Source organism: Tissierella carlieri, from assembly GCF_018917285.1.
GTDB classification, from domain to species: Bacteria; Bacillota; Clostridia; order Tissierellales; family Tissierellaceae; genus Tissierella; species Tissierella carlieri.
In genome coordinates this window covers 1-57,671 of sequence record NZ_JAHLOH010000028.1, presented here as the reverse complement: position 1 = coordinate 57,671, position 57,671 = coordinate 1, and the positions used below count along the sequence as shown (strand labels likewise).

Sequence of the window (57,671 nt, the reverse complement as noted above, 5' to 3'; positions counted from 1 at the left end):
TTATAATTCTGCGGCTCACTAACACGTTCTTTATTTAAAAACTTGAATACCTTGCCAAACTTCACTTCTTCCCATGCATCATTAAATCCAGTAAATCTCACATTTCCAGTAAGTAATTTTTGCATCAGCCCCGCCTTTTGTTTTTTCTTTTCATCGATTAGCTTTTCTTTCAATTCGATAGCTTTGTCCCAAGTTGAAATAATTTTGACTATTTTATCTTGTTCATGCTTTGATTTTGGAAATTTGACTATAAATGATTTTTTCAAAGTTGTAGGATTGATATTAGCTTGTTGTATTGCTTGAGTTGCAATTGTCTTAATTCTGTTTTGGGAATCTGACATATTCATATAATAATTAAGATAATAAGGATTAATAATTTCTTGATTAATTTTAAATCTCACAATATATGATGCACACACGTAGTCCCCATCTAAATCAAAAATCGATACTTTACCAACTAAATCTGCACTATTAGTTCTATTAATCAGGATATCACCTGGATATAATTTAAGTCTTTGAAATTCACTGTTTTCTAATTCAAGAAAAACAAGATTATCAAGAACAATTTTGCCGTCTTTCATATTTCCCATTCGCAATACAGGAATGCCAGTGTTATCATTTGTTTTCTTAGAAGTGCCGTAATCAGATGAAAGTGTTAGTTTCCCTAAACTCAGACTATTCCAATCAACTAATGCTTGTTTTTCTGTATTATTCATCTTGTCATTCACGAATACACACCCCCTTAATATCCAAGTTCTTTAAGATAGTTATCCATCTGTGCTTTAATCTCTTCAAGTTCTTCCTTAATACTCGCTATATTTTTAGCTACTTCTTCCATATCCACTAACTCTTCTTCTTCAAAAGTATCAACATATCTTGGGATATTTAGGTTGTAATCATTCTCTTTTACTTCATCAAGAGATGCAACATAAGCGAACTTTTCAACATCTTCATAATTTTCATATGCATCAACAATTCTCTGTATATCTTCTTCACGCAATTTATTCTGGTTCTTACCCTTTTCATAGTAGTCATCACCAGATGCATCTATAAATAGAATATCTTTTCTGTTTCTGTTCTGCTTAAATACTAAAATGCATGCAGGAATACCAGTACCGAAGAATAGATTTGCGGGAAGTCCAATTACAGCATCTAAAAGATTCATATCGATGATTTTCTTTCTAATCTTTCCTTCACTTGCCCCTCTAAATAGTACCCCATGAGGCAATACAACACCCATTCTTCCATCTTCTGCTAATGAGTGAAGCATATGAAGAACGAAAGCATAATCTCCTTTTGATTTTGGTGGTACTCCCCAGGAAAAGCGCTTATATGGATCTAGTGAGGCTTCCATGTTGAAATTCTTATCACTATCTTCCCCAGCAAAACCAGATGCCCATTTATCAAGCGAAAAAGGTGGATTTGCTACAATGACTTGAAACTTCATCAACTTATCGTTTTCTAAATGCTTCGGATTAGCTAATGTGTCACCCCATTCGATTTTCGCATCATCAATATTATGCAAGAACATATTCATGCGACAAAGTGAATGCGTTTGGCCATTTCTTTCTTGTCCATAGATTTGAGCTTTCCCATTAGGAACTTTATTAAATGCTTTAATCAATAATGATCCAGAACCACAAGTAGGATCATAGATTCTATCATTTTCTTGAGGTTTTACTAATCTTGCTAAAAGCTCTGATACCTCAGCTGGGGTAAAGAACTCTCCACCCTTTTTTCCAGCATCTGAAGCAAAATTTCCTATCAAATATTCATAGGCGTTTCCTATAACGTCATCACCTTTGAGCCTTGATGGTCTAAGGTCAAGGTCTTTAAAGTCCTCAAGTAGATTTTTCAGCATTGTATTTCGCTCTTTTGTACTACCAAGAACAGCTTCTGAATTAAAGTCTATATTTTTAAACACACCTCTTAACTTTGTCTTGTTCTCTTCTTCCACTTGTTCTAAGGCTATATTAATGATCTCACCAATCTTTGGCTGGTTTCTTTTATCATAAATATAATCAAATGTAGATCTTTCATTCAAAACAAATCTCTCATAGCGCATTTGTCTTTCTACCATTTCTACATCATTATTATACTTTTCCATCATTTCTTGCCTACGTTCTTTATATATATCACTAACATACTTTATAAACAGCATAACTAAAATGTAGTCCTTATAGATAGCTGAATCTATTTTACCTCTAAATGTATCACACGCTCTCCATAGAGTTCCATTTATTTCTTCCTGAGTTAGCATTTTAATCTCCATGATTTAAACCTCCAGTAATCATATTCTCTAATATGATTTGATTTCTTTTATTGTTTTCTTTAATTAATAATTGAAGTAATCTTTTTTCTCTCATCATCAATTCATTAAGAGCCACAGTTTGTTCCTGCATACTCATATCCGGAAGCATAATCTCAAATTCTTTAAAAGCAGATGTTTTAAGAATTTGAATTGCAGTACCTCTTGCTTCTCTCATATATTGCTTTTTCATTTTATTGCTATTGAGATACAAGCTTAAATAAGATGGTAAAATATCATTACTATTAATTCTTATTACTACGAAAAGAGATGGTATCAATATCCCTTCACTTGCTTCATCTATTGTAATTGATGTAAAAGGCATACTGAGTCGAACAACAATATCACCTTTTGAAGTAATATATTTACTTTCAATTTTTTCACTTGCTTTAAAGGAATCAAGTTCTTCTTTCACTAGATAACCGTCTTCATCAAAGCTCTTTAAAGTAAGAATACGATATTGAATTGCATCCACATCACCTGGTGGAGCTTCTTTTCTTTTAATTACTTGACCTGTTGTAATACTCGATATATCTCCTAGTTTTACAATTTTAATAAACCACACCTCCAATATTGTTATTTTTTAATTAGTACAATTACATTTTATATAAATATCCATCTCTTGTCAATACTTTATTGTACTATCTCAAAAATAACACAATGTCTTCTGAAATGTTTTTACGTGTGATGACTTTTATTTTCAAAATACATATTCTTAGTCTTCTAATATTTCATAATAAAACTTATTTTATTTCATTCGCTTACTATTACATCCATCCTATCTCCTCAACCCTACTAATTTATCTATTCTGTCCACTCACCCCTACCTAATCTCAGACTCATTTTTACCACAAAAAAACACCCTCGATATGTTTCCACGTACACATATCGAGGGCTTAGGTCGAGTAGACAGATTCACTTTCATTTTATAAAACCTAGTATCTTCAAGGCTTTCCGGACTTTATTTTCTAGACATCAAGCAAATGGTCTCAACATGTGCCGTCTGAGGAAACATATCCACTGGTTGTATCTCCATTACCTTATATCCATTCTTCACTAAGTATCTCAGATCCCTTTCTTGGGTCACTGGGTTACATGATATATATACTACCTTTGCTGGTGATAATTTAACTAAGGATGATAGGAATTTGTCATCACTTCCCGATCTAGGTGGATCCATTATTACTAGGTCTATGCTTTTATTTTCATTTGCCAGTTTCACCATGAAATCTCCTGCATCATCATTATAAAAATATGCATTCTTAATATTATTCTGCTTTGCATTTTTGATAGCATCCTTTACTGCATCCTTATTTACTTCTACTCCTATTACATTTTTAACTTTTCTACTAACTATTAATGCTATGGTTCCAATTCCACAATATGCATCTATAACTGTTTCATTACCTTTCAACTTTGCCATTTCGATAGCCTTATTATACAATACTTCTGTTTGAATGGGATTTACTTGATAAAATGACTTTGCTGAAATCTGAAACTTTACCCCACATAGGATATCTTCTATATAGCCTTTTCCATATAGAACTATTTCCTCATTACCAAGAACTACAGATGTTTTTCGATTATTTATATTCATTATTATAGTAGATATCTCTGGATGTTTTTTTACTAAGGCCTTTATGTAATTATTTTTCCCCGGAAATATCTTTGATGCTACTACTAACACTACCATAACTTGACCTGTGGAAAAGCCACGTTTAATAAGCACATGTCTTAGAAAACCTTCCTTTGTATCCTCATCATAAGGTTTCATCTTGAAAGATTTCATAAAACCTTTGATGGTTTCTATGATTTCATCTGCTTTGCTATCCTGGATTATACATCTATCTATATTTATTACATCGTGAGTATTTTCTTGATAAAATCCAGATATAATCTGTCCCTTTTTATCATGGGAAAATGTTGAATGAATCTTATTTCTATAATAATAGGGTTCTTCCATAGTTAATATCTCATTTACTTTACAGAAAGATCCTAATAAATCCTCAACTTTACTTTGCTTAAACTTACTTTGTCCTTCATATGACATCTGTTGAATTTGACAGCCTCCACATTTATTAAAATAAGGACATGAAGGCTTTACTCTATATTTAGATTCTTCTTCCATCTCTATTAACTTAACAGTTTCCATGTTTTTGTTTTTGACTACTTCAATTATTGCTGTTTCATCTTCTAGTAGATTTGCTATATGAAATTCTTTCCCTTTTAATTTTACTATTCCTTTACCCTCTTCATCTATACCTATACATTTTACTTTTAATCGTTCTTTATTCATTTCTTCACCTTTTATCCTTATTTAGAGTGCCAATATAAAAAACTATATTATATTCATTATATATAATCCTAACCTTTTATCGTAACACCATATTTAAAACTATAACACAAATTATGATTTCTAACATTATTCTGTCCCCTCTAAGGGGAAGAATGCATTATAACCATCATAAAATAGAAAGCCTTAATATTCTATCATAATTCCAACCACATTATACTTAAGCTGTCATGTCTCTCTATTTCCTCAAAACCTTGTTCCTTATACATGGCAAATGTCCCTCTATAGGCCTTTTCTGGTGCTTCCTTAATCTCTATTGGAAGTGCTATAACTGCATCAAATCCTTGTGCTTTGAAATCCTCAATTGCATTCTTAAGTATAAGTCTTGCAATACCTCTTCCTCTATATTTAGGATGAATTACAAAGCAGATTATGCACCCAACTTTTTTCTCCTTTATTATATGATCAATATCATCTTCTAGCCTCTTAAACTCACATACATCATTTGCATTACACCAGCCGATACATTTGTCTCCATCAAAAACTAGGTAACCTTTCATATTTCCAAGCTTTATTTGCTCTATTGCTTCTGCACGATTCTTTTCTCCCGTTCTATTCTGCCATTGTTCAAATGAGCAGTTTGTATGATAGTATCTGCAAAAACAAGTAGACCAATGGGGAGCATGGGCAAAATCCAAATTTCCAAGATATTCAACAAAGGTTTCTGCTAACTCTGGACTGAGTGATTTTACTTCGTAATTCATATTTCTCCTCCTTTTTTAAATATCAGATTATTTTCTCTTAATCCTTATAATATTTTGTCTATAATTGAATTGGTCAAACTTTTATATTTCTCTTCTCCAATTCTTTGGGGCAAATAATGCTATTATGGTAAATAGTTCAAGTCTACCTAAAAGCATTAGCAATGAGAAAAATGCTTTGCTTATTTGACTATATCCGTTAAATGTGCTAGTAGGCCCTACAACTCCCAATCCTGGACCAATATTACCTAAAGTTGCGGCCACTGAACTAGCGGCAGATTCTAAGTCTACACCTTCTAATGACACTAATATAGTAGATAGCACAAATATTATCATATACAATCCAGTGAAACTATTGATGCCTGCTATAGTCTCATTGGGTAAAATTTTATCATTAAGCTTAACTGGCTTAACCGCCCTAGGATGAAAGATTTTCAATATTTCCCTTTTAATTAATTTCAGTATAACTAATATTCTAATAACCTTCATGCCTCCAGCTGTAGAACCTGCACTTGCACCTATGAACATGAGAAGCAATAAAATTGCCTTACTAAAGGTTGGCCATATATCAAAGTTAGCAGTAGAATATCCAGTGGTTGTCATTATAGAGCCTACCTGAAAAAATGAATCTCTAAATGCTAATCCAATGCTAGAATATGTAGTTTTGAACAAATTAATTGCTATTACTGTTACTGATATAAAAACAATTGCGAAATAAAGCCTTAGTTCTTCATCCTTAAATACATCTTTTACTTTACCCTTAAATAGAGAATAATATAGAGAAAAATTCACACCCGATAGCACCATAAAGCTTCCTATTACAAGATGAATATAAGTACTATTATAGGCACCTACACTGGCATTTTTAGTGGCAAATCCACCTGTACCAACTGTTCCAAATGTATAAACTAGGGAATCAAATAAAGACATTCCCCCAAATTTCAATAATATAACTTGAATTATAGTAATGGTAAAATACGTTATATATAGTATTTTAGCCGTATCCTTTATCCTAGGTGCTATTTTCCCTGCAATAGGTCCTGGACTTTCTGCCTTAAATATTTGAAATGCCCCTATTCCAAGGGCTGGTAGTAATGATAAGGTGAAGACTAATATTCCCATGCCACCTATCCAATGTGTAAAGGAACGCCAAAATAATATTCCCATCGGCAATACCTCAACATCGGGTATTACTGTTGCACCGGTAGTTGTAAACCCAGATACTATCTCAAAAAGTGCATCAATATAGGTGGGAGTACTACCTGATATATATAATGGTAAGGCCCCTAATAAAGATATTGATATCCATCCTAATGATACAATTGCTAAGCCTTCCTTTGCATTTATATGTCTATCGCGGCTTCTATTTCTAGCTAGAGCAAAGCCAACCACCCCAGTTATTAAAATAGTTATTAAAAAAGCTAGCTTATCCGATTGATCTGTGTATAGAGATATAAGTAAAGATGGTGTCATGAGTATAGACTCTAGAATTAATATACTACCTAATACCTTTAGCACGATTCCATAATTCACTTAGTACCCCTCCCTTATTTGATTTGAAGAACATCTTTAAGGTAGGCAAATCCTCCGTTAGACAAAATACAACTATTCTATCATTGGCATGTATTATAGATTTACCATTAGGTATTATAACTTTTCCATTATGAACTATGGCACCAATTATTATTCCTTTAGGTAATTTTAATTCCTCTAAGGTCTTTCCAACTATAGGTAAATCCTTCCCTACAATTATTTCTGTAACTTCTCCGTCTCCACCTATCAATAGAGAAACTGATACTATCTTTCCACCACGGATATATTTTAGTATATTACTTGCTGCAATAACAGTAGGATTTAGAGCAGCATCTATTCCTAATCTATCAATTATCTTTGTATAGTTCTGTCTACTAATCTTTGAAATTGTCTTTGGAACTCCAGATTGTTTAGCCATAAGAGCCATGAGTAAATTTTCTTCATCATATCCTGTTACTCCTACAAAAGCACCCATTGAATTCAATCGTTCTTCCTCTAATAGATGTATATCTGTACCATCTCCATGTATAATGAGTACATCATTAAGTATCTCCGATAATTCTTGACATCTTTCCTTATCCTTTTCTACCAATGTAACTGATATATTTACCTTTGATAGCTTTTGAGCAAGATATAGTCCAATATTACTACCTCCAAGAATCATTACTCTCTCTATTTCCTTTTTAGTTATATCCTGAGTAAACTTGTTGTTTAAATTATTTATGTCATCATTTCTACCTATGACATGAATTGTATCATTTGCTAATAATTCTGTAGAGCCATCTGGAATTATTATATCTCCATCTCTAGATATGGCTGTAATCAATAATCTATCGAAATCTTCTAATTCCATTATTTTCTTACCTACAAATTCTTTCATATGCTCAATATTAAAATCAATCATTTGGACCTTTCCACTAGCAAAATCCCCTGAATAAAAGTTATAGTTCTTTAATAAATATTTTTCAATTGCTTGGGCTGTTGATAAATCAGGGTTTACTATATGATCGATTCCCATTTCAGCTTTTATAAAATCTAGTTGCTGCATATACTCAGGATTTCTAATACGAGCTATAGTCTTTTCACACCTTAGTTTTTTTGCTAAGGAACAGACAAGAGTATTTGTTTCATCACTATCAGTTGATGCAACTAATAGATTATATTGATTTATACTTAATTCTCTAAGAATATTTATATCTATTCCATTTGCCAGTACAGTTAAGACATCTAAATGTTCGTTTATAAAGTCTATTACTTTTGGGTTATTGTCTACTACCGTCACATCTATATCTTCTAACACCATAGATTCTGCCAGTTTATATCCTAACTTACCAGCACCTACTATCATTACTTTCATTTTCGTCACCTCATATTTAATATACCAAATAGCTTTGTAGAATAATAGGGGGATTTTATAGAAATAAATAACAAAACAAAGCTAAAAGACTATTCTTTAGCTTTGTTTTACAAATTGCATATCTTCTTATCTATTTTCTAATATTAGCTTTTCTTATAATGAAATATCCTAGAGTATAGCAGACTATAGCTATGACGAATGTTAAAAAAATTGCAGTGGAGCTATTAAATCTCGACCATATCCATTGGTACATATCCGAAAACCCTAATATTTTTTTTGCAGAGAAGTTACCCAATATTTGAAGAGTAATGGCTGTTATACCAAATCCTATCCAAAATTTATATCCAAATCTATATTGTAAAACCCCTATCAAATTAGTAATTGAAACAAATGTCAGAAAAAGTAAAGATAAAGTTAAAACTATAAATAATATATTATCAGTTGCCGTATTAAATATACCAAATTCCACCATTGGCTTATATCCTAAGGATGCAACAAAATATTTATCAATAATTTGTAGGATAACTTGAATAGCTGCAAAACTTAATGTTACTATAATATTATTGACTATAACGGATTTATAAAAATCTTTTCTTGTGAATCCAAAGCTAAGAGCTAATGCAAAATCTTCATGATACATAACGATACCATAAACAATGAAGAATATGAATATAGGCATTATATTTCCTCCAACAATGGAAAATATATCATCCTTGCTGCTAAATAACCCTATTTTTATCTTCGAATTAAAATTTACCATTAATATATAGGTTAATATATTAATTGTCAATATGACACTCCAAAATCCCAGTATTGATTTTTTTAATCCATGATTTTGAAATTTAAAAATCCTTTTAGTTGCGCCCATTAGAATACTCTCCCTTCATAATATTTTCAGTAAGATATATAAATAGCTTTTGAAGTGGTATATTACTTATTTCAATATTATTATCTTTTATATATTTGATTTCTTTTTCTGTTAAATTACCATATATACCTACTATTTTAGTAGAGCCAAACTCTTCTCTGTGAATTACTTTCTTATCCTTTATGATTGAATTAATTAAATCTTCACGACCAGATAAGAAATATGACCTTTCTTTAAGTGCATTTACTTCATCCTTTAGCGTAATTCTCTCATCATTAATGATAATTACTTCTTCAAATAGATTAGCTACTTCATCTATTAGATGAGTGGATACTATTATTGTTCTAGGGTTTTTTTCATAGTCTTCAAGAAGTAAATTATAGAATTTATATCTCATTGCTGCATCAAGTCCTAAAGTAGGTTCATCAAACATAGTAAGTCTTGATCTTGAAGCAAGGCCTATGACTAATCCTACAATGGTTTGATTTCCAGTTGATAACTTTAATAATTTTTTCTTAGTATTTAAATTAAATTCCTTTACTAAATAGTCCTTATATTCTTCATCCCAGTTTTTGTATATAATTTTTGCTAGAGTCAATATATCCTTTACTTTTCTTTCTTTAACAGAGTTTGGGAAATCCTTTACCAAACAAATATCTTCCATTGCTTTTGAATTTTCAAAAACATCCTCATTGTCTAATTTGATTTCTCCAGCACTTCTCAATATTTGACTAGATATTAAATTTAGTAATGTAGTTTTTCCTGCTCCATTTCTTCCCAGCAATCCATAGATTTTATTTTCTTCAATATTCAAGTTAATATCTGTTAACACTTTATTTTTTCCATATGACTTGTTTAAGTTTTTTATTTCAAGCATTCTATTCCCCTCCCCTAAATTCTTCAATAAACTTTATAATTTCTTCTGTGGTTATTTCCAGCCTATTAGCTTCTATCATTATCTCAGGTAATATTTCTTTAAAAAACGAAGATTGTCTTTTTTTAATTATCTTTTTTCTTGCTCCTTCTGCTACAAACATGCCAATACCTCTTTTCTTATAAAGAATACCTTCTTCTACCAGAATATTTAGTCCCTTACCAGCTGTGGCTGGATTTATCTGATATATCTTTGCAAATTGATTTGTAGAAGGTGCTTGTTCTTCTTCTTTTAAATTCCCTAATAGAATATCATTTTCAATTATCTCGGCTATCTGCACATAAATTGATTTATCCGTACTTAAGTCTAACAAATTACCACCTCCTTGGGTTTATTGGTTAGTTAGTTATGTAACTAAGTATATAGGTTCTTTTATTCTTTGTCAATAGATTCTCATAAATAATTTCAAAAAATTAAAGGAACGAAGATACTAAATATCTTCGTTCACTCTTTATATGCTAGTTTATTTTTAACTCAATTATAAAATCATATCTAGTAATCTAAATATCCAATTTCCAGCTAAAATAAAGTCTTTATGATAGTCTTAAGCACAAAATAATAATAGGAGACTTCTACAAACTATCTGGGAAGTCCTGTCTAAATTTTTCTACTAATTTTTCTTGCCAATCTGATGTGGCTTCTAATCTACCAAAGAAAAACCTAAGATTCTTTGGTTCCTCAACAAACTTTAGTCCTCCTATTAAATGACGATTCTTATGAAGCCAAGTAATCCTATCTATGGCATATTTAACTTGAGATAAAGTAAATACTCTACGAGGCATTGCAAGTCTTAGTAATTCCATGTTAGAGACGACCTCATTACCATCTTCATCTCTTTGCTCAGACATAGTTCCACGCTCCATACCACGTACACCACTGGCTATATATAATGCAGCACCTAAGGCTCCCGCTGGGTATTCCTCTTGAGGTATATGAGATACAAATTGCATTGCATCTATATGACAGCCTAGGCCCCCTGCTGGTGTAACAACTGGAATACCATTCTTAATTAGTTCGTCAGTCATAAATGAAATGAAATCAGGTCCTTGATTAATAACGTTTTCATCCATAGTTTCATCAAGACCTACTGTTAATGCTTCCATCTCCCTGACAGACATGCCTCCATATGTTAGAAATCCTTCATATAGAGTTATTAATTCCCTCATTTTCATGTATAGCTCTTTATTGTTGGTACATATTCCTCCGCCTCTTGCAAATCCTAGCTTACGAGCTGAGAAATAAATTATATCACATAAAGATGATAATGCTAAAGTAATCTCTCTAATACTCATTGATTTACATCTTTCTTCTCTTTCCTTAATAAAATGTAAATTATCTGCTAATAGGCTGGCATCTAATATTAATAATATTCCATATTTATTACATACTTCCTTTACTTCTTCTAAATTTTCAAGGGAAAATGGCTGACCACCTATTAAATTTGTTCCAGCCTCCATACGAACAAAGGCAATTTTTTCTGAACCATGCTCCTCTATTATAGACTTTAATTTATCTATATCCATATTACCTTTGAAGGGATGGTCATTGTTTACTTCTATGCCTTTATCTATGATAATCTCTTCAACGCTTCCTCCGTTAAGAATGATATGAGCCTTAGTAGTTGTAAAATGATAGTTCATTGGAACAATAAAGCCAGATGTAACAAAAGATTGTGCAAGGATATTTTCACATGCCCTTCCTTGGTGAGTTGGCAAGAAGAATTCTGTCCCAAATATTTCTCGTATTTTTTCTTCAAGTCTTACAAATGTTTCACTACCAGCGTAACTATCATCTGCAACCAGCATAGCTGCCTGTTGTCTATCACTCATAGCATTTACTCCACTATCTGTCAACATATCCATAAATACATCCCTATTATTTAAAAGGAATGTATTATTTCCAGCTGCTTTCATACATTCCAATCTTTTTTCAACTGGTAGTAACTCTAATTTTTGAACTATACGCACTTTATGCATCTCAAGGGGAATTTGTTCTCCATTAAAAAATCTAATTTTTGACATAATTATTAAACCTCCATTTTGATTAAATTTTGTATTTGAGTTTTGTTTTTTTAATTAAATAATAATAGTCAGAATCCAATTTAATCATCCCCTTTATCATAAAAAGCTTATTAGTAGCAGCTTTTCTTTGCCACTGCATAAGCGACTTGCACTAAATCAAAGATTTCGGCAATCTGCTTAGAACTCATCGAGGTCAAGTTTCTAATCTAAAAAAGATAAAAGCAGAGCTTCCCTATTCGTTATAAACTTAGAAATAAAAAACCCGTCCTCTGTATAAAAATACACAAAGGACGGGTAATTTCCCGTGTTACCACCTTAGTTCACCGATATCTCACGATATCAATCTTATCAAGTACCGACATAAATGTGAGTACCCTAGCACTATAACGGGTGCAGATTGCCGACTGAACCTAATAGGTGTAGTACCTTTCAGCAAGTAGCTCTTAAGATGTATTCGGAATAATATCCCTTGCACCTCTCACCAACCGGTAACTCTCTCTAAGGGATTTTTTTACTCTTACTAGTTCTTAGTCAAAGCTTTTTAATATTTTTATTATTATACTACTACTTTAAAGTGATGTCAAATGTTTTCTAATTTATTTTACTAAAATATTTGGTAAAGTATAATAATCAGTTACACCTGATATTATATTATTTTTCCCTATTCTAGTATAAATTCCTGCAAATTTCTCTTTATACATAAAGAGACCAACTATAGATCTAAATTCTTCTATTTTTAATTCATAATCTCCAAATACAACATGTTCCCTTGTAAAGGGTTCAAAGAATTCTTGATAAAGATAATCCTTATCAAAGGATTCATCTAATCTTTTCTTCCACTCACCTTGGGATAAATCTCTTCCTGCATACACTCCTCTTGAAGCATTTAAATCTAAGGGTTTCATAATATATCTATCCTTGTCATTTAATACTCTATTATATACTTCTTTTTCTCCTTTAAATAATCCCGTAACTGGTATATGTCTTTTTACAAAATTTCTTTCATCTTCTGATAAAAATTCTAAAGTATCCTCATCATGCAATATCTTAAATATTATCTTGTTATGAATTATTTGGGATTTAATAGAGCCTATACAGCAAAATGCTTTGTTTTTATATGCTTCTATAAAGTCCGGTACCTCATGAGCCTTTTCTATTAATTCAAAGGTAACTATTCTCCTATATACTAAATCTATCTTAAAATCTTCAAAGTATAGATGTCCATTTCTATATTTTAAATCTCTAGGGTCTGCTATTATGGTATTATATCCTTTCTTAATAAAGGCACTTTTAAATACTTCAAATTCTTTAGATGTTCCCGATTCAGTGAAATCTACGATTGCAACATTTGGTTTTTCAATTTCACTATTCCATTTTCTAAATATGCTAATGCTGTCATCAACCCATCTATTTATTAATTCAAATAAGGATAAGCTATGTTTCTGTGAAAAATCCTGCAATCCTTTTGTTTGGAGCAATATATTTCCTATGGTATTATCTTCATTCATAGCTGAAGAACCATCTGTATTCAATTCACAAAACTTAAAATTATCCTTATTATCATAAAAAAGGTCAAACCTTCCTATAGGAACATTTATATCATAGCCGTTATCTACAAGAATTAATTCTTCTAAAAGTGGACTATATTCAAATTTTTTTCTAAACTCTTTTGAATCTAAATATCTTTGTGTCACTTTATTTGTTATAGATATTAAAGTATCACCAATTTTTCTAAAGTTTTCTACGTCTTCCTCTGTATAAAACATTGGATGATAAAGAAAAGGTACTGGTTTCCCCTTATATATTGCAGTAGAATTCGCAACCTTTTCCTTAGCTATTTTGTAATCAGCAATATATCCTTCTGGATCAGATTTAATTAAATTTATATATTCTTTATTTATTTCCTTCCAGTTCATCTTTTCACCTCAACTAAATTATTTAACAAACACCAATTTAAAGACTCTTTTTTTCCAGTTTCAGCCTTTTCTCTAGTGATTTCATAAGGATTTTTGCCTTCATTTACAATTTTCTCAAGAGGCAGGATATATTTAACCTCATCTGAATCTAGTCCTTCTTTTGCTAATTGTACTATCCATTTACCTATTTCAAGAACTGTTCTATCCTTTAGCTTACCATTCAATCCATTCTCTATAATATCTTCCTTGGCTTTCTTTATATCTTCTAAGGTTATATCTTTAATATAATCATATATTTTGTCTAAATTCTCTTCATTATAAAATATTCCCTTTAGTAAAGCTACTGCACCAAAATTCAAGGGGTATGGAACTGAATCCATCATTCTTATTTCAATATATTTCTTAGTTCTTACATCTGGGAAAAACATTGTTAATAAATGTTCTAGTTCTTTTTCATCATAATCTTCAGGATTAAATATATCTTTAACTTTCTTTTCTCCTGTTGGAATTACATCCTTACCTTTAAATATAAATATTGGCGGTCTATTGAGTATATATTCAGCATACCTTTTATAGCTGAAATCATCTTCTAATGCATTATCAACTATACCTGACCTATCATCATCGCAATTGTTCCATATATGAGTCCTTAAATTATATTTATTCCATCGTTCTCCTTCAAAGTAAAATCCATTATCAAATAATCCATATAATACTGGTGATAGAGCATTTGCTATTCTAAACTTTCTTTTATAATCCTCTTCAGATTTATAATCCAATGATACTTGTAGTGCCGCAGTTCCCTTCATCATATTATGAGCATGCTTACCTTTGGTTTTAAAGTAATTAAACATAAGATCATATCTTTTCTTAGGTAAAAGTTTTATCTCTTCTATTTTAGTATTTGGATGATATGCTGTGGTAATTAGTCCTTGGTTCTTTCTATCAAGTACTGGGATTATCTCTTCTAAGAATTCCAAATATTCCCTTTCAATATCCTCTATGTTCTTTTTAGCATTTATACTTAACTCTAACTGACTACCTGGTTCAAGAGTTATTGTCTTATTGTCTTTGCTTAATTCAAGAATATATTCCCCTTCGTATTTACCTTCCCATCCATTTTTCTCTAATTCACTTAGGGTTTCTCCTACTCCATTTTCACCATAATAGGAGACGGTTTTTAAGCTATCCTTATCTACTACAAAATGTTCAAATTCAATTCCTATCTTAAAGTCTTCAGTTTCTTTTTCACTATTTCTGAAATAGTTAGATATTTCCTCTATCTGTCTATTATAATTCATATATTTCTCTCCCTTTAGGTTTATGTATTTCATAATCTAAATATTGATACCCAATTATTACAATTTTAATAATATTAAGTTAGTTATAGAATAATATTATATTATGCATTTGTAAATGATATAATCTTAATACTATATTTTATTTATGGAGGCGTGTTATGAATAACAAGATAAAAATTGGAATAGTAGGATACGGAAATCTAGGTCAGGGAGCTGAACTAGCTATAAATCAAAATCCAGATATGGAACTTATTGCTATATTTACTAGAAGGGAACCTAATTCATTAGACACAGAATCTAAGGTAGAAAACATCTCTAATATATTAGATTATAAGGATAAAATCAATGTAATGATACTATGCGGAGGCTCCGCAAAGGATTTAGATGAACAAGGACCTATGGTAGCAGAATACTTTAACACAGTAGATAGTTTTGACAACCATGGAAGAATTCCTGAATACTTTGATAAAATCAATGGTGTATCATCTAAATCAAAAAACTTAAGTCTTATATCTATTGGCTGGGACCCAGGGCTCTTTTCACTTAATAGACTGTTAGGTCAGTGTGTATTACCTAATGGCAGAGATTATACCTTTTGGGGCAATGGAGTGAGTCAAGGTCATTCAGATGCCATAAGAAGAATTAAAGGTGTAAAAAATGGAGTACAATATACTGTACCCGTCAAAGAAGTTCTAGATAAGGTCAGAAATTGTGAAGATATAAATGTTCCTCCCTGTGAAAGGCACAAAAGAATTTGTTACGTAGTATGCGAGGATAATGAGGATTTAAATAGAATAGAAAACGAAATAAGAATTATGCCTAATTATTTTGCAGGATATGATACCTCTATATCTTTCATATCTGAAGAAGAGCTAAAGATAAACCATAGTAAAATGCCTCATGGAGGATTTGTCATTCGAACTGGTAATACTGGACTTGATACTAAGCAAAAAATGGAATTTAATTTAACTCTTGAAAGTAATCCAGAATTTACCTCATCAGTTTTAGTCGCCTATGCTAGAGCAGTCCATAGAATGGCATGTGAAGGCAAAACCGGTGCTATAACTATATTTGATGTTCCCCTAGGATACTTATCACCTAAGACAGGTGAAGAATTGAGAAAGGAATTACTATAGAAATCCCATATGCATGCTTATATAAAAATATTTTAAGGGCATCATCCCTTCGAAGGGATGATGCCCTTGGTTTTCATTATATTTCTAATCTAACTATAAATTTAACCCTGCAATCCATTTTCTTGACGTTCCATATTCTCTACAACTACGTCAAATATATCTCCTAGGGAAGCACAATATTCTAACACCTTCCATGGAGTGGCTGTATGGAAATGAATCTTTATTAAATCTTTATCGCCTACAGCAAGGAGACAATCGCCTTCAATATTCTTTGTAATATATTCATTTATTGCATCTTCTGAAAGATCATGACCTGCAATTAACAACTGGGTATCAAATTTGTATTTAAGCATAATTTACTCTCCTTTTTTATATTTTGTAAATTTTTGTTTCAAAAATATATTTATTAACTTTCACTTTGATGAACAGGAGATTTTACTATCTGATACTTTTATATCTTTCTATATTATCATCACTCAAAAACTCATATGCATTGTTTATTTGTTGAAACATTGTTGTTGCATCTGGGGATTTGTTTAAATCCGGATGATACTCCTTTGCTTTTTTTCTATATGCTAATTTTATTTGATATTTATCTGAGTCGTATCCAACACCTAGTAAATCACAACTCTTTTCGTATTTACTTTTAAACTCAATATTTGGATTTACATAGTTATTTCCATAACCTGCATTTTGATAGTTTCCACCGTAGCCCCCATATCCACCATAATTACTTCCTCTTTGAGAATTTTGGTACTCACTCCATTGTCTGAATCTTTCTTCCCATTGTCTCTGCTCTTCCTCCTGTCGTCGTTGCTGCTCTTTTCTTCTTTTTTCTTCTTCCATCCTCTTGTATTTATTTCCATATTCATTAAATGAGCCAAATTCAGCTTTTCGTCCATTTATCAAATTATCAGCATGATCAAATAGAAACTCAGTTATCATATACCTTATATATTTTAAATAGGATACAAACTTTGTTCCTAATATTGGAAATATAACTAGAAATAGTATAGTAAAAAATGTCATGGGATTAAGTAATAGTGCTGGCCCTAATACCATAATCAATAGACAGCCACCCATTGATATAAGAGCAAGAAATCCTCTCCCAATATTTATTACAAGCCCTACTATAAATTCTACAATACCAATAAAAACATCAAATATTACAGAAGTAACACTAGCAATACCATATAAAGTTTTACCCCATATCTTGTTAAATATATTCATTTAGCGCCCTGCTCCTCTTTATTAAATTAATCCTTTATGTTCTTTTTTCAAATTTTTCCTTGCATTTTGGACAAGTAACAACTAACTTTCCTTTTCCCTTTGGAAGTCTTAACCTTGAATTACAATTCGGGCATTTAAGATATTTATGAGTTTTCCTGTCTTTAAAACGACTCTCAATATTTTTAAACCGGGAATAAACAGGACTCATAAAAATTGCAAACTTATAATTTTCCATTCTACGCTTAGAAACATTCTTTGAAAACATTCTAAAAATACTTATGCCCAAAGGTACATAACCAATAAATGAAATTAAAGGAATATTAGCTAATCTACCAGATAAAGTCAATAACAAAGACAGTAGTATTAATACGATTGAAAGCTGATCTCCACCATATCTTCCATTCATAAGCTTATTTAACCAATTCATATGCATTTCTCCTAGTTTATATTTTGTTAATATTTTACTATTAATAGAATAACTTTGCAACATATCTAGACTTATTTCACTAAATACTCTACAAATTTTTCTGATGAAGGGGATAGAGAAACTCCTTTTAACGAACAAATTCCAATACCCCTTTTAGGAATATCTTCTAAAAGATTAACCTCATAGAGACACCCTCCATATAGATAATCCTCTGAAAATTCTCTAACTACACAAGCCAGTCCTAATCCTATTTTAGCAAATTCTAGAAGTAAATCATGAGAACCTAGTTCAATTTCTGGAATTACTTTTATTCCCTTAGAAAGTAGATAGCCTTCTACATACTGTCTTGACCTTGATCTGTTGTCTAAAAATATTAGCGGGTAGTTTAATAGCTCTTCATAAGTAATAGTCTTTGAAATCATATCCTTATATTTCTCACCAAATACAAAAATATCCTGTATATCCTTACACTTTCTTATATCTAACGAGTTATCCTTTACTGGTAGATTACATATTCCAATATCTATTTCACCTGATTTTATCAAATTACAAAGTTCTTCTGTAGTACGGTTAATTATTTTCAACTTAATATTAGGATATGATTTATGAAACTTTTCTAGATATGGCAATAAATAATATCTAGAAATTGTATCACTAACTCCAATTTTTAGCTCTCCCTCTTTTAAATCTCTAGACTCCTTTATCTTTTTTTCACCTGTATCTAATAAACTAATTGCAGAATTAGTATATTCAAACAGCATTTTCCCCTCATTTGTGAGTATTACTCCTCTCGGTGTACGGGTAAAAAGTCTAATTTTCAGTTCATCTTCTAGTTGCATTATAGCTTGACTTACGGCAGGCTGCGTCATGTATAATTCCTTAGCAGCCTTGGAAAAACTTTGACATCTAGCTACCTTATCAAATATCTTATAAAGTTCTAACCTAATAGACATATAACCACTCCTTATACCTATTATACTATATATCTATTTTACTTATACCATAATATATTATATATTAAAAGTGTAAGATATCCAATAAGATGATATTAAAGGAGCGATGTAAATGGAAAGAGTAGTAGGAACCGTTGTTAGAGGTTTAAGAGCCCCTATTATTAAAGAAGGTGACAGCATTGCAGATATGGTAGTTGATTGTGTTATAAAGGCTTCTGAAGTTGAAGGTTTTACAGTCCATGATAGAGATATAATTACCATAACAGAATCTATAGTTGCCCGCGCTCAAGGTAATTATGCTAATGTGGATACTATTGCTAAGGATGTTAAAGAAAAATTTGGTGATGAAACCATTGGTCTAGTATTTCCAATCTTAAGTCGTAACCGTTTTGCCATTATATTAAGAGGTCTTGCTAAGGGAGCAAAAAAGATAGTTTTAATGTTAAGTTATCCTTCCGATGAAGTAGGTAACCACTTAGTAGATATGGATGTACTTGATATAAAGGGAGTAAATCCTTGGACAGATGTATTAAGTGAAAAAGAATTCAGAGAATACTTTGGATATACTTTACACCCCTTTACCGGTGTAGATTATATCGAATATTATAAGTCGATAATAGCCGAATATGGTGTTGACTGCGAAATAATATTTTCAAATAATCCAAAAACTATTTTAGATTATACAAAAAATGTAATTGCATGTGATATCCATACTAGATTTAGAACAAAGAGATTATTAAAAGAAAATGGCGGAGAAAAAATCTATGGCCTTGATGATATTCTTAACTATTCCATAGATGGTAGTGGATATAATGAAAAATATGGTTTACTTGGCTCAAATAAATCAACAGAGGATAAAATAAAATTATTTCCTAGAAATTGTCAACCAATTGTAGATAATATTCAAGAGTTGATTAAAGAAAAAACAGGTAAAACCGTTGAAGTTATGGTCTATGGAGATGGTGCTTTTAAAGATCCTGTAGGTAAGATTTGGGAATTGGCTGATCCTGTAGTTTCTCCTGGATATACATCAGGTCTAGAAGGGACTCCTTCAGAAGTAAAACTAAAATACTTAGCTGATAATGATTTTGCTGACTTAAGAGGAGAAGAGTTAAAGAAGGCTATCTCTAAATATATTGAAAACAAAGAATCCTCTCTTGTTGGAAATATGGCATCTCAAGGAACTACTCCTAGAAGACTTACTGATTTAATAGGTTCTCTTTCAGACTTAACTTCTGGTAGCGGAGATAAGGGGACACCTATAATTTATATTCAAGGATATTTTGATAATTATATAAAATAGCTTAAAAAATACTAGTCTAAATAGACTAGTATTTTTTATATATCCCTATCTACTCCTTATCTACTAAAATTTACATAGACTTAATATTACCCTGGTAAAAATTAACATGGTTTTAACATCCTGGTGTTAAAATTAATCTATAAAATAATTGTTAATATAGTCATACTAAGGAGATGATATAGTTGAAAGCCCCTAACCTGATAAAATCTATATTTGAAAACATGAATAGTTGGTTTAATAAACTATTTAGATTTAGGAGTATAGGTACCGCGTTATTACTTACAGTTATATTAATTATTGTATTATTATCTGGAACAGTTAGTTTGACTGCTTACATAATTGCAAAGGATTCACTCATAAATACATCGAAAGAATTACTCTTTAATAAGGCTCATGATTCTGGCCTTATAGTAGATGAGAGAATCAAAAATTATTTAATTTCAATCAGCTCCTTAGGTTCCTTAGAACTCCTAAGTAATATAGATAATTCATGGGAAGAAAAACTAGATTATCTTCAGATGGAAAAAAAGAGACTTAATTTATCAAATATTGGTATAGCTACTACTGATGGTTATCTTAGGATGGACAATAATAATGTAATAGATATTAGTGATCTTTGGTTTTTTAAACAAGCTAATCTAGGCCTACCATCTTTCTCTGCACCTTTCTATAGAGAAGAATCTGGACAAGTAGATATAGCTATGGCTGCCCCCTTAAAACATGATAGGAAAGTAATAGGAGTAATCGTAGCATATAAAGATGCAGAGGAATTCTATGAAATCGCTCAGGATATTCATATTGGTGAAACGGGTTATGCTTATATAATAGACGAAAATATAGATATTATATCTCATCCAACTTTAGCTATAAATAGAGAAAATGAATCTACTAAGATAAATTTCAGAGACTTAATTGGCAAAGTTGATAGAGGCTCAGAAAAACAAATAAATAATATACTACAAGAAATTAAGGAGAAAAATGTTGGAATAGATTGGTATGAACAAAATGGTGAGAAAGTATATATAGGTTATGCTCCAGTTCCATCGAAAGGCTGGACTGTCTTAGTTCATATTACTGAAAAGGAAATTCTCTCTGGGCTAAATAGATTAAATACTTCTCTGCCTGCCATAGTTATATTAGCACTTATATTTGGTATAGTATTGTCATATTTTATATCTAAAAACCTATCTAAGAGAATAGTCAATATCAGCAATCAAACTACAAGTTTGGCTGAATTAGACCTAAGTTTTTCCATAGATAAAAAGGTTATAAACAGGAAAGATGAGATTGGTATAATGGCTAAATCAATCCAGTCGGTAATAAATAGTATCAAATCCTTTGCCCATGAGATTCAGGTTTCATCTTATTCATTATCTTCTTCATCTATTAAATTGGCTGCTATCACACAGGAATCATATGCATCATCAAATTCAGTTGCTGAGGCAGCAAATAATATAACTTCTAAGGCTAATATTCAATTACATGAAATAATTGATGTATCTAATGAAATGAAGAATGTAAACCATGGTTTTAATTTTGTATTGAAACAAATAAAAGATGTGGAGAATCTTAGTAAGAAATCTCATTCTAATGCAAATAAAGGTAAAGCATCAATTGAGGAAGTCATTGTTCAAATGGCAAATATTAAGGATAGCTCACAAAAAGTAAGGCACTCCCTAGAAAATATTAATATTAGTTCTAGAGAAATGGATGAGATACTTTTAGTTATAGAAGAAGTCGCAGAGAAAACTAATTTACTAGCATTAAATGCAGCAATAGAAGCAGCTCGAGCTGGTGAATATGGAAGAGGCTTCGCTGTTGTAGCTGAAGAAATTCGACTTCTAGCAGATCAAACAAAGTACTCTACTAATCAAATCAATAAATTAATTAAGGATAATCAAGATATAATTCATTTTGCAAACCAGAACATGGAGTATAGTGATTGTGAAATTAATAAAGGTATTACTAAAGTAAATGAAACTAAAATAGTTTTTGATCAAATAGCGACTACAATTGATAGTGTAGTTGAAGAAATTAATGAAAGTACTATAGCCATAGCCAGTGTTGAAGATAACCTTCATAACGCTATGAATTCCATGATTAGGGCAGAAACAATTGCCAATGAAGTTACTATGGAGATTAACAGTGTTTCAACAGCTACAGAAGAACAGATGTCTTCAATGGGAGAAATAACAAGTTCAACTGATTCCTTAGCAGAGCTAGCAGAAAGTCTAAAAAATCTAGCTAATAAGATAAAATTAGCAGATAATTAAAGATAGAAATGCTTCAAAGAAGGTAGCAGCTCTGTTTCATCTAATCTCTCCTGACATTTTTACATTATATATAACAAAACTCTTTACGTTTAATATTAAACATAAAGAGTTTTTCTTATACAACATCTCAGCAATTATTTATAGATTTTTTACATTCAGCGCTCTAAATGCATTTAATATGGCGATAATAGTTACTCCTACATCTGCAAATATAGCTGCCCACATAGTAGTTATACCAAGGGCACTGAGAATAAGAACTACTATCTTTATTCCAATTGCAAATGCTATATTTTGATATGCAATTTTTAATGTCTTTTTAGAAATCTTCATTGCAGTAGAAATCTTTGAGGGTTCATCAGTCATAATTACAACATCAGCAGCCTCAATAGCCGCATCAGAGCCTAATCCTCCCATTGCTATTCCAATATCTGCACGAGCTAATACAGGTGCATCGTTTATTCCATCACCAACAAAAGCAAGCTTACCTTTGTTGGACTTCTGAGAAAATAACTCTTCTAATTTTTCAACTTTATCAGCTGGCAATAATTCTGCATAAACTTTATCAATACCTAACTCTTTAGCAACCTTCGAAGCAATATTTTTATTATCACCAGTCAGCATAACAGTCTTCTTAATATCAGCTTCCTTCAATACTTTGATTGCTTGGGCTGAATCCTTCTTTAATTCGTCTGCAATTACAATATATCCTGCATATTTGTCATTAATTGCAACATGAACTATTGTACCAATGACTTCTCCCTCAAAATAAGAAATTTTCATCTTTTTCATGAGTTTGATGTTTCCTGCTATAACCTTATTCCCATCGACTGTTGCAATAATTCCATGACCTGGTATTTCTTCCACATCTGTAATACGTCCATTATCTATTTCTTTCCCATAAGCATTTTTTAATGAGAGAGAAATCGGATGGTTGGAGTAACTTTCTGCATATACAGTCAATTCCAATAATTCTTCTTCTGACACTCCTTCAGAATGAATCTCCTGTACATTAAATACACCCTTCGTTAAGGTTCCAGTTTTATCAAAAACAACAATTTCAGTTTTTGCTAATGCTTCTAAATAATTACTACCTTTAACTAAAACTCCCTTTCTTGAAGCCCCTCCTATTCCTCCAAAGAAACTCAAAGGAATTGAAATAACTAAAGCACAAGGACAAGATACTACAAGGAATGATAATGCTCTGTATATCCAATCACTAAAGGTTGCTTCTGCTATAATAAGAGGTGGTACAATAGCTAGAATAGCAGCGATGATTACAACAACTGGTGTATAATATCTAGCAAACTTAGTAATAAATTGTTCTGAATTGGATTTCTTACTACTTGCATTTTCAACTAAATCAAGAATCTTACTTACAGTAGATTCTTCAAACTCCTTAGCAACCTCTACTGTAATAACTCCATTTATGTTGATGCACCCACTTAGGATCTCACTTCCTACCCCTACTTCACGAGGAACAGACTCTCCTGTTAAGGCTATAGTATCTAACATTGAACTTCCTTCAATGACCTTACCATCCAATGGAACTTTTTCTCCAGCCTTAATTACAATAATATCTCCAATTTTAACTTCATCAGGATCAACCTTGACAATATCGTCACCCTTTTTTAGATTTGCATAATCTGGTCGAATGTCCATAAGATTTGAAATTGACCTTCTAGACTTATCAACGGCATAGCTTTGAAACAGCTCACCCACTTGATAGAATAACATAACTGCAACGCCTTCTGGATACTCACCAATTAGAAATGCACCAATAGTAGCGATACTCATTAAAAAGTTTTCGTCAAAAACCTTACCTCTGAAAATATTCCTAATAGCTTTTTTGACTATATCTCCACCTACAATGATATAACTAATTATAAACAAAGCAATCTGCAACCATTCAACCTTTAAATCAATAGCCACTGCTGCAACAAAAACTACTGCACCAATGATTATCCGCCAAAGACGCTTTTTCATGACTACTCAGCTCCTTATGCCTTTTTCATAACAACATCTGGTTCTAAATCTTTGATGATTTTTTCTGCTTCTTGTACAATTGAAGATATCTTTTCATCTTCTCCATCAATAATAAGTTTTTTAGTCATGAAATTGACACTAGTTTCCTTAACACCATCAAGTTTACTAATTGCCGTTTCCATCTTTGAGGCACAATGTGCACAATCTAAACCTTCAAGTATAAATTTCTTTTTCATTATTACTTCCCCCTTAAATATTATTATTTTATTTACTCTATGACTTTGATATTTTGTTAAATCATTAAGTATTTATATGAATATATGAATACTTATTCATATTAAGTACAAAAAAATATTTCTTTATGCTGCTTATTTCTTCTCATTTATGTGAATCAAGCCTTGATCAAATATATGTTTTACGTGTTCATCATCTAAAGAATAATACACTACTTTTCCTTCTTTTCTATTTTTCACTAAGGTAGCTTGCCTTAAGACTCTTAGCTGATGAGAAATTGCCGATTGGGTCATATTCAACAAGACAGCAATATCACAAACACACATCTCAGCTTCATTTAAAGCCCATAGGATCTTAATTCGTGTTGAATCTCCAAATACCTTAAATAATTCTGCTAGATCATAAAGATTTTCTTCTTCTGACATTTTATCTTTAACTTGATTTACAACATCCTCATGAATTACATTGCAATCACATTTTTCAACTGAATTAAAATTTTTAGTCATATTATCACCTCTTTTTAAGATATTTCACTTGAACAATTGTGCAATCATTCATGTATTATATATTTATTATATTATCATACTTCTTAAATGTCAATAGTCATATGAGTATTTGTTCAAATATTCATATTCATTTTTTTATATATAAATATGTAATTCTAACTTAAAAATTAATTATTCCTATATGACTAAGCAAAATTTTAAAGCCCATAAATATTAAAATCAATCCACCTATAAGCTCTGCTTTTGATTTACATTTATTTCCGAATGCATTCCCTATCTTAACGCCAATCATTGATAATATAAAAGTAACGATTCCAATAAATGAAACTGCTGGAGTAATATTTACCTTAAGAAATGCGAAGGTAACTCCTATTGCTAAAGCATCAATACTTGTTGCAATTGCTAAAACAGACATGTTTTTGAAGCTAAGTGAATCATTCATACTCTTATTATGTATAGAGTCATCTTCATTCTCACATTCACAATTTCTTGATTCTCGAATCATGTTTAAACCAATAAATGCAAGCAATATAAATGCTATCCAATGGTCCATAGATGTAATTTTATCATGAAACCTTACTCCTAAAAAATATCCTATCAAAGGCATTCCCCCTTGGAAGGTTCCAAAATATAATCCTACTATTCCAGCTTTTTTAATACTAATCTTACCCATAGACAACCCTTTACAAATTGCCACTGCAAATGCATCCATTGATAACCCAACTGCAATAATAAGCAATTCAAATAAACTCATATTCTGTTCTCCTTTATCCTTTAATTTTTCTAATAAAAAAAGACCTATCTGCAGTTTTCTCTGCAGACAAGTCTCATTATTTAAAATAAAGCCAGATAAATTTTATCAGTGTGTTGACTTTATTACACAATTCTTATTGTGCTAACTACTCCCTTATCTCATTAATAAGTATATAGAACAATGTTCGTAGTGTCAACATTATATTCAAATTATAAAAAAGGATTCTATTGAAGCATTATAAGAAAGCCTTTTTTGCACCTCATTTAGATCAAGTTCTTGATGTGTAATATTAAAGTGGAACTTTACTATTGCCCTATTCATATAAAGTAAACATATAATGGCAAAGCAACACTGCTATTGACCTTATAGACTTAATGTCAATAGCACAATAGGGCTTACTAATGGAAACCTAGCCTCTTTAAATTCTACTGTAGTCCCAATCTAACTGTTGCAGTAGGCGTCAGCTCAATGGTACTTTATTGGCGACCTAATCCTACGGCAAATTGGATTGAATTACAGCAAATAAATCTTTCACTAAGAGGAACTCTTGATTATTTAACAAATCCTATTGAACATGATATAACAGAGGCAGTATTAGGAGTATCAAATCCTTGGGAAGTAATCAATACCCTACAGACATCCTTTGTTGGAGTTCATACAGGACTAGGATTAGGTAATGTAATACAATTAGATGCTGTAGAAATTAAAATCTGCATGACAGGCAAAAACCAAATTACACTTTTTGGCTATGAAGCCTGATTCCAGAAATACTGCTAAAAACATATTAAACCATTGTTATTTTAGAATAAAAATTAGACTAGAAATATATCCCTTAACAAAAATAGAGCATCAGAAACAGTTTAAGATTATAAATCTCCTGTTCCTAATGCTCATTTCAAATTCTACAATATTATTGTCACTTTACCTTACTCCACTGTAACTGACTTGGCTAAATTTCTAGGCTTATCTACATCGTTACCTTTTATAACCGATGTATAATAAGCAAGAAGTTGAGTAGGTACAACTGTTAACACTGGTGCTAATATATTATCTACTTCCGGAATATAAATTGTCTCGTCAGCATGGTTTAAGCTCTCATCTAATCCTTCTTTTACTATGGCAATAGTATATGCTCCTCTAGCCTTTACCTCTTGTATATTTGAAACCATTTTCTCATATAAATAGTCTTGACTAGCTACGGCAATTACAGGAGTTTCCTTTTCAATTAAGGCTATGGTTCCATGCTTTAACTCTCCTGCTGCAAAAGCCTCTGTATGAATATAGGAAATTTCCTTCAGCTTCAAGGCTCCCTCCATAGAAGTTTGATAATCAAGGCCTCTTCCTATATAAAATGCACTGTTTTTATCCTTAATAATTCCTGCTATTTTCTTAATTTCATCTGACTTTTGAAAAATTTCTTCTACCTTATCTGGCAATGCCTTCATTTTTTCAATGATTTCAAAATAATAATCTTCTGAAATGCTCTTCTTGATATTTGCCATATGAAGTGCAACCATGTATAAAGCCACTAACTGTGTAGTATATGCCTTTGTTGAAGCTACTGCAATCTCTGGTCCTGCCCATGTATAAAATACATCGTCTGATTCCCTAGCCACAGATGATCCCACTACATTGGTGATTGAAAGGATTCTTGCCCCTTTACTCTTGGCTTCTCTTATAGCTGCAAGGGTATCTGCCGTTTCTCCAGATTGACTGACTGCAATAAGCAATGTATTCTCATCAATAAATGGTTCTCTATATCTAAACTCTGATGCAACATCAGGTTCTACAGGAATTTTGGCAAATCTTTCTATAGCATATCTTCCTACTAATCCTGCATGATAAGCTGTACCACAGGCTACAATATAAATCTTGGAGATTTTATCTAGATCCTCTTTTGTTACATTAATATCATCTAAAACTATTCTGCCATTATCATCAAGTCTTCTTAATAAGGTTTCTCTAATAGCCTTTGGTTGCTCATAGATTTCTTTAAGCATGAAATGATCATATCCACCCTTTGAAGCGGCTTCAATATCCCAATCCACTGTAAACATTTCTCTTTCAACTTCATTTTTATCTTTATCATAGATTTTTACCTTGTCTTTAGTTAGATGAACAATCTCTCCATTCTCTAGGAAATATACATCTTTAGTATATTTAAGCAGTGCTGGAATATCTGATGCTATGAAACTTTCATCATTTCCCACTCCTACTACTAAAGGACTTTCTTTTCTAACTGCAACAAGTTCATCTGGGTTATCTGAGGAAATAACTCCTAGAGCATAAGCCCCTCTAAGTCTTTCTGTAGCTTTAAATACTGTACTAAGTAAATCTCCATCATAAAGACTGTCTAATAGATGTACAACTACTTCCGTATCTGTCTGTGATTTAAATTTATATCCTTTTTTTATTAGTTCTTCTTTAAGTACACTATAATTTTCTATTATTCCATTGTGCACCACTGCTATGGTCTCTTGTTCATTTAAATGAGGATGGGAGTTTACATCAGACGGTGCTCCATGAGTCGCCCATCTTGTATGACCTATTCCAACATTACCTACTAATGGTTTCTCTTTTAAATAATTTTCTAATACAGAAAGTCTTCCTTTTAGCTTTTTATACTCTATATGCTCATTTCCATTTACTGCAATACCTGATGAATCGTATCCTCTATATTCTAGTTTTTCCAATCCTTGTAATATGACTTCTTGAGCATTCTTATTTCCAACATATCCTACTATTCCACACATATTCTTAGCCTCCTAATTTAGTGTGCAAATATTATATCACTTTTTGTTTTATTTGTATAATTTTTTATTCTCACATCTGTACTTATTTATAATCTAATTTCTTTTTATTATATCAAAAACTCCACATTAGATACATAATGTGGAGTCTCCTACTAATGCATAGGAATGGATGCTTGGTATCAGTGTATTTACACCAATATAAGTAAATAATACACATATAAATCCTATTACGCTAAAAATAGCAGCTTTTTTTCCTTTCCAACCCTTAGATATTCTCATATGCAAATAAATAGCATATATTATCCATGTAATCAAAGACCACGTTTCCTTTGGATCCCAAGCCCAATATCTTCCCCAAGCACTTTCTGCCCATATGGCACCAGTGATTATAACTAAAGTCAATAAAAGAAATCCTAGGGATATGGCTCTATAACTAAGAGCATCTAATTTATCCAAAGAAGGAACATGTTTGGAAATAAAATCATCCTTTGAAAACTTATTTCTCAATAAATACATACAAGACACCCCTGCTGCAACTCCAAAGGAACCATAGCTTAATATTGCAAGGGATACATGAATAGCTAGCCACTTACTTTGTAAAGCTGGCATAAGGGGTCTTACATCTTTGTTTTGCATTGCAGCATAACCAATAATTAAAAATATTATTGGCACTACAAAGGTTCCCATTGCTCTAAAGCTATATTTATTTTCAAATATTATAAAACATAGAGCTATTCCCCAAGCAAAGCTAGTGGCAAATTCATATTGATTTGTCAATGGAACTCTACCTGCTCCAATACCTCTAGATATCAAAGCTAAAGTATGCAGACCAAATCCAATTTTAATAATAAAACTTCCAATATTTCCTGCTTTTTCGGTTTTACTTACGAAAAAAATAAAATACATAATCATAGAGGCTAAATATAGGCCTATCGCTCCATAAAACAATGTGCTCTCAATCCTTAAAAAATCCATATTAATTCCTCCTTATAGTATCTATCACTTTATTTAATTCTTCTAGATACTCACCGTTATGTTTGTAACTTTTTCCGTATATCATTACTTGACCACTGTTATCTACATATATCCTAAGTTTTTTTGGATTTACATAAAAGGCTAAGAATATTCCTATTAATAAGAAAGCTCCACCAACAAAGGCTCCAGCCACACCAGGATCATATACTATTTGAAGTAATGTAAACATCTGAGGATTATCTACAATAAAACTATACTCTTGAAAACCAACTTCTTCATTCATATGAAGTAAATTCATATCCACCCTATGACCATTGTAAAACAATGCATAAAGCATAACAGGATGATTTGGTAGGGGAGACTTATTTCTTAATGTAGTGGTAGTGGTTTCATCTAAATCAGGATAAAAGTTTACAAACTGTAAAGCAATCATCTGATCATCTTCTATAAAAAAATCTCCTTGATATATAGTTTTATGTCTATACTCTTCTCCATTCTTATAAAGAGTAGCATCTACGGCCCATCCAGTAGAATTCTGATAAACGTTTAAGTCATTAGTTCTAAAGGGATGATTCACCAATACTTGTCCCACATCTATTACATGTCCATTCTTTAAAACCTCAATATCCGAAACATACTGCTCTACAGTAAAATCATCTCTAAAAGATACATTAAAATCCTTTATATTTATAAAATGCTGCGTACCTGGTACTTCTACTGTAGTTCCTGGAACTCCGTGAACATAAGCCTCAAATCCATAAAGCTTACCATAGGTAAAGAACACTATAATTACCAAAATCCCAAAATGTGTCAACCAAGATCCTAAATACCCTATACTGTTCTTATCTCCATAATAGAGCTTCCCATTTTCAAAATCCTTTTCTTTAATAGACTTATACTTCATTTCATTAAAAATCTTGCCTATTTCATCTTTCTCTAAGGAAATCTTCTGGATATCTTTTAACTTATTTAATTCCAAGTCAAAATCTATTTTGTTTGTAACTAAATTAAATACCTGCTTAAACCTTTTGATACTGCATAAAATTAAATTTAAGGCTAAAACAGATATTAAAGCGATAAACCACCAAGAATCATAGACTTTATATAAGCTAAAGGCCTTTATAATCTCATATACAATCTGGCTATAATTAGTTTCATAGTACTTCAAGGGATTTTCTTGAGGTATTACAGTTCCAATTATAGAAAGAAGACCTATTATCATAAGAAGGATTATACCTAATTTCATAGAATGAAGATTTCTCCACAATTTAACTAAAAATCTATCCTTATTTTCCTTCATGTCTACCTCCTATGATTTTAAAACAGGGCCTTTTCAGCCCTGTTTATTTATCTATCATATTTTTCTAATATCTTAATCCCTTCTTGTATCAAGGACCTAGCACCATCTAAGTCTTCATGGGCTCTAACTGAATTGTGGAATCCTTCTCCATTTTCAACGAATACAAAGTCCCACTTAAATTGTGCTCTTCTATGAATATCTCTTAGATGCGTTAAATCATCTTCACTTAAAACTCCATCTTCAATGGCTGCTGTCAACCTTTCAATAAAGTCTAGAAGCTCGGCACTTACTTTCTCTTGCTTATCGTATACTCCCCTTTGAACATCTTCTACTTTAGCTATAAGGTCATCTGTAGTCCCACCATGACATGATATACAAGATTTATTTAGACCTTTCTCTGATTTAAGCGGACTTGTCCATTGATGAGATCTCAATAAGTCATCACCTTTTTCTTCAATCTCAGGCATATGACAGTCTGCACAAGATAATCCCATATTGTAGTGAATACTTCCATTAAAAGTCTCAAACTCTGGATGTTGAGCCTTTAAAAGATCTGCACCAGTAGTAGGATGAACCCAATCAGTTACGTTGTTTTCTTCATAGTAAGCTAGCATACTATCAGTATCTGTACCCTTTTCCCAAGGTAAAATTACTTTCTTAGTTTCTGCATCCATGTAATACTCAACATGGCACTGAGCACAAGCTAAAGTTTTAGAATTAATTTCCTCATCAATATGATTCAATGCATCTGTTAAATGACTTCTCGTTAAATTAACTACACCAGGCTCATTCTTGTGACAATCGTAACAGCTAATAGTAGACATTTGTGGATTTTCCGCAACAAATTCCTCAAAATTCAACTTGTTAACTTCTACTCCATCTCTCTCTAAAACCTCAATGAAATCAGATGTCTTACAACTCAAACAACTAGCACCTGCTTTTGGTCTTGCAGTATTCATAACATCCTCTAAAGCGTATGAATGTCCTCTTGCTCTTAAGTACTCTTTGCTAAAACCATAACCATCATAAAATACTTTAAGGTCTGGATACTTTTCTAAGTAATCAATAGGTACTGAGCCACCAAAAGTAGTCTCTTCCATTTCTTCATTTCTCATATAGGACGCATATATTTCTGGATACTTATCTTGCCACTCTTCCGCCCTAATGATACCCTCTTTCTTCTGGCATCCAGTAGAAAATAATAAGACTAATAAGCCAATTAGCAATAACCTTTTCTTCTTCATAACAGTCTCCTTTCTCTTAGCTTGGTTTTCTTCTCTACACCTTCACTAAAATGTTGCAAAAGATTGTTAATGTTTAATTTTAATTATATAATTTTATCCATTTTATGTCAATAAAGTTCTCCATTTTTGCCTTTTTATCTCATTTCACTTTGATATTTTTTTGTTTTTATATATAATTGAATTATACATCAAATTATAAATATAATAGGAGAAACCATATGGAAAAAATAGGAAATAAAAAGGAATTTGAAAAAAATATTGTTAGGAAAATGATATATATTTACTGTAAGAAAAAGCATAACTCTGAAAATGAATTATGCTCAGAATGTGAAGATTTAATTCTTTATTCCTATTCTAGAGTTGACAATTGTCCACATACGCAATCAAAAACCTTCTGTAGTTTCTGTGATACAAGCTGCTATAGAGAAGACTATAAGGAGAAAATAAAAGCAGTGATGAGATTCTCTGGTCCTAGGATGCTCTATCACAATCCCATTATTACAATAAAACACCTAATATATAGCAAATTATTTCATTAGTACTATTATGCAGTATAGTTATTATATGATAGCAAGACTTAGTTTTATCAGTTCCTACAGGACTTTCATATTCCCATGATTATGAATATCAATAAAACTAGATGCTAAAAAATTTCCTTTTCCATCAATGACCAAATCTATATTTTCTATTTTTATATTGCCTTCCATACCTATATCAACTATTTTATCTTCATCTACAACCATACTATAACCAAAAAATATTTCATAGAGATTCATTAAATTTATATTTCTTATTAAAATCACCTTTTTTAAGCTTATTAAAATTCTCTAGCTAAAGCTCTAATCTGAATATATCTTATAAAGAATCATGTCGCAATTTTCTGTAAATAATTATTTTGAAATTATTGAAAATTTATATCTATCCATGATTTTCAAGAAACTTTTCGAAATTCTTAAATTCTTTTTTCACTAATTATTTATATTCTTTATACTTAATTGGGTAAGTATAGATTATTATAATAGTAGAGGTGATTTTATGAAAAATTTAATAAGTATTGAATACTGTACTTCTTGAGGTTATCTAGGAAGAGCAGTTGCTCTAACACAGAATATATTAAATGAACATAAAAATTCCTTAGAGACGGTAAATATAATTCCATCTTCCGGAGGTGTCTTTGAAGTAAAACTTGATGATAAGCTTATTTTTTCTAAAAAAGAATCAAATCGTTTTCCAAATGATAATGAAGTTGAAGCATTAATTAGAGAAAATTTAGCTTAATTTTATAGAGCTACTGGAAATCCAGTAGCTCTATCTCATATGCTGTTAGGTCAATAGTCACTTTTTGTAAAATGAATCAACCCTAAAATTGTCAATACTATACCAGTCATTGAATAAACTATCTTCCCAATCCATACTACTACGGGTACAACAAATGCAACCTCACCATCTGCTCCAAGGGGTAGTGTTAGAGGAAAATCCTGAAAAAAATTGCTGCCAAACAGATCAATGATACGAGGCATTGGTAAATAACTGAACAATAACATAAGAGGCATCAATGCATATAGAAGTGTAGGATGCAATCGTCCGGCAATAATACCTAATCCAAGGATGAACAACATTGAAGGTAATAGTGTAATCAATATAGGTAATATAAAGACACCAAAGTTAGTGAAATGAAAATTATTGGCATAAAACCACAAACTAAATCCAATTGGTATGGCAGCAATCAGCAGAAATCCTATGATCATTGCACTGCAACGAAGTAATAGTAATACACTTAGATTAATAGGGGTTGCATTTCTTAAGGTGCTCATTCCCTGTTCTTGGTTTGAATAAAGAAATGAAACGAAGAAAAGCAAAGCAATCAGTAAAATAGGTAAAACTTTCGCAAGAAACATGCCATAACTCCATTCCGAAAAGGGTGCTGTGTTAGAAACACCTAGGATAACTACAGTTTCTAATAAATGCTTACTATGTAAAGCAGCTATTACTAGTAGACCTAGAAAAAATTTATTTACAAGCAAGCGACGAAGTTCATATTTGAATAACTTAGTCAAGGATTAACTCCTCCTTTCTTAGTCCACAGGCTTCTAAAAAATCATTGTAAGTGATATAGGGAGGCATTTCTGTACCACCATTTTGATACAATTCTGCCAAAATTTCATCCATTCTCTCCTCTCCCCCCACCAACTCAGCGGCTTTATAGATTGTAAGTGGCATGACACTATACATATTTGTGCCTGTATTACTGGAATATAGTCTAGCAGCATATTTTTCCGGAAGGATATCCAGATATTCAGGATGTCTATTATAAAAGTTATTTTTTTGATCCTTTACTTCTTGTTTCCAAACTTCTACATAATTTTTTTGTGCATATTCAGCACCAAATTTTTCTTTTGCAATTCTGTAAGTAGTGTAAACAGTAACCCCCTCATCAGTCCAGTCTAGATTTTCCATATCCATAGACTGTGCACTCAATCCCCACCATTGATGAGCAATCTCATGGGATAACACTTCACCACTGGATGCACCATGTTGCTTGTTATTCAAATTCTCATCACTGAAATAGATTTCGCCCATGAAACTACAATTTTTGATTGCACCTCCCCCAAATAAGAAAGCCGAACTTTGTATAATTTTGAATGGATATCCAGGTGTGGCAAAAAGTAATGGACCATAATGGTCAGTGCAATAGGCAATTGTATGCTCCATTATATTTTGTGCATCCATCTTTTCCATAACTTTTTGATGCTTACTACTATAATAAAACTCAACTGGCATATTACCACCATCTATTTCCAACTTCACATAATCACCTGCAAAAATACTTAATCGACTACCAGTATCATGAGCAAGCCAAGTCTTGGTTCCATCATCATTTTCCGATAATAGCTTTACTGTATCGCCAGTTGCTATCAAATTCAGATTCTCGGGAATTGTAAACCGTCCTGTAATCTGACCTCCTTCTTCTGATGATGGAATTTCTAATATAGGGGCTAAGTCCTTTCCACCCAGATCAATATAATTGTCACCAATATGTGACCCTCCAAATGTAGACACCACCACCGACCATATCTGATGCATTCCCCCATAATCTATAGATAGCTCTATATCCTTTTCAGGAGGTAATTCAAAGATAACATATTTAAAGTTATTGGTGTCATTATTCAAATCAGAAAAGGTCACCTCTTCCCCATTGGCCGTGATTTGCTTAATGGTATATCCTGGATTAATCCCCAAGCGACATTTTGGGGAAACAGTATTTTCATTTTGAATATGGTAAATCGCAGTTCCAGATAGTGTCCCTCTCTTTGTGTTGAAGTTAATATCGATGCTTGTATCCTTTAGAGCTAACTTTGTAAACTCTTCATTTATATTTAAAGAAGTATCTATATTCTGCCAATCTAGTGGACTGTGGTCTACATAAGGCTGATTTACATACATATAATATCCACCTATAATCAAAGTTACAGATAGCAAAGGAATATAAATTCTACGTCCATTACGAATCAAAGAGCCAAGTAGTCCTTTGCCATATCTTCGAACACATAACATGGATAGAAGCCATATGCCAATCAGGATTGAGAACCAAAACAGACGGTTGTAGGATGCCATACGAAATACTTGGGCATTACTGAAATCATCTGATAAAATAGGAACTAACGGATTTACCCAACGAAGAATGTAATCATCGGCAAACCATCGACTAGTGCTAAGTAGGAAAAATACAATGAATAATACAAAGCTAAGGTCAGTTCGATGGATAATCTGATAAAATGTTGCCATAGCTAGAATAGAAATCCAAAGTGAAGGCAACATTAAAATAAAATAACTGTTCAAATATATCTTCAAATTAAAAATATCACCCATTTTCAATACAGTATAAGGTAAATACACAATTGTAGCCACTAAGACAGCAACTGTTGCTGATACAATTACCCCAAATAATCGTGCAATATTTAATATATGGGGAGAGACTATTGTATCAGTCAATTCTGCAGTAAGATTTTTATGTACTTTATTCAATTCAAATAGGGTCAACAAAGCAAACAATATCGCGCCACCTAAAGCCCCTATTAATACCGGATTAGCAATAAATCGTGAAGCAGTAGTCAATGGCGGAACAGGTCCAGACAGATTATATCCACCAAGGGGTACAAGAACAGAAAGAGCTATAATGAACCATGTAATTTTCGAACGGAAGATACGATTTACTTCCACTCGAAAATAGGATAAAAAATTCATCGTCCCTCCTCCCCCTTCTCAATCAAATATATGTATGCATCTTCTAAGGTTGGTTCCGTCGGATGTGCAAAATCAGGCAATACCCCTGCAACAATTCGACAAGATATACCATTGGCAGTAGTCATACGAGCAGTCACTTTAAATCCATGTTCTTCATTTTCCTGAATTTCTTTATTGTATACTCCTACATGTCCATATGCTGACCGAATTAATTCCTCAGATCGTCCATCAAACAATATTCTTCCATGATTCATAACAATGAGCCGATTGCAGACGGACTGGACATCCTCAATAATATGTGTGGAAAGCAGCACTATTTTATCCTGTGCATTCTTAGAAAAAAGGTTACGAAAATTAATACGCTCCTCTGGATCAAGCCCTACTGTTGGTTCGTCAAATATTAGAAACTGAGGACTGCCTAAAAGCGCTTGTGCAATTCCAACACGCTGACGTTGGCCACCAGATAGTGTATTTATCCGTGCCTTTCGCTTTTCAGTAAGATTGGTCTCCCGAATGACTCTTTCTATTTCAGCCTTGCTCTCTTTAATCCCCTTCAAGGCTGACATATAATCAAGGAACTGCCAGACAGTCAACTCGTCATATAATCCAAATTTCTGAGGAAGATATCCTAAAGCAGCCTTGAGTTTTTTTTCATTTTTAATCAGTGGTACATCATCCAACCGTATTTCTCCTGTAGTAGGTAGTAGTCCCGCAACCAATAACTTCATCAGAGTGGATTTTCCTGCACCATTAGGGCCTAGTAAACCAATGAAATTAGGACTTTGCATTTCAAGTGAAACATCCTGCAACGCCTTTTTCCCTGTTGGATAAGTCATATTCAGATTTTGAACAGAAATCTTCATAGATATATCATCCTTTCTTGTTTTATATACAAGAACAGAATAACAAAACAGTTTGAGGTTTCTTTGTTGTTAATATGTAGTTTGTATGAAGTCTAAAAAAACAACGTCTAGGAAGCAAAATGTTCCCAAACGTTATTTATTTCAGTTTAAAAGTAAATTGCACTCCATCGGCTGTGTTTTCAATTTTATAGTCTGCTCCATGTTGCTCTAGAATCATTTTTACAATATATAATCCCAAGCCGCTACCCCCACTCTGACGATTACGTGATTGTTCTACACGATAAAAGGCCTCAAACAACCGTGGCAATACCTCCTGTGGAATATGAATACCAGTGTTCTCAATGATGAATAACATACCAGATTCCTCAGCCTTGGCATTAATACGAATTAATTGGTTTTCAGGTGAATAGTATGCCGCATTGGAGATAAGATTTACAAGCACTTTATTAATCATAGCAAAATCGGCAACAATTGGGATATATTCATCAATTTCTGTTTTGAGTATAAGGTTCTTCTTTTCTAGAAGTTCTGCGTGCTCTAAAATCTGTTTATGCACAAGCTTAGAGAAATCTAACTCCTCCTTATGTAAAGAGAATTCATAGGTTTCCATGCGTGAAATTGTTAGTATCTCTTGAACTAATTCCTCCATTGTTCCTGCTACAGTTAATGCTCGGGAGAGATATTTGTCCCTATCCTTATAAACCCCTACATGCAGCAACATTCCCTCAATCTGTCCCTTAATAACCGTTATAGGGGTTTTTAGTTCATGGGAAACTGCTGAGAAAAATTCCATTCGTTTACGCTCTAACTCTCGCTCCCTATCAATATCACTTTTCAGCTCTATATTCGCTTGCTGCAATTCCCTTAAAGCATTTGACAAACGCCGTGATAATTCATTGAGGCTGTGTGCCAATACACCGATTTCATCCTTACGATTATCTTTACAATGCCAGTCAAATTCCAAATTTGACATCCTTTTAGAAATACCACTAAGTTTTATAATGGGACGAGTCACATATCTAGAATAGAATAAAGAACCGAGAAAGGAGATACACAGGATTGTTACAATCAGCCACGGGAGAATCCTCTCCAGTGCTTCTACTGCTTGATTGACACCCTGTAGAACACTCGATACCACTAGCACATACTGATCATCTGAATCAGCGAAGGTAAAAGGATATTCTTTGTTAGTTGTCATAGACATACTATCTCCTATGGATGTCACAGTCATATTGCTTATGGACTCCGATTCAGTAATCGTTGATTCCGACTCAGTAATCATTACTCCAATAAAAACACCATTGTGTATATAAGAAGTCTCGCGGTTAATGGGAATATCTATGGAATTGCCTTGTGCATCCAATATCTCAAAATTTATTCCAACATTAGAACCCACTTCCATGATAAATCGCTCAAAAATATCTTCACAGTTTTGGAGATTGGTATTCTTTAGTTCATTCACTAGTTTCTGTAGTTTCCTATCTAGTTGGATACTCAAATCTGAAGTATAAGTAAGAGGCATAAACCATGCAATAAAAGAATATGTAAGTACACATGCAAGAGCTAATAGTAAACTAGTCATAAGAAATATTTTTATCGTTAAGCTACTTCTAATTTTCTTTATCAATACGATAACCCACCCCTCTTATGGTCTCGATATAATCAACGCCAAGCTTTTTCCTCAGATTTTTAATATGTGTATCCACCACACGCTCATCCCCGTAAAAGTCATATTCCCATAGACGATTTAATAGCATTTGTCTGGTAAGTACCTTACCTTGATGGGTCAAAAGCTCCCGAAGCAGTTCAAACTCCCGTAAGGTCAGGTCAATTATCTTCCCATTCATACAGGTCTGATATCCATCAATATCCAATATAAGTCCCTGATAAGAAATTTGATTACATCTGGGCTTAGCAGCTGTACGCCGCAGCACTGCTGAAATCTTGCGTAATAAAATCTCCATAGAAAAAGGTTTTGTGACATAGTCGTCTATTTCCAGATCAAAGCCCTTAATCTGATTTGCTTCACTATCTAAGGCTGTTACCATAATAATAGGTACTGTACTTTCTTTACGGATCAATTCGCATATACTGTATCCGTCAATTTTAGGCAGCAGTACATCTAATAGAACGAGATCATACTTCTTTTCATGGAATCTGGAAATAGCCTCCACACCATCACTGGCTAAAGTAACAATATAATTCGCTGCCTCCAAAAAATTTTGTAGCAATTCTTGTATATCACCATCGTCTTCTACAATTAAAATACGTTTCAAATCCACCACCTCATATAAAACAGTATAGCATTTCTATTTGTACTTTGTATGAAGTTGAAAAACTTTTTTATAAGCAAAAAAGCTAAGATTCCTCTTAGCTTTTCTATATATCTAAATCATTAGATATTATATTTTCATCAATATACTTCTCCACCTCATCTGCCGTAGGCAGGTCTAGTATATAGTCTAATTTTTCTTCAATCTCTTTTTTCGAGGTATTCCTTATTAAATGTCTAGCCTTCAATATAGATGAAGCACTCATACTAAATTCATCTAACCCCATTGCTAAAAGTATAGGTATAAGCTTTTCATCACCTGCAACCTCGCCGCACATTCCTACCCAGATACCTTCTTTATGTCCATTATCTATAGTCATTTTTATTAAGGACAATATAGCTGGATGAAATTGATTATATAGATTAGATATCTTTTGATTTCCCCTATCCACTGCCAAGGTATATTGAATCAAATCGTTTGTTCCTATACTGAAGAAATCAACTTCTTTAGCAAATTGCCTTGAATGTATTGCTACGGCAGGAATTTCAACCATAATTCCTATTTCTATATTTTCGTTAAACTCAATATTCTCTTTCCTTAGCTCTTCTTTAACTCCCTCAACTATCAATTTACTTTCTCTTAATTCCTCTATATTTGAAATCATAGGAAACATTATCTTTACATTTCCATATGCACTTGCCCTTAAAATAGCTCTTATTTGAGTAATGAATATTCCCTCATTATCTAAGCAAAATCTTATTGCTCTATATCCTAAAAATGGGTTCATTTCTTTTGGAATATTTAAATAAGGAATATCCTTATCTCCCCCCACATCCAAAGTTCTAATGACTAAGGGCTTTCCTTTTAGTCTTTCTGCAACTATTTTATAAGCTTCAAACTGTTCCTCCTCTGTGGGAAGCTTATCATTATACATATAAAGAAACTCCGTTCTGTAGAGTCCTACTCCCTCACCATCATTCTCTATTACCTTATCTATATCCTGTAAAGTTCCTATATTTCCAGCTAGTTCTACCTTATATCCGTCTTTAGATATGGATTCTTGTCCTTTTAATTTTTCCAATTCTTTTCTCAGCTTCTCTAGGTCTTCCTTTTCTTTCCTATATAATATAACTTCATTTACAGTGGGATTTACGATAATGTCTCCAGTTGAGCCATTGATAATCATTAAATCATCTTCTTTTACTATATCAGTAATATCTTTTACTCCGCATATTGCAGGAATATTCATAGTTCTTGCCATTATTGATGTATGGGATGTGCGACCACCTATTTCTGTCACAATTCCAACTACCATATCTTTGTTTATTTGAGCTGTATCTGACGGATTCAAATCTCTAGCAACAATTATGGTTTCCCTATTTATTAGGGATAAATCCTTAGTTTCTATATTTAATAATATCCTTAGCATCCTATCGGATACATCCTTTATATCAACGGCCCTTGCCCTTAGATATTCATCCTCCATCTCTTGAAAAAGTGAAATATAGGAATTAGTTATTTCCCTAACTGCCCATTCGCTATTTACATTATCAGTTAATATTTTCTCTTTTATAGCACTAATATATTCTGGATCTTCTAATATCATCTTGTGAGCAGCAAATATTTCTGCTTCTGGCTCCCCTACTTTCTCTAAGGTTATATTGTATATATTATCTATCTCTATTATAGCTTTATGGATAGATTGATTTAATCTTTCTATTTCTTGCTCACTATCAGAAATACTATTTTTAGAAATCTTTATCTCAGGCTCTTTATATATTAGAACCTTTCCTATGCCAATGCCTACTGAAGTTCCTAAACCTTTCACAAAGATCTCCTCCTAATCCATTATCTTATTCTCAATGAAATCTCCTAGTTCTTCAACTGCCTTTTCTTCGTCTTCACCTATAGCTCTTATTACAAGGCAATCCCCCTTTATAGCACCCATACTTAATATACTCATTATACTTTTAGCATTATATTCCTTTTCATTTTTAATAATTTTTATTTCACTGATGTATTTAGCAGCCTCTTTTACAATCATAGATGCTGGCCTGGCATGTAATCCTGTATCATTTAGTAATACTATTTCCCTTTGGACCATAAGATCAACTCCTAACTCATATCTATTTTCATTACTTTAGCTTAAGCCTAAATTTTTGCCATGGTTTTATGTAGTCAAGTAAAAATATTTCTTCATCAATAACTTTTCCAACCACTGAAGATCTATTGCTGTTTTTCATAGGTTTTAAAACCAAATGTACTTCTCCAGCATAATGTGCATATAAGTTAGACTCAATTACAATATCACCCGTCTTCATATCCCTAGGATTAAGCAATTTAAATTCATATCCTTTATACTTTACTCTAGACTGAGTGGATCTAATCATATATTCAGAAACATCTCCTCTGTTAAAATGAAGCTCATTTAATAAAATATTCCTCTCCACTTCTGGAAGGTTTTCATCTATCTCTACATTTAACTCTAAAATATCTTTATTAAGAGAAGCTAAGGTCTTTAATTCTTCCTCTGATGCAAAACAGTTAGAAATAATAATATCATCAATTAGTCCAGTATTTATTAGATCCTTGACTTGAACTTCAATAGGTAGTTCTCTATGCTCTTCCATAGTGGGCAGTCCTTCATTTACATTCCAAGGACCAAAACTTGCTTCATTGGATGAAACGAAGGCGGCAGTTCTAAGTCCATACTTCTTAAATTCTTCTGTGGTCTTCATAAAATGGACTCTAGATATTCCCGTATATCTATGAGGGTAAAAATTGTGACACCCAATTATATTATCTTTGTTAGGTAGATAGCTCATAACATTGTCTAAGTACTTTGTGCCACTACTAATATTTAATTCTATCTTTAATCCATAAGGGTTGAATGACATTATACTTTCTTCATTGCCACTAAAGCCCATATCTAATCTAATTCCTGTAAGCCCTATATCACTGAATATCTTTAAATCTTTATAATCTATATTTAAATCCTTAAAAACCTTAGGAGCAACGTCTGCTATAATCTCCATTTTTAATTCTCTAGCAAATTTGACTATTTCCTTGAATCTCTCTAATATCTCTTCATTTTCAACAGTCAAAAAATTCAAAAATACCCTGCTAAATCCATATTCTGATGCTAATTTGAGATATCTTTTATTGTCTTCCAAATTAGATTTATCTGGATAAACAGATACTCCTAGTTTAACCATAATTTCTTTCTCCTCTTAACTCTTTTATTATTTGGTATAACTCTATAAATTCATTTGCCATATCTCTTACAGTAATAGCGTTCATTAAATGATCCTGAGCATGAACCAATAGGAGTGAAATAGGTTCTCCTTCTCCCCTTGCCTCTTCTTGTATCAATAAAGTTTGACTTTTATGGGCTTCTGATAATTTATTATTAGCTTCTTCCATAGCATCTCTTGCCTTTTTAGATTCTCCGCTTTTAGCATATCCAATGGCTTCCATACAGAAACTTCTAGCTTCCCCACTGAAATTTATTATATTTATTATTGTAAGTTCTAAATCCATTCTAATCTCTCCTTTATTGATTTTCTCTATGGAATTCTTTGTTAAAGAACCTTGACAGGTATTCCTTATTAGACTCAAGCATCTCATCTAATAGCCTATGTCCCAGAATATCATTAGCTATAAGAGGATTTAATGTAATGGCAAGCAATGCTTTATCATAATTGCCTTCCATAGCTGCTTCAGCTCCAAGTATTTCAAAGGTTTTTATTTGATTGATTAAACCTTTTATGCTAACTGGAAACTCATCTATAAACTTATAGGGTACTGGTCCATCTTTTGTAATACGACTAGTAATTTCTATAGCATACTCCGGTGGAAAATCTTTAATTGTAGTTCCATTAATCGTACTTACCACCTGTAAATCTCCTGTATTATTATAAATCGAAGATATTAAATTACATGCTGCATCAGAGTAATATGATCCCCCTCTTTTTTCTAATTCAATAGGTTTCGTATTTAATTCTGAATTTTTATAGATATTAAATAATTCGGATTCCGTTTTTATAACTTCCTCAGCCCTTGTAATTCCATTTTTATATTGATTTAATTGACTTTCCAGCATATCACGCTGTTTATAATAGTATTTATGATATGGACATGGAATTAATTTCAACGCTTTTAAAAATTTCTCATCCCATTCCATTGGATCTATATTTTTCATATTAACTAAAATAGAATTTTCGATAAATCTTTCAAAAACTTCCGAAGTCTTATTTTGATTGTCTACAAATATGTTAAATCCATATATCATATGATTTAACCCAGCAAAATCAATTCTTACTCTGCTATGATCTATATCTAAAATCTTAGCAATACCTCGCTCTATCCCCACCGGTGTATTGCAAAGACCAATAAATTTTCTATGTTTTGAATATCTTGCTAAAGCTTCCGTAACCATTCCAACTGGATTTGTGAAATTAATTAACCATGCATCGGGGCATAACTCATTCATTTCGTCAGCTATCTCTAATATTACAGGTATAGTTCTCAGTCCATTAACTAAACCTCCTGCTCCATTAGTTTCTTGCCCTATAAATCCATAGGATAAAGGAATGCTTTCATCCTTAGCTCTCGCCTTTAACTGTCCTACTCTAATTTGGGTTGTTACAAAATCTGCATCTTTAATCGCCTTTTTTCTATCTGTTGTTGTAAATATTTTCATCGGTATATTAGCCTTATCTACCATTCGTCTTCCCAGTTCACCGATGATTTCAAGTTTTTCCAAGCCCTCTTCTATATCTACAAGCCATAATTCATCTACTGGTAGTTCACCGTATCTATTTATTAAACCTTCTAAAAACTCTGGGGTATATGAGGAGCCCCCGCCTATTGTCGCTATTTTGAGAAACTTATTCATATAGCCACTCCTTTAAATTAAAGGGGCCTATACGGCCCCAATTTTATTAGCCTTTTACTTTTTCTCTATCTAATGCCTGTTTTTCTGCCATTCTTACAAATGGAATATATATTATAGTCGCTATAGCAAAATTCACTAAAGCTAATAATGCTGCTATAATACTACCAATTCCCTTAGCACCTGTTGCCATAAAGGCTCCAATACCTACAGGTGTTATCCAAGGTATTTGTACATAGGTTGGCGGAACTATTCCTGTAGCTGTGGCTAAATATGCAATTGTGGCTAATATTCCCGGTATAATTAAAAATGGAATGAATAATATAGGATTCAATACTATTGGAATTCCATATATTACAGACTCATTAATCTGGAATATTCCCATAGGAAGTGAGAGTTTAGCAACTGCTTTATATTCCTCTCTCTTTCTAATTACTATAAAGATTGCAAGTATTAATGCTAAAGTGGCACCAGAGCCTCCTAAATGAACAAACGAATCGAAGAATGCCTTTGTAATTAAATGCGGAGCTTGCCCTCCTGCCATTATAGCATCATAGTTTTCGGTAAGAGCCGGTAAATATACCGATTGCATAATAGGCTCAAATATATTTGCACCATGTACTCCAAAGAACCATAATAGGTTCATTAAAATAGGCATTATAATAACTGCTGCCATACCCTGTGTAATAGCCATAAGTGGTTTTTGAATTAGATTAAATATTAAATCATATAAACTACCTAATCCTGCTCTATCGATAATAAGAGTCAATGTACCAAAAAGCATCAAAACAATAAATCCTGGTATTACTGCTGCAAATGATTTACCTACCGCTGGTGGCACAGTATCAGGCATCTTAATTATCAATCCACGTTTAGTTAATTTTACATATATTTCTGTTCCGATTATTGCTACTATCATACCTGTAAATATTCCACCTGCATTTAAAAATCCCCAATGTATATATCCCCATCCTGCGTCTCCATGAGCTTGAGGTAAAGTAGTAATAAATGCTGCTACGGAAACCAAACCTGCTACTAAACCATCTTCACCATAGGATTTTGCAAGATTATATCCTATAGAGAATGTCACCAGTAGACCTAGTATAGCTAGAGTACCCCACCAAACATTACCGTTAATGGGTCCTAGTATATTTCCTATGGCTGGAATCCAAACACCTATGGTATTATTTAATAAAACTACAAATGTACCTGCTAAGACAATAGGCATAATACCAACAAAACCATCTCTTATGGCAGCAAGATGTCTTTGAGAACCAATTTTACCTGCAACAGGAACAAATTTTTCTTCCATCCATTTCATAAAGCCTTTCATACGTATCCCCCTTTTAAAATAGAATAAATGATCACTTCCCTTTAATCATTGAAATAGCCTGCTCCAATACTTTGGCCCCATTCATAGTTCCATAATCTACACTGTTTATTACATCCACAGGAATCCCCTTAGGCTCCATTAAATCTTTGACCTTAGAAAGCATATACCTGACTTGTGGTCCTAAAAGTAATACGTCAAGATTTTCTAAATTGTTTTTTAAGTCCGCTTCTGCAACAGCTTTTATGTTTACTTCTATTCCCTGCTCCCCTGCTGCTTTTTGCATTTTTGTCACCAACAAACTGGTAGACATTCCTGCTGAACATACTAATACGATATTATACAAATAAATCCCTCCTTTTCCTCACAATATATGCAATAATCAGTGCATCAATATATATTGCAATATATGTGCCAATACAGTATATCCACTAATATTAGTTAATTCTATGTATATATGAGAAGAATTTCTAAGGTTGCATTATAGATAACTTCTCTTGCCCACTGTATAAGCGACTTCCACGAAATCAAAGTTCTCAGCAATCTGCTTAAAACTCAACTAGATCAAATTCTTGATATTAATTATTAAAGTAGAACTTTCCTATTCATTATAAGAAAATAGTGTGTAATTAATTACACACTATTACACACTAATATTATTTTCCATAAACAACCTAACAATATAGGCTACTTCATTATCTCCGATATTAATCTTATAATTTTCATTAATGAACCTAAATTGTTCCTTTACTATTAACATCTCATTTAGATATAATTTCCTAAAACTATCTAGCTCATCAAATATTCTGGTTTTTTCCCCAGCTAAAAGGCTATCGATCATAAAACAAATATGGAGAGCCATGCCCATTTTCACATCATTTGTTACTTTGATATTTAATCCTTCTTCTAGTCCATTTATTAGGTATTTAATATCTTTAATTATCAAATCGCTTTCTAAATGTACTAAATGTTCCTTAAGAGAATCCCATATCTTATCATACATTTCAGCTTCTTTAATTATTTTATCTAACTCTTTCACAGTTTCCTTTGAAAAAAGATCAATGGCAGAAATAAATGGTATTGATTTTATATTTATATTAACTGCACTTATAATAGCTAGTATATTATAATTCTTCTCTAATTCTGCTATTCTGTCTTCTATCCTTCTGTCATCAATAATATTAATAGTAATTATCTTAATATTCTTATTAGATATCGTATTGCTTACGATATCCGATATCTTCTTTGCTACTCCATCACCTGTAAAGCAAGCGGAAACAATAATATTCTCTTTTTTTCTATTCCTATCTTGTGAAGTATCTATTATTCCTTTATAACTAATTGATCCTAAAATATCCTCTAATGCATATCCTATTATTGCTTTTCTTGCAATATCTAAAACTATTAGAGTACTAACCATATCAATTGTTCTAACTTCAACACCAGTTTCTTCAGTAATCATATGGCCAAAATTGGTTAGGGAACCCATGTCCACCATTAAAATAACACCTTTATCCCTATGAATTTCTAAGACCTTATCTTTCGTTATCTCATACATTTTCTGGGGCTTCATAGATAATGGCATATCAAGGCCTACAACAAAATCAGAACCTATTAAACTATTTACTACCTCTACCATTGAACTTGCGGTACTTCGACCATGCATTACAACAATAATTTTCACATTTGATTCTATTTCCTTTTTATCTTTGAAATAATCAGATGCAAAAAACATAGCCAAATATCCTATCTCATCTACTGGTATTTCAATATTAAACTTATTATCTATTAATTTTGCTATCTTCATAGCAAATATAAATTCATCTTCATAATTTATTCGAATAAAGTTTAATTTAGGATTATATATCTTTTCTCCATTTCTAATTCTTTCGACGCTTCTTTCAAGATGGAAAGATAATCCAAAATATATCCTCTCATCATATTCCCTATTTAAACCTTCCTTAGCTAATAATAAAATCTCCTCAACTACTCCTGCTATTTCTTTGTTAATTATACTATGGATTTCGTTTTTCCTATAGCGTCTACTTATTTCTCCAATATATTTTTGAAAATGAGATTCTATGTCTATGCTTAGAATCTCATTTATATCTGATTCGTCCATTCCTGACATCTTGAAGGTATCAATTTTTTCTTCAATTATGTTATAAAAATCTTCACCTATATTTTCTTCTTCATGGATAAGTTTTAAAGGTGGTTCCTCGATTTCACTATACTTCAATATATCATTAGTTCCACCTAGTAATTCATTTACTTCCTTCCTATATTCATTCAAATAAAGTAAACCCTTTCTTACATGATTTGGTAAATCCCCTTGATTAATCGTAAGAAAACCATTTAAATTTGCTTTATAATTTAAGAAGGCTTTGGCACAAGAAAGTTGTATATCACTCTTTAATTGGCCAATATTATTTGGACAATCATATAATAAATAAGAAATAATTGAGTTTTTATTGATATAAATACTTTCTCCAAGTCTACGTGATTCTTCTCTAATAAAGGATTCTATCAAAGAATATCTTTCTGCTAAAGACCTCTCATGTAAATTTGGTAATCTTATTACCATAGGTATCCTTCTAGAAAAGGTTTGCAGCAAATATGATTCTGGTTCCTCTGTAGTAGCAGCTATTATCCTAACATTTACATATATCGACTTTTCGCTCTCCCCAAGAGGCCTAAAAAAACCTTTATCTATATATGTAAATAACATCTCTTGCCCTTCTGGAGTTAATCTATGTATTTCATCTAAAAAAAGTACTCCTTTATCAGCTTTTTTTAAAAGTCCATCTCTATCAGTTTCAGCTCCCGTAAATGCACCTCTTTTTACTCCAAAGATATGTGCTGTTAAAAGATTAGGATTGCTGGCATAATCTGCACAATTGAATCTTATAAAGGGTGCATCCTTGTCTAGTATATCGACTTCTTTAGCATATTCATACATCTGCTCAGCAAATAAAGATTTTCCAACTCCAGTTTCCCCTAACAACAAAGTATGAAGACCTTTTGGTGGGTATATAATAGCGGCTTTAGCTTTTTCTATAGGAACACTTAAACCCTGCTTAGCTCCAGCTAGTTTATCTAAACTATTTAATTCATCACTAAATTTGTTATCAGAGGAGGTAAGAGTATTATTTGATATTGATTGGAATAGAACAGGCCTTCCATCTATTTTCTCTATCCTTTTATCATTATATAAAGCATTGAGATATCTACTAATCGTAGACCTATCTAAGTTTAACTTCTTTGATATATCCGTAGCAGATACACCTGTTTTCTTTTTTAGCTCTAAATCTAAAAGAGTATTATATACCTTATCAATAACCTTCAATCTATCCCCCCTTTAAACTTAATCTTATTAGTTACTACAGAATTTCCATTCTCCCATGACCATAGTACCGAGTACATTTATATCTTTATCTATTAATATCATATCTGCATCTTTACCTATCTCAATACTTCCTTTATGCCCATTGATTCCTATAGCCTTGGCAGGAGACAAACTTGCCATTCTTATTGCATCATTTATAGGAATATCTAAATAATATATCATATTATATACCGCATCTCTTAGATTCAGAGTAGATCCTGCTAAACTTCCAGTTTCTAATCTAGCTGTACTGTTTTTGACTATTACCTTTTGTCCTCCCAGCTCATAATCACCATCTGAAAGTCCTGCTGCCATCATAGAATCTGATACAAGTACTATCTTATCTACCCCCTTCATTCTGACAGCAATTTTTACTGCAGCATCATGTAAATGAATTCTATCGTATATAATTTCGCAGTATACTCTTTCGTCTAACAATGCTGCTCCTATTATCCCTGGCTCTCTATGATTAAATTCTCTCATCCCATTGTATAAATGTGTAGCTACAGTAGCACCATAGTTTATTCCTATTTGTGTTTCTTCAAAGCTTGCATTGCTATGGGCTAATGCCACTATAATATCCTTAGACTTTAAATAAGATATAATATCTAATGCTCCAGAAGTTTCAGGAGCTATAGAAACCATTTTTAGACGACCATTAGATATATTGAAAATTTCCCTTATCTCTTCCTTATTGGGATTCTTAATATACTTACCTGGCTGTGCTCCTTTTTTATCTAAGGAGAAAAATGGTCCTTCTAGATGTACTCCTATTAGTTGAGACAATTCCTTTTTATTTTTATAGTTTGCCAGATTTCTTATTGCATTAGACATATTTTCATAGGAAGATGTTATTACCGTTCCTAAATAAGATGTAACACCATTTTTCAAATGAAATCTGCCAATATTATCTATGGCATTCTCAGTACTATCCATAATATCAAATCCCATGTTTCCATGATTGTGGATATCAACAAAACCAGGTGCTAGGAAATTTCCTTTTCCATCAATAACTAAATCTATATTTTCTATTTTTATATTATCTTCTATATTTATCTCAACAATTTTATCTTGTTCTACAACTACACCGTAACCAAAAAATATTTCATAGGGATTAATTAAATTTATATTCCTTATTAGAGTTCTCATATTATCACCTTTTTTATCTTTAAGCTTCATAAGCTTCTTCAGTTAAAATAAATGTAACATTCGGATGCAATAAAAGAAGGGTTGCAGGTATATAAGTAGAAATATGTTTAGCTTCAAGTAATTTTTTTACAATAGGAGCCTTTTTCTTTCCATGGGCCATTAAAATTATCTTTCTCGCCCCCATTATACTACTCATTCCCATAGTTATAGCAGTTTTAGGTACTTCTTCAATTGAATTAAAAAATCTGGAGTTTGCATTGATAGTTGTATCATCTAACTTTACGATGCTAGTATATATATTTAATTTATCTGATGGTTCATTAAATGCAATATGCCCATTCTCTCCAATCCCTAATATCTGTAAATCTATTCCACCCTTGTCTCTAATTATTTTATCATAGGATGCACAAGCATCTTCTAGGTTTTCTGATTTCCCATTTGGTATAAATGTATTCTCCAATTTAATATTGATATGGTTAAATAATACATCCCTCATATGATAACTATAGCTATTAGGATCATCTCTATCTAAACCTACATATTCATCTAAATTAAATGTAGTTACTTTAGAAAAATCTAATCCCTCCTCCTTGTATAACCTTATTAATTCTTGATAAGTTCCCATAGGAGTACTTCCTGTAGCTAGTCCCAATGTCAAATTAGGTTTTCTTTCTATTTCATCCTTTATCATCTTTGCAGCTACTTCACTAATAGTTTTATAATCCTTTTCAATCAATACTTTCAAGCCGATCTCCCCCTACTAACCTTTTAGAATTTTACTCTCAATACTTCTTACAAGCAATTATATCATAATTTTCTGTAAATAATTATTTTAAAATTATATATAATTGAAAAAATTAGTTTGATTTTAGAAAGCTACTAATAACTAGTAGCTCTAATTCATTATGTTTTATTATGCTAAAATAAAATACATAGATAGCCTCCATATAAAGCTAATAATAATATTCCTGTAGGTCTTCCTATCTTTTCGAAAACTATTCCTGACAATATAAATATCAACGCCACGATTGTAGCCATAGGAACATCTAGGGTCAGTGTTTGCCTTGATATTATTAACCCTTCAGAACTAGCTAAAGTAGATATTCCCATAACTACAGTCATATTAAATATATTAGCTCCTACTATATTGCCTACAGATATATTTTGTTTTCCCTTTATAGTAGCTGCCAAAGCTGTAACTAACTCTGGCAATGATGTTCCAACTGCAAGTAAAGTTAAACTCACTACCTGCTTAGGAATTCTTAGGAAATTCGCTATTTCTACTCCAGTATCTACTAGTATATGTGCACCGTATATAATTAAAATTGCTCCTAACGCAAATTTACCACTATTTATAAATACTTCTTCTTTTTTAATAGACTTTTTATGTACTTTCTTTCTTTTTCCGTTTTCATTCTTATGATCAAATATATTGATAAAAATAAATAATATAATTAAAAATAATAGAATTCTACCTTCATTGTGACTAATCATACCATCTGACGCAAAATAATAGAAAATACTTAGATATCCAAACATCATAGCTCCTTTAATGCCAAAAAAATACTCTTTAACCTTTATTGGCTTTATTAAAGAGCAAATTCCTATTATAAAAGCAATATTACATATATAAGAACCTAATGCATTACCTACTGCCATATCGGTAAAACCTTCTTTACTTGATAATGTAGAAACAAAAAGCTCTGGTAAAGTAGTAGCTACACTGACTACAGTAGCACCTATTATTCCAAAAGAGATTCCTGTCTTTTCTGCAATCCAAATTGTAGCGTCTAGAAACCAATCTCCACCTTTTACTATCATTATTAAGCCTATAATAAACAATGATAAAGTTAAGAGTCCCCCCATATAATCCCCCTAAAGTTAATTTATTCCTTGACTACTATATATTTATATAAAAATAAATCCTCTATTATTACAATATTTTCATTTCTAAAGTTAATTCCCCTATAACTAAATAGTCATAGGGGAACCCTTACCTAACTCTAATATAATCTACATATTTATATTCTAGATCATCTTGCCTATACACTTCTGATTCCTTTATTATCTTCCAGTCATCAAGTACATCCAAATTTGGAATAAAGGTGTCTGCATCTTCAAAGGATTTGAAAATCTTAGTTATATATGCTTTGTTACAATAAGAAATAGTCTGCTTAGCAATTTCTCCTCCACCTATTATAAAATTCTTCATTTCATCATTGGGATTTAATTCTTTTAATAAGGGAAATAATGATTCTAAAGAATTAATTACCATTGCACCCTCTGCCTTATACTCTTTATCTCTAGTGATTACAATATTTATCCTATTTTGCAATGCTTTTTTATCTGGCAAGGATTCAAATGTTCTTCTCCCCATTACAATAATATTTCCCTCTGTAAGCCTTCTAAACCGCTTCAAATCTTCTGATATTTTATATAGCAAGTCTCCATCATATCCAATGTTCCAATTATTATCTACTGCAAATATTAAAATCATATTTCCTCCTATGAGTTATTTATTATATATAATTTATTTTTTACCAGTTTCAAATCCAGATATTATCTCCTCATAACTTCTTATAGCATATTCTCTTCCCGATTCAGTTAATTTAATTATGCCATCTTCTACATAGATCTTTTCTTTTCCTTTAAGTTCTTTTATTATTGATTTCAAAAACTGCTCATTCCACTGTAAGTGCTTCTCGATAGTATGAATTCCACTTTCCAAGTCTCCATCTTCCTTACCTTCATGATTATATAGATGAAACATTAAGGATTTTCCTGCAAATTCTATTCTCTGACGCTTTCTTCTATTAATAGTGGTTAAGAGACCTCTTCTAGGTGAAAATATGAATACCAACAAAAATACTATCCCTGTCATTAATGCCATAGAACCAGCTATGGAAACATCTAAAACAGAAGCAAGTTGATAGCCTAGAATTCCATTTAATCCACCAATCAGACCACTTAGAATGAGCATGTTTTTTAAATCATCTGTAAGAAGATATGCAGTTACTGGGGAACCTATCATAAAAGCAATTACTAAAATAGAACCTACAGATTCAAATGCTCCAACAGCAGTTATTGACACAATAGTCATCAAACTATAATGTATTAATGCAGGTGAAAATCCCAAAACAGTTGCTAGTGCAGAATCAAAAGTTACTATTTTAAGCTCCTTAAAGAATATTATTACAAATAAAAGATTTATTATTAAAATAATCCCCATAGAATACATAGATTTTGCTCCTATATCTACTCCGAATATTCTCATACGATCAAAGGGTGCAAATGCCAGCTCCCCTAATAGTACGGAATCTGTATCTAAATGAACTGATCCAGCATATCTGGATATGATTATTATAGCTATACTAAAGAGTAACGGAAATACTATTCCTATAGCAGAATCCTCAGATACCAGCTTAGTGCTATTTAACATTTCAGTTAAAAATACGGTAAATACTCCCATAAGGGCAGCTCCCACTATTAAAAAGGGAGAGGTTAAACTATTCGTCATAAAAAATCCGATTACTATGCCTAATAAAATTGTATGTGTTATGGCATCTGACATCATAGACATCTTTCGCAGTACTAAAAATACCCCGGGAAGAGAACATGCCACTGCCACTATAACCGATATAATTTGAATCTCTAATTGTGGTGACATTTATAACTCCTCCTTCTTAAAATAATTTTCCACATAGTCTAAACCCTTTTCAGTAATTGCCCATTTATTAAAATAATCTTTCTTAGCAAGCCCCCTATTTCCTAATGATTCCAGTTTATTCATAAGCTCTTTTGCTGTTCTCCCAGTCATAGATTTATTTGGCTTGATTATGAAAATATCATGACTATGATTTATATCTTCATGATTCATAGCTAAATTATAAAGATTCACTAGCACTTGATCTTCATTTATTTCTCTTTGTTTTTTTCTATCTCTAAAGTATCTCCATATTAATCCTCTATTAGGTGCAAATCCTAGACTAATTATTACTATTATACTTATGACTATTACTATCATTGGACCTGTAGGCAATTTTGAAATTACTGAACTTAATACAGTACCAATAATTCCTGATATTGCTCCAAATACTGCTGATAGAATTACCATAATAGATAGTTTATCTGTCCATTGTCTGGCAGCCACTGCTGGAGCTGTAAGCATGGCACTCATCAAAATAACTCCCACAGTTTGTAGTCCTATAATAATAGCTGTTACTATCATAAAAAACAATAATGTTGTTATCCTCTTTATAGAGAATCCAAGGCTCTCTGCATAGTCTGCATCAAATGATACTATCTTAAATTCCTTCCAAAAGATAATAGTTAATGTTATTAAAACTACTCCTAGTATTCCCATAACTTGAACATCCCTCTTAAGCAATGTAGATGCCTGCCCAAAAATAAATTTTTCTAAACCAGCTTGATTCGCATTGGGTATCTTTTGGATATGTGTTAGGAGAACAATTCCTCCTCCAAAGAAAACTGATAATATCAATGCTAGGGCACTATCAAATTTGATTCTCGAATATTTTACTATAGAGAGGATTATAAATGTAGATAATAGCCCTGATATTAATGCTCCAATTAACAATACTTCTGTTCTTTTTGTTTGAGTCATTAAAAACGCTAATGCAATTCCTGGTAGTGCAGAGTGGGAAACTGCATCTCCTAATAAACTTTCTTTCCTTATAACAGCAAAACTACCTAATACGCCAGATATTATTCCTAGAAATGCAGAGCCTAATGATACGATCCTCAAAGTGTAATCTGTTAAAATAAGATCTAATATTGACAATTTCCTCACCTACCTCTTCAAAATTTGCCCTGTACTTCTATAGGTTCTCTTTAGATTTTCATCTGTAAAGACTTCACCAACAGGACCACTAGCTATTATCTGAGTATTTAACAATACTACCCAATCAAAATATTCTTCCACCGTCTGAAGATCATGATGGACAACTATTATGGTTTTTCCTCTTTCCTTTAATTCCTTTAAAATAGATATTATGGCTTTCTCAGTCTTAGCATCTACACCTTTAAAAGGTTCATCCATGAAATATATATCTGCATCTTGGACTAATGCCCTTGCAAGAAATATTCTCTGTTGCTGTCCACCAGATAGTTGAGATATCTGTCTATCTGCAAACTCCGACATACTTACTTTTTCTAAGGCTTCTCTAGCCTTAATTTTATCTTCTTCTCTTGGGCGTTTTATCCATCCTAGTTCTCCATATCGTCCCATAAGAACTACGTCTAAAACATTTGCCGGAAAATCCCAGTCTACACTTTCAGATTGAGGTACATATCCTATATGTTTCCTTTGAGACTTATAACTTTGACCATTGAATAGTACATTACCCGATACTGGTTTTATTAAATCTAGCATAGCTTTTATCAATGTGGATTTTCCTGCACCATTTGGTCCTACTATAGCCATTAAAACAGATTTTGGGATATTAAGGTCTATATCCCATAAAACCGGCTTTGCTTGATATGCTACTGTCATATCTTCAACTTCTATTATATAATCAAGATTCATATTTCCTTCCTCCTTGTTACTCAATTATTTCAAAGCATCAACAATTGTATCTATATTTGCCTTAAATGTACCTATATACGTTTCAGCTCCAGTTCCTGCATCTCCTGTAGAGTCTGAATAAAGTTCTCCTCCAATTTCCACCTGAAATCCTTGAGCCTTCACAGCTTCCTGCAATGCTTCAATACTTTTTCTTGGAACTGATGATTCAACAAATATTGCCTTAATCCTTCTTTCTACAATAAATTTTGCCAATTGACTAACATCAGATGTCCCAGCCTCAGATGCAGTACTTATACCTTGTAACCCCTTAACTTCAAATCCATAGGCATTGCCAAAATAGTTAAAAGCGTCATGAGCAGTTATAAGAACTCTGTTTTCTTGTGGAACTTCTAATATTCTTTGATGGATATATTCTTCAAGTTCATCAAGTTCTCCCAAATACTTTTCCAAGTTAGCGTCAAATTCACTTGCATGTTCCCCATCTAGTTTCTTAAGTCCTTCTGCTACAGTTTTTGCCGCCTCTTTCCAAAGTTTTACATCAAACCAAATGTGAGGATCGGAGCTTCCAGGATTCGTTACAAAATCAATAAAATTTGATTCATCAATATCTTTAGATACTGCTAAAATCATTTTTTTGCTACTTTCTATATTTTCAAATATATCTCCCATTTTTCCCTCTAAATGAAGTCCGTTATATACTACCATATCTGCATTTTGCATTAATTTAACATCTCCAGCACTTGCCTTATATAAGTGAGGGTCCACTCCTGGTCCCATAAGCCCTTGAACATTTACATACTCACCACCAATGGACTTCACAAGGTCTGCAACCAAAGTAGTAGTAGCAACTACTTTATATCTACCATCATTTGCTGCATTATTTGAATTTCCACATCCCGTTACAACAACTGCTGACATTGATATAATCATCATTAGAATTAATATTCTTTTCATTATTTATTCCTCCCTTATTATATTTGACCCATGGGGACATACCTTGGGGTAATTTAAATATTCATCTAATTTTTCCTCTAGTTTCTTATTAGTCACATGCTCTAATTTCTCTGCTTCGTCGTGTACTTCTTCTGGATTGTATCCCAATTTTTCCACAAGAAAAACTTCCCATAGAAGATGTCTCCTTCTAATCTTCCTAGCTTCTTCAGTTCCATATTCCGTAAGTCTTATGCCTTGATATACTGTATATTCAACGTATCCATCCTGTAATAGTTTCTTTATCATCTCCGACACTGAAGGGGGTGATATCTTAAGTACTTTAGCAATATCTTTGTTACTAACTTGCTCCTTCTCTCCACCAAGCTCATATATAGTTTTTAGATAATCTTCTTTACTTATATTCATAATCTTCCTCCAAAATATTCTAATGTTAGGCTTGCCTAACTTATTTATATAATACCCTTTTATCTAGACTTAACACAATATTTTATAAATCATGACCACCCGTAAAACGGGTGGTTTGCTCTAGCCCTATAAGGGCATGGTACTTGCTGTGTCTCAAGACACATTGAAAGGTCTGCCAACCGCTTTATTTTCTCAAGCAACCCCTAAAGGGGTTCTTCTTATATTTAGTTTTTTATTTTTTCCCCAGTAAAAGGGTCTATAAATT

Annotated in this window: 53 protein-coding genes, 1 pseudogene and 1 other annotated feature (1 of these 55 running past the window's edge); of the genes and pseudogenes, 6 read left to right on the top strand and 48 right to left on the bottom strand. The window is 32.1% G+C overall.

From position 1 onward, the window contains the following. The 13 genes from KQI38_RS08820 to KQI38_RS08760 form a co-directional block, all read right to left on the bottom strand. Positions 1 to 728 carry the 5' portion of a restriction endonuclease subunit S gene (locus KQI38_RS08820; protein WP_216558312.1) on the bottom strand. 514 nt of this gene lie to the left of the window's left edge, so only the first 728 of its 1,242 coding nucleotides appear in the window; its start codon is at positions 726 to 728; its stop codon lies beyond the left edge, outside the window. 14 nt (positions 729 to 742) lie between these two features. Beyond that, positions 743 to 2,272, bottom strand: coding sequence for a type I restriction-modification system subunit M (locus tag KQI38_RS08815; protein ID WP_216558309.1), 1,530 nt, complete (start codon positions 2,270 to 2,272; stop codon positions 743 to 745). Continuing rightward, entirely contained in the window at positions 2,262 to 2,873 is a 612-nt protein-coding gene (locus tag KQI38_RS08810; protein WP_216558305.1) for a restriction endonuclease subunit S, read from the bottom strand. The genes KQI38_RS08815 and KQI38_RS08810 overlap by 11 nt, the downstream gene beginning before the upstream one ends. A 396-nt stretch (positions 2,874 to 3,269) precedes the next feature. After that, on the bottom strand, positions 3,270 to 4,604 hold the full coding sequence (rlmD, locus tag KQI38_RS08805; RefSeq protein WP_216558302.1) for a 23S rRNA (uracil(1939)-C(5))-methyltransferase RlmD: 1,335 nt from the start codon (positions 4,602 to 4,604) through the stop codon (positions 3,270 to 3,272). Between the two features lie 194 nt (positions 4,605 to 4,798). Beyond that, complete coding sequence (locus KQI38_RS08800; protein WP_216558297.1) at positions 4,799 to 5,365, bottom strand: GNAT family N-acetyltransferase; 567 nt, start codon at positions 5,363 to 5,365, stop codon at positions 4,799 to 4,801. A gap of 81 nt (positions 5,366 to 5,446) precedes the next feature. Further along, positions 5,447 to 6,895 (bottom strand): TrkH family potassium uptake protein, encoded by a 1,449-nt coding sequence (locus KQI38_RS08795; protein ID WP_216558294.1) that lies wholly within the window; start codon positions 6,893 to 6,895, stop codon positions 5,447 to 5,449. Next, positions 6,861 to 8,252, bottom strand: coding sequence for a Trk system potassium transporter TrkA (trkA, locus tag KQI38_RS08790; protein ID WP_216558291.1), 1,392 nt, complete (start codon positions 8,250 to 8,252; stop codon positions 6,861 to 6,863). The genes KQI38_RS08795 and trkA overlap by 35 nt, the downstream gene beginning before the upstream one ends. A gap of 130 nt (positions 8,253 to 8,382) precedes the next feature. Beyond that, positions 8,383 to 9,120: a hypothetical protein gene (locus KQI38_RS08785; protein WP_216558288.1), complete on the bottom strand. Its 738-nt coding sequence runs from the start codon at positions 9,118 to 9,120 to the stop codon at positions 8,383 to 8,385. Further along, the gene (locus tag KQI38_RS08780) at positions 9,107 to 9,997 is read right to left on the bottom strand and encodes an ATP-binding cassette domain-containing protein (RefSeq protein ID WP_216558285.1); all 891 of its coding nucleotides are present in this window, start codon (positions 9,995 to 9,997) and stop codon (positions 9,107 to 9,109) included. Before KQI38_RS08780 ends, KQI38_RS08785 begins: the two co-directional genes overlap by 14 nt. 1 nt (position 9,998) lies before the next feature. Beyond that, complete coding sequence (locus KQI38_RS08775; RefSeq protein WP_216558277.1) at positions 9,999 to 10,367, bottom strand: GntR family transcriptional regulator; 369 nt, start codon at positions 10,365 to 10,367, stop codon at positions 9,999 to 10,001. A gap of 259 nt (positions 10,368 to 10,626) precedes the next feature. Next, entirely contained in the window at positions 10,627 to 12,075 is a 1,449-nt protein-coding gene (locus KQI38_RS08770) for a tryptophanase (RefSeq protein WP_216558274.1), read from the bottom strand. Positions 12,076 to 12,358: 283 nt separating this feature from the next. After that, positions 12,359 to 12,619 (bottom strand) — a binding site (T-box leader). Between the two features lie 52 nt (positions 12,620 to 12,671). Continuing rightward, entirely contained in the window at positions 12,672 to 13,991 is a 1,320-nt protein-coding gene (locus tag KQI38_RS08765; RefSeq protein ID WP_216558271.1) for a glutathionylspermidine synthase family protein, read from the bottom strand. After that, positions 13,988 to 15,292: a glutamate--cysteine ligase gene (locus KQI38_RS08760; RefSeq protein ID WP_216558268.1), complete on the bottom strand. Its 1,305-nt coding sequence runs from the start codon at positions 15,290 to 15,292 to the stop codon at positions 13,988 to 13,990. Before KQI38_RS08760 ends, KQI38_RS08765 begins: the two co-directional genes overlap by 4 nt. Positions 15,293 to 15,450: 158 nt before the next feature. On the opposite strand from KQI38_RS08760, the gene KQI38_RS08755 reads away from it, so the two are divergent. Further along, on the top strand, positions 15,451 to 16,428 hold the full coding sequence (locus KQI38_RS08755) for a diaminopimelate dehydrogenase (RefSeq protein ID WP_216558265.1): 978 nt from the start codon (positions 15,451 to 15,453) through the stop codon (positions 16,426 to 16,428). Positions 16,429 to 16,529: 101 nt separating this feature from the next. On the opposite strand, the gene KQI38_RS08750 is transcribed toward KQI38_RS08755, so the two are convergent. From KQI38_RS08750 to KQI38_RS08735, 4 genes are all read right to left on the bottom strand, one after another. Continuing rightward, positions 16,530 to 16,781, bottom strand: coding sequence for a kinase to dihydroxyacetone kinase (locus tag KQI38_RS08750; protein ID WP_216558262.1), 252 nt, complete (start codon positions 16,779 to 16,781; stop codon positions 16,530 to 16,532). An 85-nt stretch (positions 16,782 to 16,866) separates the two neighbouring features. Beyond that, on the bottom strand, positions 16,867 to 17,658 hold the full coding sequence (locus tag KQI38_RS08745; protein ID WP_216558258.1) for a J domain-containing protein: 792 nt from the start codon (positions 17,656 to 17,658) through the stop codon (positions 16,867 to 16,869). A gap of 34 nt (positions 17,659 to 17,692) precedes the next feature. Then, entirely contained in the window at positions 17,693 to 18,085 is a 393-nt protein-coding gene (locus tag KQI38_RS08740) for a zinc-ribbon domain-containing protein (protein ID WP_216558255.1), read from the bottom strand. 71 nt (positions 18,086 to 18,156) lie between these two features. Next, positions 18,157 to 19,038, bottom strand: a complete 882-nt coding sequence (locus KQI38_RS08735; RefSeq protein ID WP_216558252.1) for a LysR family transcriptional regulator — start codon at positions 19,036 to 19,038, stop codon at positions 18,157 to 18,159. A 112-nt stretch (positions 19,039 to 19,150) separates the two neighbouring features. Between KQI38_RS08735 and KQI38_RS08730 the strand changes: the two genes are divergently transcribed. Beyond that, complete coding sequence (locus KQI38_RS08730; RefSeq protein ID WP_216558249.1) at positions 19,151 to 20,341, top strand: coenzyme F420-0:L-glutamate ligase; 1,191 nt, start codon at positions 19,151 to 19,153, stop codon at positions 20,339 to 20,341. 182 nt (positions 20,342 to 20,523) lie between these two features. Further along, positions 20,524 to 22,614 (top strand): methyl-accepting chemotaxis protein, encoded by a 2,091-nt coding sequence (locus tag KQI38_RS08725; protein ID WP_216558246.1) that lies wholly within the window; start codon positions 20,524 to 20,526, stop codon positions 22,612 to 22,614. Between the two features lie 138 nt (positions 22,615 to 22,752). Here the strand turns inward: KQI38_RS08725 and KQI38_RS08720 are convergent, their stop codons facing one another. The 4 genes from KQI38_RS08720 to KQI38_RS08705 all read right to left on the bottom strand — a co-directional run bounded on the left by KQI38_RS08720 (position 22,753) and on the right by KQI38_RS08705 (position 26,091). Next, positions 22,753 to 24,597, bottom strand: a complete 1,845-nt coding sequence (locus tag KQI38_RS08720; protein WP_216558244.1) for a heavy metal translocating P-type ATPase — start codon at positions 24,595 to 24,597, stop codon at positions 22,753 to 22,755. A 14-nt stretch (positions 24,598 to 24,611) separates the two neighbouring features. After that, positions 24,612 to 24,833 carry a cation transporter gene (locus tag KQI38_RS08715; protein WP_216558242.1) on the bottom strand — a complete coding sequence of 74 codons (222 nt, stop codon included), beginning with the start codon at positions 24,831 to 24,833 and terminating at the stop codon, positions 24,612 to 24,614. A 132-nt stretch (positions 24,834 to 24,965) separates the two neighbouring features. Further along, on the bottom strand, positions 24,966 to 25,337 hold the full coding sequence (locus KQI38_RS08710; protein WP_216558241.1) for an ArsR/SmtB family transcription factor: 372 nt from the start codon (positions 25,335 to 25,337) through the stop codon (positions 24,966 to 24,968). Positions 25,338 to 25,497: 160 nt separating this feature from the next. Continuing rightward, positions 25,498 to 26,091, bottom strand: coding sequence for a manganese efflux pump MntP (locus KQI38_RS08705; RefSeq protein ID WP_216558238.1), 594 nt, complete (start codon positions 26,089 to 26,091; stop codon positions 25,498 to 25,500). A gap of 468 nt (positions 26,092 to 26,559) precedes the next feature. Here KQI38_RS08705 and KQI38_RS08700 point away from each other — a divergent pair, with 468 nt between their 5' ends. After that, positions 26,560 to 26,850 carry a hypothetical protein gene (locus KQI38_RS08700; protein ID WP_216558235.1) on the top strand — a complete coding sequence of 97 codons (291 nt, stop codon included), beginning with the start codon at positions 26,560 to 26,562 and terminating at the stop codon, positions 26,848 to 26,850. A gap of 167 nt (positions 26,851 to 27,017) precedes the next feature. Here the strand turns inward: KQI38_RS08700 and glmS are convergent, their stop codons facing one another. The 4 genes from glmS to KQI38_RS08680 form a co-directional block, all read right to left on the bottom strand. Continuing rightward, entirely contained in the window at positions 27,018 to 28,844 is a 1,827-nt protein-coding gene (gene glmS / locus KQI38_RS08695) for a glutamine--fructose-6-phosphate transaminase (isomerizing) (RefSeq protein ID WP_216558232.1), read from the bottom strand. A gap of 126 nt (positions 28,845 to 28,970) precedes the next feature. Further along, complete coding sequence (gene ccsB, locus KQI38_RS08690; RefSeq protein ID WP_094901476.1) at positions 28,971 to 29,819, bottom strand: c-type cytochrome biogenesis protein CcsB; 849 nt, start codon at positions 29,817 to 29,819, stop codon at positions 28,971 to 28,973. A gap of 1 nt (position 29,820) precedes the next feature. Further along, on the bottom strand, positions 29,821 to 31,119 hold the full coding sequence (locus KQI38_RS08685) for a cytochrome c biogenesis ResB family protein (protein ID WP_216558229.1): 1,299 nt from the start codon (positions 31,117 to 31,119) through the stop codon (positions 29,821 to 29,823). A gap of 47 nt (positions 31,120 to 31,166) precedes the next feature. Then, positions 31,167 to 32,363 (bottom strand): ammonia-forming cytochrome c nitrite reductase subunit c552, encoded by a 1,197-nt coding sequence (locus KQI38_RS08680; protein ID WP_094901470.1) that lies wholly within the window; start codon positions 32,361 to 32,363, stop codon positions 31,167 to 31,169. A 218-nt stretch (positions 32,364 to 32,581) separates the two neighbouring features. On the opposite strand from KQI38_RS08680, the gene KQI38_RS08675 reads away from it, so the two are divergent. Continuing rightward, entirely contained in the window at positions 32,582 to 32,902 is a 321-nt protein-coding gene (locus tag KQI38_RS08675) for a nitrous oxide-stimulated promoter family protein (protein ID WP_216558226.1), read from the top strand. Positions 32,903 to 32,956: 54 nt separating this feature from the next. Here KQI38_RS08675 and KQI38_RS08670 read toward each other — a convergent pair whose 3' ends face one another. Continuing rightward, positions 32,957 to 33,166 carry a hypothetical protein gene (locus KQI38_RS08670; protein ID WP_216558223.1) on the bottom strand — a complete coding sequence of 70 codons (210 nt, stop codon included), beginning with the start codon at positions 33,164 to 33,166 and terminating at the stop codon, positions 32,957 to 32,959. A gap of 283 nt (positions 33,167 to 33,449) precedes the next feature. Between KQI38_RS08670 and KQI38_RS22300 the strand changes: the two are divergent. Continuing rightward, positions 33,450 to 33,641 (top strand): annotated as a pseudogene (locus KQI38_RS22300) (Rdx family protein); the annotation flags it as partial. Between the two features lie 50 nt (positions 33,642 to 33,691). Here KQI38_RS22300 and KQI38_RS08660 read toward each other — a convergent pair. The 22 genes from KQI38_RS08660 to KQI38_RS08555 form a co-directional block, all read right to left on the bottom strand. Beyond that, a complete protein-coding gene (locus KQI38_RS08660) occupies positions 33,692 to 34,420 on the bottom strand; it encodes a hypothetical protein (protein WP_216558220.1) in 729 nt (242 codons plus the stop codon). Then, positions 34,413 to 36,584 (bottom strand): hypothetical protein, encoded by a 2,172-nt coding sequence (locus tag KQI38_RS08655; RefSeq protein ID WP_216558217.1) that lies wholly within the window; start codon positions 36,582 to 36,584, stop codon positions 34,413 to 34,415. Before KQI38_RS08655 ends, KQI38_RS08660 begins: the two co-directional genes overlap by 8 nt. A 20-nt stretch (positions 36,585 to 36,604) precedes the next feature. Next, complete coding sequence (locus KQI38_RS08650) at positions 36,605 to 37,471, bottom strand: ABC transporter ATP-binding protein (protein ID WP_216558214.1); 867 nt, start codon at positions 37,469 to 37,471, stop codon at positions 36,605 to 36,607. A gap of 136 nt (positions 37,472 to 37,607) precedes the next feature. Next, the gene (locus KQI38_RS08645; RefSeq protein WP_216558211.1) at positions 37,608 to 39,098 is read right to left on the bottom strand and encodes a sensor histidine kinase; all 1,491 of its coding nucleotides are present in this window, start codon (positions 39,096 to 39,098) and stop codon (positions 37,608 to 37,610) included. Beyond that, positions 39,082 to 39,753, bottom strand: coding sequence for a response regulator transcription factor (locus KQI38_RS08640; protein ID WP_216558208.1), 672 nt, complete (start codon positions 39,751 to 39,753; stop codon positions 39,082 to 39,084). The genes KQI38_RS08645 and KQI38_RS08640 overlap by 17 nt, the downstream gene beginning before the upstream one ends. A 97-nt stretch (positions 39,754 to 39,850) precedes the next feature. Then, on the bottom strand, positions 39,851 to 41,572 hold the full coding sequence (ptsP, locus tag KQI38_RS08635; protein WP_216558205.1) for a phosphoenolpyruvate--protein phosphotransferase: 1,722 nt from the start codon (positions 41,570 to 41,572) through the stop codon (positions 39,851 to 39,853). A 12-nt stretch (positions 41,573 to 41,584) separates the two neighbouring features. Beyond that, complete coding sequence (locus KQI38_RS08630) at positions 41,585 to 41,848, bottom strand: HPr family phosphocarrier protein (RefSeq protein WP_094901450.1); 264 nt, start codon at positions 41,846 to 41,848, stop codon at positions 41,585 to 41,587. Positions 41,849 to 41,879: 31 nt separating this feature from the next. Beyond that, on the bottom strand, positions 41,880 to 42,959 hold the full coding sequence (locus tag KQI38_RS08625) for a DUF871 domain-containing protein (RefSeq protein WP_216558202.1): 1,080 nt from the start codon (positions 42,957 to 42,959) through the stop codon (positions 41,880 to 41,882). Next, positions 42,952 to 43,284, bottom strand: a complete 333-nt coding sequence (locus KQI38_RS08620; protein WP_216558198.1) for a PTS lactose/cellobiose transporter subunit IIA — start codon at positions 43,282 to 43,284, stop codon at positions 42,952 to 42,954. Before KQI38_RS08620 ends, KQI38_RS08625 begins: the two co-directional genes overlap by 8 nt. Before the next feature lie 13 nt (positions 43,285 to 43,297). Continuing rightward, on the bottom strand, positions 43,298 to 44,641 hold the full coding sequence (locus KQI38_RS08615) for a 6-phospho-beta-glucosidase (protein ID WP_216558195.1): 1,344 nt from the start codon (positions 44,639 to 44,641) through the stop codon (positions 43,298 to 43,300). 46 nt (positions 44,642 to 44,687) lie between these two features. Continuing rightward, positions 44,688 to 45,971 carry a PTS sugar transporter subunit IIC gene (locus KQI38_RS08610; protein WP_216558192.1) on the bottom strand — a complete coding sequence of 428 codons (1,284 nt, stop codon included), beginning with the start codon at positions 45,969 to 45,971 and terminating at the stop codon, positions 44,688 to 44,690. A 31-nt stretch (positions 45,972 to 46,002) separates the two neighbouring features. Next, a complete protein-coding gene (locus tag KQI38_RS08605) occupies positions 46,003 to 46,314 on the bottom strand; it encodes a PTS sugar transporter subunit IIB (protein WP_216558189.1) in 312 nt (103 codons plus the stop codon). A gap of 297 nt (positions 46,315 to 46,611) precedes the next feature. After that, positions 46,612 to 49,314: a sigma-54-dependent transcriptional regulator gene (locus KQI38_RS08600; RefSeq protein WP_246565724.1), complete on the bottom strand. Its 2,703-nt coding sequence runs from the start codon at positions 49,312 to 49,314 to the stop codon at positions 46,612 to 46,614. Positions 49,315 to 49,341: 27 nt separating this feature from the next. After that, positions 49,342 to 50,532 carry an N-acetylglucosamine-6-phosphate deacetylase gene (gene nagA / locus KQI38_RS08595; protein WP_246565722.1) on the bottom strand — a complete coding sequence of 397 codons (1,191 nt, stop codon included), beginning with the start codon at positions 50,530 to 50,532 and terminating at the stop codon, positions 49,342 to 49,344. Next, positions 50,522 to 51,247: a glucosamine-6-phosphate deaminase gene (gene nagB, locus KQI38_RS08590; RefSeq protein WP_216558186.1), complete on the bottom strand. Its 726-nt coding sequence runs from the start codon at positions 51,245 to 51,247 to the stop codon at positions 50,522 to 50,524. Before nagB ends, nagA begins: the two co-directional genes overlap by 11 nt. A gap of 173 nt (positions 51,248 to 51,420) precedes the next feature. Beyond that, entirely contained in the window at positions 51,421 to 52,368 is a 948-nt protein-coding gene (locus KQI38_RS08585; RefSeq protein ID WP_216558182.1) for a calcium/sodium antiporter, read from the bottom strand. A 127-nt stretch (positions 52,369 to 52,495) separates the two neighbouring features. Then, positions 52,496 to 52,999, bottom strand: a complete 504-nt coding sequence (locus KQI38_RS08580; RefSeq protein ID WP_216558178.1) for a dihydrofolate reductase — start codon at positions 52,997 to 52,999, stop codon at positions 52,496 to 52,498. Between the two features lie 33 nt (positions 53,000 to 53,032). Further along, on the bottom strand, positions 53,033 to 54,169 hold the full coding sequence (locus KQI38_RS08575) for a metal ABC transporter permease (protein WP_216558175.1): 1,137 nt from the start codon (positions 54,167 to 54,169) through the stop codon (positions 53,033 to 53,035). Continuing rightward, a complete protein-coding gene (locus tag KQI38_RS08570) occupies positions 54,170 to 55,303 on the bottom strand; it encodes a metal ABC transporter permease (protein WP_216558172.1) in 1,134 nt (377 codons plus the stop codon). Between the two features lie 9 nt (positions 55,304 to 55,312). After that, positions 55,313 to 56,047 carry a metal ABC transporter ATP-binding protein gene (locus KQI38_RS08565; RefSeq protein WP_216558168.1) on the bottom strand — a complete coding sequence of 245 codons (735 nt, stop codon included), beginning with the start codon at positions 56,045 to 56,047 and terminating at the stop codon, positions 55,313 to 55,315. 24 nt (positions 56,048 to 56,071) lie between these two features. Further along, positions 56,072 to 57,001 (bottom strand): metal ABC transporter solute-binding protein, Zn/Mn family, encoded by a 930-nt coding sequence (locus KQI38_RS08560; protein WP_216558163.1) that lies wholly within the window; start codon positions 56,999 to 57,001, stop codon positions 56,072 to 56,074. Between the two features lie 3 nt (positions 57,002 to 57,004). Continuing rightward, on the bottom strand, positions 57,005 to 57,406 hold the full coding sequence (locus KQI38_RS08555) for a metal-dependent transcriptional regulator (protein ID WP_216558159.1): 402 nt from the start codon (positions 57,404 to 57,406) through the stop codon (positions 57,005 to 57,007). Positions 57,407 to 57,671 lie beyond the last annotated feature (265 nt).

What these genes read in the sequence shown, in the direction of transcription:
- KQI38_RS08615 (WP_216558195.1), bottom strand. Translation starts at nt 44,641, where the DNA reads ATGAATAAGTTTCTCAAAATAGCGACAATAGGCGGGGGCTCCTCATAT.
- KQI38_RS08710 (WP_216558241.1), bottom strand. Translation starts at nt 25,337, where the DNA reads ATGACTAAAAATTTTAATTCAGTTGAAAAATGTGATTGCAATGTAATT.
- KQI38_RS08630 (WP_094901450.1), bottom strand. Translation starts at nt 41,848, where the DNA reads ATGGTCCAAAGGGAAATAGTATTACTAAATGATACAGGATTACATGCC.
- KQI38_RS08760 (WP_216558268.1), bottom strand. Translation starts at nt 15,292, where the DNA reads ATGAATTATAATAGACAGATAGAGGAAATATCTAACTATTTCAGAAAT.
- KQI38_RS08780 (WP_216558285.1), bottom strand. Translation starts at nt 9,997, where the DNA reads ATGCTTGAAATAAAAAACTTAAACAAGTCATATGGAAAAAATAAAGTG.
- KQI38_RS08785 (WP_216558288.1), bottom strand. Translation starts at nt 9,120, where the DNA reads ATGGGCGCAACTAAAAGGATTTTTAAATTTCAAAATCATGGATTAAAA.
- KQI38_RS08580 (WP_216558178.1), bottom strand. Translation starts at nt 52,999, where the DNA reads ATGATTTTAATATTTGCAGTAGATAATAATTGGAACATTGGATATGAT.
- KQI38_RS08815 (WP_216558309.1), bottom strand. Translation starts at nt 2,272, where the DNA reads ATGGAGATTAAAATGCTAACTCAGGAAGAAATAAATGGAACTCTATGG.
- KQI38_RS08740 (WP_216558255.1), bottom strand. Translation starts at nt 18,085, where the DNA reads ATGAATTGGTTAAATAAGCTTATGAATGGAAGATATGGTGGAGATCAG.
- KQI38_RS08565 (WP_216558168.1), bottom strand. Translation starts at nt 56,047, where the DNA reads ATGAATCTTGATTATATAATAGAAGTTGAAGATATGACAGTAGCATAT.
- KQI38_RS08730 (WP_216558249.1), top strand. Translation starts at nt 19,151, where the DNA reads ATGGAAAGAGTAGTAGGAACCGTTGTTAGAGGTTTAAGAGCCCCTATT.
- KQI38_RS08575 (WP_216558175.1), bottom strand. Translation starts at nt 54,169, where the DNA reads ATGTCACCACAATTAGAGATTCAAATTATATCGGTTATAGTGGCAGTG.
- KQI38_RS08735 (WP_216558252.1), bottom strand. Translation starts at nt 19,038, where the DNA reads ATGTCTATTAGGTTAGAACTTTATAAGATATTTGATAAGGTAGCTAGA.
- KQI38_RS08675 (WP_216558226.1), top strand. Translation starts at nt 32,582, where the DNA reads ATGGAAAAAATAGGAAATAAAAAGGAATTTGAAAAAAATATTGTTAGG.
- KQI38_RS08715 (WP_216558242.1), bottom strand. Translation starts at nt 24,833, where the DNA reads ATGAAAAAGAAATTTATACTTGAAGGTTTAGATTGTGCACATTGTGCC.
- KQI38_RS08720 (WP_216558244.1), bottom strand. Translation starts at nt 24,597, where the DNA reads ATGAAAAAGCGTCTTTGGCGGATAATCATTGGTGCAGTAGTTTTTGTT.
- rlmD (WP_216558302.1), bottom strand. Translation starts at nt 4,604, where the DNA reads ATGAATAAAGAACGATTAAAAGTAAAATGTATAGGTATAGATGAAGAG.
- KQI38_RS08650 (WP_216558214.1), bottom strand. Translation starts at nt 37,471, where the DNA reads ATGAAGATTTCTGTTCAAAATCTGAATATGACTTATCCAACAGGGAAA.
- KQI38_RS08560 (WP_216558163.1), bottom strand. Translation starts at nt 57,001, where the DNA reads ATGAAAAGAATATTAATTCTAATGATGATTATATCAATGTCAGCAGTT.
- KQI38_RS08555 (WP_216558159.1), bottom strand. Translation starts at nt 57,406, where the DNA reads ATGAATATAAGTAAAGAAGATTATCTAAAAACTATATATGAGCTTGGT.
- KQI38_RS08755 (WP_216558265.1), top strand. Translation starts at nt 15,451, where the DNA reads ATGAATAACAAGATAAAAATTGGAATAGTAGGATACGGAAATCTAGGT.
- KQI38_RS08685 (WP_216558229.1), bottom strand. Translation starts at nt 31,119, where the DNA reads ATGAAGGAAAATAAGGATAGATTTTTAGTTAAATTGTGGAGAAATCTT.
- ccsB (WP_094901476.1), bottom strand. Translation starts at nt 29,819, where the DNA reads ATGGATTTTTTAAGGATTGAGAGCACATTGTTTTATGGAGCGATAGGC.
- KQI38_RS08585 (WP_216558182.1), bottom strand. Translation starts at nt 52,368, where the DNA reads ATGGGGGGACTCTTAACTTTATCATTGTTTATTATAGGCTTAATAATG.
- KQI38_RS08800 (WP_216558297.1), bottom strand. Translation starts at nt 5,365, where the DNA reads ATGAATTACGAAGTAAAATCACTCAGTCCAGAGTTAGCAGAAACCTTT.
- KQI38_RS08745 (WP_216558258.1), bottom strand. Translation starts at nt 17,658, where the DNA reads ATGAATATATTTAACAAGATATGGGGTAAAACTTTATATGGTATTGCT.
- KQI38_RS08765 (WP_216558271.1), bottom strand. Translation starts at nt 13,991, where the DNA reads ATGAACTGGAAGGAAATAAATAAAGAATATATAAATTTAATTAAATCT.
- KQI38_RS08625 (WP_216558202.1), bottom strand. Translation starts at nt 42,959, where the DNA reads ATGGTTAAACTAGGAGTATCTGTTTATCCAGATAAATCTAATTTGGAA.
- KQI38_RS08770 (WP_216558274.1), bottom strand. Translation starts at nt 12,075, where the DNA reads ATGTCAAAAATTAGATTTTTTAATGGAGAACAAATTCCCCTTGAGATG.
- glmS (WP_216558232.1), bottom strand. Translation starts at nt 28,844, where the DNA reads ATGTGTGGAATAGTAGGATATGTTGGAAATAAGAATGCTCAAGAAGTC.
- KQI38_RS08750 (WP_216558262.1), bottom strand. Translation starts at nt 16,781, where the DNA reads ATGCTTAAATACAAATTTGATACCCAGTTGTTAATTGCAGGTCATGAT.
- KQI38_RS08680 (WP_094901470.1), bottom strand. Translation starts at nt 32,363, where the DNA reads ATGAAGAAGAAAAGGTTATTGCTAATTGGCTTATTAGTCTTATTATTT.
- KQI38_RS08705 (WP_216558238.1), bottom strand. Translation starts at nt 26,091, where the DNA reads ATGAGTTTATTTGAATTGCTTATTATTGCAGTTGGGTTATCAATGGAT.
- KQI38_RS08620 (WP_216558198.1), bottom strand. Translation starts at nt 43,284, where the DNA reads ATGGATTTAGAACTTACAATAATAAATATAATAAATTTCAGTGGGGAA.
- trkA (WP_216558291.1), bottom strand. Translation starts at nt 8,252, where the DNA reads ATGAAAGTAATGATAGTAGGTGCTGGTAAGTTAGGATATAAACTGGCA.
- KQI38_RS08610 (WP_216558192.1), bottom strand. Translation starts at nt 45,971, where the DNA reads ATGAAAGGCTTTATGAAATGGATGGAAGAAAAATTTGTTCCTGTTGCA.
- nagA (WP_246565722.1), bottom strand. Translation starts at nt 50,532, where the DNA reads ATGAAGCTTAAAGATAAAAAAGGTGATAATATGAGAACTCTAATAAGG.
- KQI38_RS08700 (WP_216558235.1), top strand. Translation starts at nt 26,560, where the DNA reads ATGGTACTTTATTGGCGACCTAATCCTACGGCAAATTGGATTGAATTA.